This window comes from Deltaproteobacteria bacterium (genome assembly GCA_029210625.1).
Classification (GTDB): Bacteria; Myxococcota; Myxococcia; order SLRQ01; family SLRQ01; genus JARGFU01.
In genome coordinates this window covers 228,020-277,781 of sequence record JARGFU010000003.1, presented here as the reverse complement: position 1 = coordinate 277,781, position 49,762 = coordinate 228,020, and the positions used below count along the sequence as shown (strand labels likewise).

The window sequence follows — 49,762 nt, the reverse complement described above, 5'->3', positions numbered from 1 at the left end:
AGGTGTCACCGAGGTCGGTGTTGTTCACGAGGATCGAGCCGCCGCCGCCGCAGCCACCGCCGCCGCCGCCGCCGCTCTGCTCGGGCGTGCCGCAGGCGCCGAACTGGTCGTCGCACTCGTAGCCGGGGTTGCTCTGGGCCAGCGCCAGGCTGGGCAGCGTCACGAACGCTGCGAAGGTGAAGATGGCGAAGAAGCGTTTCATCGGGTTGTCTCCTTTGGGAACCTGCGACCGAGTGGTTCCGGTGGGTATTCGTGGGAGGGTGTGTGCAATGTGTGTGCCCACCTCACCTCCACCTCCAACCTGCCGAAATGAGGGACAAACGCCGGCGGGCCCCCTCGCCGGCGCCCTGGAAGTGGGGGGTGAACCATACGCCGGAGCGTGGAGCACCCCTCACCCGCGAACCGGGTCGGGGGAAAGTCGAGCCAGCGACTTCAGGACCCCGGAGCCACGCTATAGAATCAGAGGATGGACGCTCGCCGAGCCTGGTTGCACCGCTTCCTCCCTCGCACCCCCTTCTTCGGGGGGCTGAACGAGGATCAGCTCGGCCGCGTGATGGATCGGCTGGTGGAGCGCCGCTTCGCCGTCGGGGAGGAGGTCTTCCACGAGGGCGATCGCGGTCAGGCGATGTACGTCATCGAGCGCGGCGAGCTGGTGGCCTGCCAGGCCAAGACCAACGGCTGCCGGGTGAAGCTGATGCGCCTCCTGCCCGGGGACTTCTTCGGGGAGACCTCGCTGATCGAGATGCACCCCCGCCCCTACTCCATCGAGGTCCAGACCGAGGCCCGCGTCCACGAGCTGACCGGGATGGACCTCTACCGCCTCTACAAGGAAGACGTGAAGGCCTACGTGTTGATCCTCCAGAACATCAACCGCGAGCTCTGCCGCCGCCTGCGGCAGACCACCGGGCGGGTGATCGATCTGGTGGACGACGACGAGGACTCGGAGATCACGCAGATCGGCCTGCACGCCGTGCGCTCCGAGCCCAAGTGCTGATCGTCTAGAAGCTCATGCCCGCGGTGAGCTGGACCACCGCACCGGAGAGGCGGATCGAGCCGGCGTCGAAGCCCTCCAGCGCGATCCGCTGGATCTCGGGATCCTCGCGGGCGGTCTTGCGGTCGAGATCGTGGAAGGGCATCGCCGCGGGGCGCCACCGGTAGCCGGCCTCCACCCCGAAGCGGAAGGTCTGCCCGCTGGGGCGGCGCGCCCCGTCGAGGCGCCGGGACTCCAGGGGCACGCGGCACTCGAGGCCGGCCAGGGCGACGAGCCCGAAGCCGGCGCTCCAGCCCCGGAAGCGATCGTAGTCACTGTACGACTCGATCTGCAGCCGCCCGAGGTCGCCGAGGATCCCCAGGCGCACCCCCGTCCCCAGGAAGCTCCAGAGGGGAAGGTGGTAGCCCGCGGTGAGCTCCAGGGTGAGCAGGCGCAGCCCGGCGTACTGGTTGCCGAAGAGCGGGGCGCGGGCGCCGGAGTAGCCCAGGCCCAGCTGGACCTCGAAGCTCGGATCCAGCTCGAGGCCGGCCCGCAGGCCGAGGGCCGGCATCCCCTCGCCGTCGCTGACCAGCTCGAACTCCGGAGCCGTCACGATCGCGCCGCCGGAGGAGAAGCCCAGGGAGAGCTCGCCCAGCGCCATGCTCGCTGGCAGGGCGAGGGTCAGGCCGAGCAGGACCCGGAGAAGTCGGGTGGTGATCATCGCGCGAGCTCCTCGGCCCCGGTGAGGCCCGTGAAGAGGAAGGCACGGTAGCGCCGGGCGGCGTTCCGCTGAAGGTCGGCGAGGGGCACCAGGGTGACGTCACCGACCTCACCGGGGTGCAGGGCCCAGGCGAAGTCGCCCGTCACCCCGACCTGCTCGACCCGCTCGTCGAGGACCATCCCCTCCCCCGGCTGCCCCTCGGCGCTCACCGGCAGGAGGAAGGCCACCTCGCCCCCCCGCGCGCCGTCGAGGTCCGGGGGCGCCCCGCTGTCCGCCCGCGGCGCCTGCACGCCCGTGAGCAGGGAGCCGTCGGGCAGCGGCGCCGCGGCCAGGGTCCCGGCGCCACCGAGCACCACCGGCGAGAGGCGCACCCGCAGGCGCAGCTCGTCCTCCTCGACCCGCAGCACCGTGATGGCCCCGTCCGCGGACTGGCCATCCACCGCCACCGGGCCGTGGGAGAAGAAGACCCTCCCGGCGCCCAGCCTCGGCTCCCCGAGGTAGGTGCCCAGCAGGGCGTCCTCGTCCAGGCGGCCGGTCTCCAGGCTCCAGGCGGCGACGTAGCGGCTCGAGGAGCCGGCGCGGCCCACCGGCGCCTGACAGGCCAGGAGGTGGCCTCCACCGAGGTCGAGGATCTTCCCCGCCCGCTCGGAGAGCTGGACCTCCAGCCCGCGAGAGGTGTCACCGCTGGCCTCCAGCAGCGCCAGGGTCGCGCCCTCGGTCCGCCAGAAGAGGGCGGCGACGTGATCGCCCCACCCCTCCACCCGGGCGATGTCCACTAGGGCCACCGCGTCGGGGACGAAGAGGAAGTTCACCGAGGCGCCCAGCGCGCCGGCGCCGCGGGCGATCTCCAGGGTGAGCACGTCGGGGCTGCCGTCGACCCGCAGGTAGAGGTGGCCGCCGTCAGGGGCGAAGAGGCCCTTGCGGGGTCCGAGGAGGGAGCCGTCCCCCAGCCGCAGGGGCACGGTGACGATCTCGGCGGGCTCGGCCACCAGATCGATCAGGGCCACGGCGGAGTCGAGGAGGACGGCCGCCAGGGCGCCGTCATCGCTGAAGACGACCTCCCGGGGGGCCAGGGACTCGGTCTGGAGGAGGAGCTGCTCGACCTGCCCGGTGGCGAGCTCCACCACCCCCACCTCGTTGTTGTTCCGGGCGGGGACCGCGCCGGGCGCCTGGGGCGCGTTGGGGTCGAAGGTCAGCAGGGCGTGGGCGCCCGAGGGGGAGACCCAGATCCGATCGTAGGGGGCGGGCAGCTCCACCCGGTCGCGGGCGCCGTCCGCGAGATCGATCCGGTCGAAGAGGGGAGCATCGCCGGTGCCGGCGATCACCCCCACCCCGCCCGGCATCGCCACCATCGTCCGCGGGCGCTCCCCGACGGCGTGGGCCAGCACGCCGGTCTCCGGCGAGAGCGCGATCACCTGCCCGGTCGTCCGGTTCAGGAAGACCAGCCGGCCCTCGACCGAGAGCGGGCCGACGGTGGCCAGGGGCCGCTGCCAGATCGGCTCGCGGGGATCGCAGGCGACGCTGAAGGTCGCGACGAAAAAGAGAGCCAGGACGATCGAGTACGTGAGCTTCCTCATGGGGTTTCGATCTCCGCGTTGAGGTCGTAGCCGGTGACCGTGCGCACCACCCGCTCCGCCAGGGAGACGAAGGAGATCCGCCCGGCGGCGTGATCCTGGGTGACCCACATCCGGTCCGCGCCGGCCGCGCCCGCGGGCAGCGCCCCGGAGAACTGCGGCCCCGAGGCGAGCGGCAGGGTGTCGGTGACGAGGGTCTCGAGATCGACCGCGTCGATCCGGCCGCGGTTCCCGTCCCGCAGGGTCACCCCGGCGTGCAGGCCGTCGGGGGTGAAGACCATGGTGCGGGGAGGGATCCCCGCCGTCCGCTTGAGCTGCGCGAAGGGTCCGGCGAGATCGACCAGGCTGTAGCCCTCGTCGAGATCCACCTCGCGCTCGTAGGGATCGGCGACGGTCGAGTCGGGATCGGGCCGGTGCAGCACGATGGCGCGGCCGCCGCCCGGCGCGATGCCCACGGTGCGCACCCACTTCTGCAGGCGGTCGAAGACGCTCACCTGCCCGGTGGCCAGCTCGACCCAGGCCAGGGCCTCACTCGGCTCGGAGGTCGTGAAGGCGACGAGGAAGCTCGCGTCCTCCGCCAGGGTCACCTGCCCGGGAGGGACCTCGGTGATCGCCGCGCGCTGGAGCAGGCCCGGATCGGTGAGCCCCGCCGGGAGGGGCAGCCAGGCCACCTCGCCGATGGCGCGCAGGGCCACCACGGCCAGGCCACCGTCGGCCGAGACGTCGAGATCGGTGGGCACCGCCGGCAGGGTCAGGGTGGTGGTCGTGCGGCCGGCGATGTCGAGGATCAGCAGATCGGGGGACGTGAAGCTGCGCACCAGCAGGGTGGCGCCTCCGGCCACCGGCACCACCTCCCGGGAGAAGAGGTCCGTGTAGTCGTCGGGCAGGGGCAGGCGCACCGGCAGGGGCGAGGCCGCGGGATCGACCAGATCGATGATCGCCACCTCCTCGGAGCCCACCACCACGGCCTCGACGAAGGCCAGTCCCTCCCGGCGGAAGAAGACGTCCGTGTGGCGGCGCCCGGCCGCCCGCTCCAGGACCGGGGCGGGGCTGCCCGCGGCGAGAGCGTCGACGTCGACCAGCGAGACGATCCCCTCGGCGCCGGCGTCGATCGCGTGACCATCCGGGGTCCAGAGCAGCGCCCACGCGCCGTCGGGCGAGAGGGAGAGGGCCGGGAAGCGGCGCCCGACCGGCTGGGAGAGGAGGCGTGGCGGGTCGAGGGTGGGCTCGACCACCGAGAGGGCCTCTCCCCGCCCGGAGAGGACGACGAGGGTCTCGCTGGCGTCGAGCAGCGCCAGCGCGAGGGGCTCCTCGGGCAGGGGCACCGTCTCGATGGCCAGGGACTGAGCGTCGATCACCGCGACCGTGCTCTCGCTCGGCGAGAGGACGAAGACGTGATCCGCCGAGGCCGCCGGGGCCAGGAAGGAGCGCGTCTCCTCCACCTCCGGCGGGCGGCCGTCGGAGGGGCTCACGCAGTGCTCGGTCTGGCAGACCAGGCCCGCGGGACAGTCGAGGTCGGTGCTGCACTCCAGCCCCTCGAAGTTGGCGCCACCGTCGGCGCCCTGATCGTACTCCCCACCGCCGAGAGCATCCCCGGCGCCGCAGGCCGCGACGCCGGCGAGCCCGGCAGCCAGCGCCAGGGTGGAGATCACGGCGACCGGCGCCGCCCTTCGCTTCCAGAGCATCTCTAGCCTCCTCCCGGCCGGCGCGACCTGCGCCAGGCCTTCCTCGGTGCGCCGTGATGCAAGTCACAATCCATGATCGCCGTGGGCCCGAAACGCTGGATTTCCGGTCGCTTCCCCCCGGTTCCCCCCCCCACGCGGCCGGCGAAAGGCTGACAGCTCTGTCGTGGCCCTCTCGACGCCTCGATGCCGGTGGCGTGGAGCATCCACCAGCGCTACCCTCTGGATCGAATGAGGAACTGGAGGAGGGTGAGGCCGCGGCTCGCAGGGGTCGTGCTGGCGTTGACGGTGGTGGGTCCGGCCCTCGGCGCGGAGCCCGACGACGACCGCATCGCGATGGCGGTGATGGAGCTGGGCACCAGCGGCAACATCGATCGCTCGCAGGTCGAGGGGCTCGAGCTGGTCCTGGCCGACGTACTCTCGCGCACCGATCACGTCCGGGCGGTGATGCCCTCCGAGATCGAGGCGCTCCTGGGCCTCGAGGCCCGCAAGCAGCTGATGGGCTGCGAGGCCGACACCAGCTGCCTCGCGGAGATCGGCGGCGCCCTCGGCGCGACCTACCTGCTGCGGCCGCAGGTGGCGCAGGTCGGCGGCACCTGGCTGATCCAGCTCGCCCTGATCCACACCGAGGACGCGCGCACCCTCGCCCGGGCGACCCGCGAGGCCAGCGACGACACCCAGCTCGTGAGGCAGCTGCGCTCGGCCGCCGAGGAGCTCCTCGCGGCCGTCCCCGCCCCCACCCGCAGCGAGGCGACGACCGCCAGCGCCACCCCCGAGCCCGGCGGCGAGGCCCCGGCCCCCGCCGTGCGGCCGGCACCCCGCCTCACCCGCAGCCAGCAGCAGGGCAGGCAGATCACCTTCTGGCTGGGCCTGGGCGCCGGCACCCTCCTGGTGGCCGGCGGCGGCAGCGTCTGGGGCATCAACGCCGACCGGATGCGCCGGCACAACGAGGCCGCCGACCTCTGGCAGAGCTGGCTCGACGAGCCCTCGGGGGTGGCCCCGGTGACCACCGACCTGCTCTCCCGGACCGAGGCCCGCCGGGTCCTCGACGGGGAGCGCATCGGGGTGCTGCTCATGGCCCTGGGCGCCGGCGCGATCATCGGCGGGGTGAGCTTCGGCTCTCCGACGGGCGGCGCCCCGGTGCAGGCGGCCCTGCTTCCTCTTCCCGGGGGCGCCCAGGCGACCCTCACCGCGCGCTGGGGTGGACCATGAGCCCGACGATCGAGCTGCTCCGGAAGCTGGCCCTCCCCCTCCTCGCGGTCCTCCTCGTCCCGCTCGCCTTCGCCTGCCTGCAGCCGGCCGACCTCTACCGCTGCGACCTCGTCGAGGGTGAGACCGACCCCTGCCTGGCCGGGGAGATCTGCTCTCCCGAGGGCATCTGTGTCGCGATCGCCGACGGCGGGGATCCCGGAGACGGGGGAACCGACGGGGGTGGCACCGACGGGGGCGGGAGCGACGGGGGCCAGCCCCCCTGCAACGGATCCTGCAGCGGTGCGACGCCCTACTGCGACACGATCCTCGACCAGTGCGTCGGCTGCCTCGAGGAGGCGCACTGCAACACGACCCTGCCCTACTGTGACGCCGACGGGACCTGCGTCGAGTGCCTGGGCAACCTGAACTGCTCCGACCCTCTCCTGCCAGCCTGCGACCCGGGCCAGCGGATCTGCGTGGGGTGTATCGAGGGCAACGACTGTCACGGAGACACCCCCTACTGCGACACCGCCCGGCAGCTCTGCGTCGGCTGCCGGGATGCGGTGGACTGCAACGGCAACGTCGCCGGCAGCGTCTGCAATCCCCTCGACTCGACCTGCGTCGAGTGCACGGCCGCGTCCCACTGCAGCGCGGATCCCGCCCGACCGGTCTGCGACACGGTGAGCTTCGCCTGTGTCCAGTGCGTCGTTTCCGGAGACTGCGATGGGACCACCGGGGACTGGTGCGACCAGGGAACCTGCGCCTGGAGCACCGACGGCGGCCTTGATGGCGGCCTCGACGCAGGCTCCGACGGCGGCGGGGTCTGCCTCACCGATACCGACTGCATCACCGACCCCAACGGCCCCACCTGCGTGTCGGGGACCTGCATCTACTGCGTCACCGATGGCGACTGCCAGGGTCACCCGAACGGCGGAGTCTGCGACACGGGCTCGGGGACCTGCTGGGACGGTGGGGCGGACGGGGGCCTGGATGCCGGGACCGACGGGGGCCTGGGAGACGCAGGGCTGACCTGCACCATCGACGACGACTGCTGGCAGGTCGATCCGACCGTCCCGGTGTGCAACAACGGCACCTGTTCCGAGTGCAAGGGCGGAGACATCAGCACCTGCATCAACGGCGCGCTCTTCTGCACCGACGGCCGATGCATCCAGTGTCTCCAGCAGTCGGACTGCACCGATCAGACCCTGAACGTCTGTTCCAATGGCCTCTGCGTGGACTGCGTCTCCTCCAGTGACTGCCTCGGCGCGCCCTGCGTCGACAACGTCTGCCAGTCGGCCTGAGGGCTGCCTTTTCAGACGCTGAACAACGTTCTCCTACTGCGTTAGTTTTCTCGCAAAAGAGCCTGTCACGTAATAGCTTTTTTGCGTGACCCCTGTGAGTGACAGCGCGACCCCTCGGCCGGCCCCCCGCCCCTCCGGCGCCGCCCGGGCGCCTGCCCCGGTCGCCTCCCGAGCTTCAGGCTGCGACGCCGGAGCTCCTCGGCCTGGCGCCCTCGAGGCCCAGGTGAGCACCCCCGGAGCCGAGCCCGCGCCTCCCCTGACAGGCCCCCTCGATAGGTGCCTCGATAGGTGCCAGCCGAATATCAGACGGGAGAGCCGCCAGGTCGGCATCTCGCGTAAGCCACTGTAATCACTTACAGGCGAATCTCTCGGCCTCCCATGCACCCCATGGGCCACCCCATGGCCTATCCCATGGTATTTACCATGAGTCCTCCCATGCGTTTCGGCGCGGATTTCCCCTCCGGACACGGGCTCTCCGGACGGAATCCGGCCTCCTTTCCGCCGACGCCTCCGGGTCTCCTCCCCGGCCGGCCGATCAGCGGTGGCGCCAGGTGAGCTGGCCCAGCCCGGGCATCTCGACCCGGGTGCCATCGTCGAGGCGGGAGACGCTCACCGCGCGGTCACCGATCCAGCAGCCGTTGGTGCTGGCCGTGTCGATCACCCAGACGCCCTCCCCCTCCTTCACGACCAGGGCGTGGACCCGGGAGAGGCGCAGGCAGTCCTCGCCGAGCTCGACCGTGTTGTCGCAGCGAGAGTAGCGCCCGATGACCAGCCCCCGGTGCAGGGCCGAGGGGCCGGCGGTGATCTGCTCGACCCGGTCCTCGCCCTCGATGAGGAGAGTGCCCTCGGCGTCCTCGGTCTCGGACGGGGAGAGCTCGCGGAAGCCGAGGGGCCGCCCCATCAGGGTCACCCGGGAGACCGGCAGGACCTCCGCTGCCACCGCCAGGCGCCGCTGGCGCTCGGCGGCGAGCCGGGCCTCGCGGGCCTCGGGATCACTCTCGACCTCGCGGGCGGGCAGGCTCGACCAGGCGGCCTGGACGTCGTCGGGCCAGGCCGGCGCAGCGGGCGTGGGGAAGCAGAAGAAGTTGTAGCGGGCCGCGGCGAAGAAGACCGGGCCGTCGGCGGTGAAGCCCCCGACGGGGGTTCCGTCCTCCAGCTCCAGGCCTCCCCCCGAGCGCAGATCCACGACGCGCAGGCGGGGCCGGCCCTCGACCAGCCGGACCATCACCGCCAGGTGGCGCAGGGAGAGCTCGGAGTCGCCGGGCAGATAGAAGTCGGCGCGGCTGTGCCTTCCTACCGTGGCCGCCCGCAGCGTGTCGGTCGCCCGCAGCCAGAGGCGGGCGCAGAGGCCGGCCCCCGGGGCCACCGCGGCCAGGAGGACGCCGGGCTCGGCCTGCTCGAGGAGCATCTCTCGGTTGGCCGCGAAGTGACGCTCGAAGGCGACCTTGAAGTCGACCCGGATGTTCTCCGGGCGAGCGTGATCGAGGAGGGCGACCTGAGTGACCTCGTCACCCCGCTTCTCCCGCAGGATCCCGGGAGCGAGCCTGATGATCCTCGTCGTGGACAACACCTACAGTGTGCCAGATTCGATCCGGCAGCGGTCTGTAGGGCAAATGGACGCTCACGACGCGGCGCGTCGCAGGCCGGTCTTCGCCGCCAGACCCCAGACCACCTCGCGCTCCGGCCAGCGCAGCGCCCCCACACACGCGACGGAGTCGCTGGTCTGGGTGACCCCGTTGAAGTCGACGCAGACGAGGTCATCCGCGCCGCTGCGGCGGCCGTGGCGAGGAAAGGGGCGGCCCGGGGCGCCGTCGAGCTCGGGGTGCTCCGCGACGGTCCGCTCCTGCCAGCGGCGCAGGGCCTCGTGCCCCGAGGGGTGCGGGGGCATGAAGCTCGGCCTCCCCTCCCCCACCGGCGGCAGGTTCCAGTAGTGCCCGACCACCTGGGGGCGATCATCGAGGACCGCCGAGCGGTCGCCCAACCACCAGGTCGAGCGGATCCGGTGGCGCACCTTCCCGTCGTTGTCGGTGAAGGGCTCGGGGGCCTCCTCCTCGAAGCCCTTGAGCAGGACAGCGTGGGGTGGATCGTCCTGGCCGTTCATCGGCCCGGGCAGGTCCCGCCGCCGCTCGGTGGCGGCGAAGGGCGAGTGGTGGCGTACCGCCTCCCAGAGGGGCGCGGCCACCCCGCCGGCCTGCGCTCCCGCCGGCAGGTTGTCCCCGGCCGGGGCGTCGAGGCGGCCGCCGAGGGCCTCCAGGCTCTCCCGGTGCCAGCAGGCGTGCACCACGCGGAGGTCGGGAAGCTCCAGGGAGAGCGGCAGCGCGCGGAAGAGCTCGAGCACCGGCCGCCACGCCTCCGCGCGCGCCTTCACGTCGGCGATGGTGTCCTCGTTGCTGTGCTTGGGCTTCTCGAAGCGCGGCACCTTCAGGTGCCATCCCACGAGGTTGTACTCGTGGTTGCCCATCAGGCAGAGCGCCCTTCCGGCGGCCACCGCCTCGGCGACGAGGAGCGCGACCTCGAGCCCGTGGGCGCCGCGGTCGATCAGATCGCCGAGGAAGACGGGGACGCGCCCCTCGGGGTGGCGCAGCGCCTCGTCATAGCCCAGCGACGAGAGCAGCGCTCGCAGCGCCGGCAGCTCGCCGTGGACGTCCCCGATCAGATCCAACCTCATCGCCCAGGAAGGTAGACGCTGCGGGCCGGCTCCGCCACCGCCCCGGGTGCTCGTGCCGGATCAGGCGGGGATGCTGGAAGAGCCCGGCCTTCAGGGTGAGCCCGGTCCAGGCCGCCGCGCCGAGCAGGGCGCCGGAGAGCGCGCGATCCTTCCATCCCCCGGCCCCGAGCTCGTCACGCAGCGCGCGGGCCAGGCGACCGGCCCGCTGCCGGCCGGCCCGGGTGGGCGCGAGGAGGCGCGCCGAGAGCAGCACGGGGTAGGCGTGGCGGGCGCCCTCGGCGAAGCGCCGGGCCTTCGCCCTCAGGAGCGGCGTCTTGGCGTTCTTCAGCGCCCGGTAGCCGTTCAGGTAGGTCTCCACCGAGCGCACGATGGAGGGGCCGAGCCGGCGGAAGTCCTCCCGGTAGCAGTGCCGCTGCGCGGCCTCGATGGCCGCCGGCTCCATCACCGGGTGCTTCACCATCGCCTTGAAGCCCGCACAGTTGCGGTAGTAGCCCTCGGGATCGTCCACCTGCTCCTGGTGCAGCAGCCCCTCCTCCATCACCTTCTCGTAGAAGGGCGTGCCCGGCGTCGGGCCGTAGATGAGGAACTGGGTGTAGGTGGGCTCGAGGGCGAGCAGGCCGTCGAGCTCCTCCTGGATGATCGCCGGGGTCTGGTAGGGGAAGCCGACGATCATCGAGGCGAGGATGGTGATGCCGTGGGCGCGCAGCTCCCGGAAGAGCTCGGCGACCTCCCTCCCCTCCTGCTTGCCGTAGCCCGAGCGGGTGCCCTCGTAGCCGATCCACACCCCGTCGATGCCCATCTCGAGCAGCTCGTGCACGGTGTAGCGCGAGAGCGCCTTCACGCTGGCGAAGCAGAAGATCGAGAGGGGCCGCCCGTCGCGCAGCACCTCGTCCCGGAAGGCCATCGCCCGCTTGCGATCGAGGAGGAAGTCCTCGTCGAGGATGGTGAGCGACATCCCGGGGTCGCGATCGAGGTAGCGCCGCACCACGCCGTGGATGTCGGCGCCGGTGGGCAGCAGCTTGATGTGCTTCCGCTTGAAGAAGTGCGAGGTGCAGCAGAAGTCACAGCCGTTGGGGCAGCCGAGGCCGGCGAAGACGAGGCCGGTGTTCGAGACATCCTGCCCGAAGACCCGCAGCTTGCTGACGATCAGGGGGTGCTCGAAAGGCATGGGCAGCGGCGCCTCGCCCAGGTACTCGCGCATGAAGGCCACGCCCTCCTCCCGGCAGATGGCGTCGGAGAGCGGCGCGAGCACCTCGTCGGAGAGCACGGTGCCGTAGCCGCCCAGCACGATCTTCGCCCGGGGGGCATGCTCGCGCACGAGGGCGACGACCTCCTTCATCCGGTGGAAGGTCGCCAGCACGAAGGAGACCCCGACCACGTCGAAGTCGCCCCGGCGCAGCTCCCGGATCAGCTCCCGCTTCGAGGGGTACTGCAGCACGGTGCAGGCGGCGTCGAGGTTCTGGGCGACGTACTCGAGGGAGAAGAAGATGTGCGTCGCCCGGGGCGAGAATAGCCCCTGCTCGCGCGTCACCTGCCCGAAGAGCAGCTCGTAGCCGACGCTGGGTGAGTCCCCGTGAGCCTCGCCGAGCGGCCGGCAGATGCTGGTGAAGAGGACCTTCTTCGGCTCGGTGGAACTCGAGCGACCCGGGCCGCCGCCGGCCCCCTGCAGTGGAGTGATCTTCATACTCCACGCATAGCGCCGCCCGGATCTTCCGGGGGTCAGGAGGCCGTCATGGACCCGTCACGGTTCGGTCACGGTGCTGCGCCGCGTCAGTAGTTGCCCGAGAGCTTCCGCAGGCCGCGGTGGATCGAGTGGAAGGTGAAGCCCGGGGTCACGTACATCACCGCGCAGGTGCCGGTGCGCAGGTTGATGCCCTTCTCCTCCGCGAGCGCGATCGCCTCGGGGGTCTCGCGCTTCATGTGGACCCAGACGTCCTTCACCCCGAGCTCGGCCGCCTGCTGGATCCAGCCGGCGGTCTCCTCCGGCGGCACCTCCAGCACCACGGCCTCGACGCCCCCGGGGATCGAGGCGAGATCGTCGTAGGCCGTCTCGCCGTCCACCTGCGCCTGACTCGGGTCCACCGGGATGGCGGTCTTGCCGAGGTTCTTCAGGCCGCGGAAGGTGAGGATCGGGAAGGTGCGGGCCTCGCGGTTGCCGACCACCGCGAAGCGCTCGGCGCTCCAGAAGAGCTCATGGTTCGAGGGCATGGGGAGCCTCCTTTCGAGGGACACCCTATGCACCACGCCGCAGCGCTTCCGTCTAGAAGAAGAAGCGCACCACGGCCATCGCGGCCCACCCCATCGCCGGCGCCAGCGCCAGCGCCCCGGCGACGAGTGGCCAGGTGCGCTTCTTGCGGGCGCGCTTCACCGTGTAGGGGATCCAGAGCCAGCCGAACTGCACCGCCCCGGCGACCGCCCCGAAGGCCACCGAGAGGAAGCCCAGATCGAGGGAGTGGTGATCACCGAGGAAGACGATCGATCCGGCGAGGCCGGCGAGCCCACCCCAGAGGGCCCCGACCAGCGGGCCGGCGGCCAGGAGGCCCACCACCGGCACCTTGCGGGCGCGGCGGCCGAGCAGCCAGGGCAGCAGGCCGCCGAGGGCGGCGCCCGCCACCAGCCCGCCGAGCCCGGTGAGGCCGTAGTAGAGCGCCGGGAAGCCCGCGTAGACCGCGAGGGGCGCGAGGGCGCCGGTGACCCCGCCGACCAGGGCGAAGTCCCGGGCCCAGGTTCGCTTGCGGCCCATCAGTCCGGGCTCGTCCCGCGCGGGGGTCGAGGGCTCGAGGGGAAGGGTCTGCATCGCGGCGGGCACGGCCATGTCTCTCTCCTCTTCTCGAGGAGAGGACACACGAGGCGGCGGCCTTGTTCCCGGGCGCGGCGATTCGATGGCGGGGGCCGGGTCGGCTTCAGGCGCTGGCGCGCGCCTCGAGCTCGGTGATCATCGTCCGCTCGATCTGGATGATCCACGAGACCCCGGAGTTGGCGCGCATCTTCAAAAGCTCACCCCGCGCCTTCTCCTGGGCGTGATCGTGGTCGATGGCGACCACCTCGAAGGAGATGCGGAAGGGATGCTCGCGCCTCCCGTGGCGCGCCTCCCAGGTGGGCTCCCGGTAGTGGAAGACCACCTTGTAGTTGCGACCCTGCGCCCCCTGACGGCGTCTGTTCGAGTGGGGCATGTGGGAGAGTATCGCACACCCCACTGACACTTCGGGACAGAGGGCCCAAAAAGGTAGAGTACGGGCGGGAGGGACGGATGAGCGAAGACAGGAAGACCCGCCGCTACGCGCTGCGCTTCGAGGTCGTGTACGACGACGGCGAAGGCTACATGTCCGGACCCGTCCACGACATCTCCGAGACCGGCTGCTACATCGAGACCGTGATGCCCCTGGCGCCGGGCAAGAAGGTCCTGCTCACCCCCCTCCTCGAGGACGAGGCCGGAAACTTCGAGCTGGCCGGCGAGGTCGTGCGGGCCAACGAGTACGACCTCGATCGGATCGACGGCGAGACCCCGGGGATGGGGGTCCGCTTCATCGACCCCAACCCAGACTTCGTCGCCGCCCTGCTGCGGGTGCACGCCGCCGAGGAGGACTGAAGCCACCGTGAGAGTCCGCGCCGCACTCCTCCTCCTGCTCCTCCTCACCCTCCCCGGCTGCGCCGAGAAGCCTGCAGAGCAGCCCGCCGCCGCCGCGAAGCCGGCGACCGCGGCCACGGACCTCGCGTCGGAGCGGCCCATCACCCCCGGCGGGGTCGCCCTCCCCACCGTCGCCGAGTTCGCCACGCTCCTGGTCGGGGTCTCCACCCAGGGCGGCACCTTCGTCGGCTTCGTCGACGAGATGACCGACGCGAGCGGCGACTGCCAGGCTCGCCTCACCCGCCTCACCGAGTACTTCGTGCGCGCGAACCAGGACAGCCTGCGCGACGCCGACCGCTTCTTCAAGCTCCTGCCTCGCTACTCGAAGGAGCAGCAGCAGGAGGCCACCCGCCTCGCCACGCCCCGCTTCCTCGAGGCGATGCTGGAGAGCCAGAAGGCCGCCGCCGAGGCCCCCTCGATCCTCGAGGGCTTCCGGCGGGAGTGCCCGGCCCAGGCGCCGCAACTCGTCGAGATCATCAAGGGCCACCAGAGCCTGGTGCAGGGCGTCCTCCAGCGCCTGCAGGACACCGGCGTCGCCCCCCGGCCCCCCGGCCCCGGCGCCGGACCCTGAAGTTCCGCGGCGCGCCGCCGGCCGCCCCCGTTCCGGGCTATTCCTCGGGGACGGCGACCGTGGTCCGCTTCTCGGCGGAGGCGAAGCGCACTGGCTCGAAGGCGGGCACCTCGAGCTGACGCGCGAAGACCTCCGGGTAGCGGAGGTAGTAGAGCGAGGCCTCGATGGTCACCTCGCCCCGGACCTCCTCCGGGAGCCTCAGGTAGTAGGTCTCGTTGCGGACCTCGCCGGCCTCCAGGCGGTTGTCGAAGACCATCTTCGCCGCGTCGAAGAGCGAGAAGGTGCGCTCGCCCGCCTGGTCCACGACCACGGCGTGGTAGAGGCGCCGGCCGGGCGGGATCTTCCCGCCGTAGATCGCCTCCGAGCTCCCGGCGTCGCTGCGGCCCTGGGGCTCGAGCTTGCCGCCGCAGCGCAGGGGGAAGTCCCCCTGCTCGGTCTTCGCCAGCACGTCGAGGTAGACCACCCGCAGCTCGGCGCTGCCGGAGGGCATCTTGTGGCCGGTCTTGTCGTTGAAGACCCGCACCATCACCTGCTGCTGCTTGCCCGGGCGGATCTCGGGCGCCTGGATCCAGATCTCGAGCTCCAGGGCCCCCTCGACCTGCGAGGCCGAGTGCGCGCCGTAGAAGCGGTGGGTGTAGAGGCGCTCCCGCACCGGCGCGCTGCCCAGGGTCATCTGCGCCGCCTTGCCCTTCTCGTAGACCGCCTTGCCCTCGGTGAGGAAGCCGTTGGCGTTCATGTGGCAGTCCTGGCACTGGATGCCCTCGCGGGCGAAGCGGCTCTCCTTCCACTCGTCGAAGGTCGTCCGGAGCGCGAGGCCCAGGCGGTTGTGGGAGCTGTGGCAGATGGCGCAGAACTCGCTCCGGGTCTGGAGCTCGCTGTAGGCGTGGTGCCAGCCCGTCTCGGTCTTCAGCGGCCCGAACTTCGGCTGCCCCGGGCTGGCGAGGTAGTTGCCGTTCCCCGCCACCTCGTCGGCGAAGCCCTGGATGCGGTGGCAGAAGTCGCAGGCGACGCCCTCCTCCGAGGCGCCGACCACCTGCGTCGCGCCCCCGTGGCAGGAGGCGCAGGCCCCCGCCTCGTCTCCCGTCCCCTCCGCTCCGTGCTGACCGAGGTAGCGGTTTCGCAGGAAGGCGACGGGGGCGTGACAGGCGAGGCAGTCGGGCTCGTCCGCGAAGGCCGCCGGGTTCTCGTGCAGCCGCGACATGAAGAGGTCGTAGTACTGCGCCAGGAAGACCGGGTTCGTGTACGCCGTCGCGTGCATCGACTCGGCGTGCTGCTCGTAGATCGTCGCGTGGCAGCCCTTGCACTCCCGCATCTCCGAGAAGTCGGTGGCCGGCACCTCGGCGTGCTTCTGCGGCGGCTTCGCCGGATCCGCCGTGACGCAGGCCGCGGCCAGCAGCAGCAAGGGCAGCAGCAACGAGACACCCACCGGCCCTCGCGACGGACGCCGACCTCTCCGCCCCGCGAGCGTGTACCCACTGCGCCCCATCATCTCTCGCCCCCCGGAGCCCCCTCCAAGCGAACCCGGGTAACCTACCGCAAGGCGGACGGAAAACCGAAGGCCCCGCACGCATGCGAGGCCTCCGAGGAACTGGAGCCGGCGACCCGACTTGAACGGGTGACCTGCTGATTACGAATCAGCTGCTCTACCAACTGAGCTACGCCGGCCTATTCGAGAGCGGCGTTACTAGCATGGCGGGGTCGGCGCCCACAAGAGGGCGCATTCGCTCCGGAGGCCGGTTGCGGGCGGGGGGACCGATCGGGGAACATGTTCCTGTTCATGGGTGTCCTTCGATCCGGAATGGCCTCGATCCGTCACAGGCTGCGCGCCTTGCGCGACTGGCTGGACGAGGCCCCGGCGGGCCACCTCCTGCGGTGGGCGATGATCGGGGCGCTCTGCCTCGGCGGGCTGGGCGGCTGGGCGGTCCTCGCGCCACCGGCGAGCGGTCCCCCGCCCCAGCTCACGGTCCAGGAGGTCGCCCCGAACACGCTGCGGCGCTGGCGGGAGCGGGAGCACCTGGCCGGGGGCGAGGGGAAGGTCCGGGTGGGCTCGCTGAACCTGGACCTGGCCGTGGGCCGGGACACCTACGTCTACCTCTCGGTGGACCGGGTGCCGGCGGCCTGCGCCGTTCAGGCCTGCCAGCTGGTGCTGGAGACCGCCGAGGCGGGCGAGGCCTTCGCCCTGGCCGAGCCGGGGATCGGGATCTCCCGGCCCATGGCGATGATGATGCCCTTCAAGCCGGCGGTCCTCGGACCGCACCACCTGCGCGCCGCCATCCGCACGGTGGAGGGGACCCTCGCCACCAGCGACGCCACCCGCTACTGGAGCGTGCCCTCGGACCCCCGCCCCGAGGAGCTGCTCGAGGCCGGCGTGGGCGGCCTGCTCGAGCCGCGCCTGCTCCTGCTCCTCCCCGGGCTGCTGCTCCTCTTCGTACAGCTCGGCGCCCGCCGGAGGCGCCGCATCCCCGACGAGCTGCAGCTGATGTACCGGATCGAGGACGCGGATCCGGCCTCGATCGCGAGCCCCTCCTGGCAGGTGGTGCCGGTGGGGACCCGCGAGCGGCGGCCCCTGCGGGAGCTGCTGCGGGACGAGGGCGGCGCGGCGGTCGTGCGGCAGCTCGCGGCGGCCTTCCGGCGGCCGGAGATCTCGGTCGCGGACCTCCTCGAGCTGCGCGACCTGGTCCCGGTCGAGGTGAAGCTGCGCCCCGGCGAGGAGGGCGAGGTGCGGATCGAGTCCTCGGCGCCCTTCGGCTATCGACGCCAGAGCGAACACAGCGCCACCCACCGGGAGGAGAGCGGCGGCGAGGTCTCCCTGCCCCTCGGCAGCCTGCTGGCCGTGGACCGGGTCCAGCTGGTGCTGGGCTACCCCGAGATGGTCGAGGCGATGCGGGAGGGCATCCTGCGGGTGCCCGAGGTGCCGCGCCTCCCGAAGAAGCGCCCGTCCTAGTGCATCGCGCCGAGCTCGGGCGCGGCGGTGTCGTAGAGGTCGCGCTCGAGGAAGCGGACGAAGCGCAGCCCCACCCCGCAGATGGCCCGGAGGCCCTCGCCCTCTCCACCGAAGTTGATCGCGGCGGTGTAGCGGACCTCCGCCTCGACGCTCATCTCGGCGTTGGAGCCCGGCCAGGCGAAGGTGACGGTGACGCTCGAGCCGAGGGGCTCCGCGTCGGCGAGCTCGACGTACATCCCACCCTCGCTGACGTTGCGGGCGACGCCGTAGGTGACGCCCCGGTCGCCGGAGAGGAAGACCGGGAAGGCCTTGTCGAAGCGGGGAGTGTAGCGGCGCTCGGGGTTCTCGCTGGGGCTCATGGACTCCAGCTTCCCAGGTAGGGGGATGTAGTCAAAATCATCACCCGATTGCAGCAACCCTGTTACGCCTGACATCATCGCTGCCCATGAACAACACGCTGCTCACCGCGCTCGCCCTCCCGATTCTCCTCGTCGCACCGCTGAAGGCCGAGGCCGGCGGGGCCTCCTTCGAGGACCTCAAGGAGAAGGCCGAGAAGATCGAGAGCCTGGGCAACTTCCTGAAGAACTACGTGGGCGTCTGCAAGGGTGACCCGTTCGAGGTCCGCGACTGCCGGGCGAGCACCCAGAAGGCCCGGCAGAAGTTCGCCGGCAAGCTGCTGCACGTCCGCCTCTCGGACAGCCACGGCCAGCTGGTGCAGGTGGCCGGCGAGCTCCCCTCCGGGGCGCTGCGCATGGCGGTCACCCCCTTCTTCGACGCCGCCGGCTACGGCCTGTGCAAGGACAAGGCGCCGAAGTTCGACAAGGGCGGCAGTCCGCGGATGCGGCTGCTCCCCTTCACGATCGAGCCCCCCGAGGACCTGAACCGCCGGAACCTCGAGCTGCAGCTGCGCTCGGGCAACGTGAAGATGGAGCTGCTCTTCAAGGTGAAGTCCGCCTGGAAGGCGAAGCGCCCCGGCGACGAGGACGCCGAGGGCATCGCGGCGACCTTCAAGGGCCTGCGGCTGACCAGCGCGCGCACGGGCGAGGTGATCGGCGAGGTCGTCTGGTAGCCAGGGGGTTGTGAGCTTCGAGCTGTGAGCTTCGAGCTAGTGGTTGCTCTTCCACGCCTCTAGCTCGGCCGGCGTGTTCAGGTTCGCCACGCGCGGGTCGGCGCCGACCTCGTGCCAGAGGGTCTTCGCGTCCAGCAGCAGCCGGTGCACGGCGCGTTGACCACGCTCGAGGCGCTCGACGATCTCGGGCAGCAGGCGGCGGTGGTAGAGGGCGACCAGGGGCTCGGGCCCCCGCGCGCTGCGGACCGCGACGGCGTCGTGCTCCCCCACCCCCTCCAGCCGGCCGAGCAGCCCCTCGAGGAGCGCCGCGTCCAGGCCCGGCAGGTCGCAGGCGAGGAGCAGCACCCAGTCGGTCTCCGAGGCCGTGAGGGCCGCCTCCAGGCCCGCCAGAGGCCCCATTCCGGGGTGAAGGTCGGGCAGCACCTCGGGGCCCAGGTCACCGAGGTCGTCCCGGCTTCCGCAGAGGACGACGCGGCCGCTGAAGGGCGCCGCAAGGCCCGCCGCCCGCTGCGCGAGGGCGACGCCGTCAACCTCGAGCAGGGCCTTGTCCTGGCCCATGCGGGTGCTCTTGCCTCCGACGAGGATGGCGGTGGTGATCGGGGGACGGGTCATCGGGAAAAGCCGTGCACGTGTACGTGGACGTGGACGTGTACGGAGGCGATCAGAACGAGCCCTAGGCGTCCCCGAGCTCACCCTTGATCAGCAGATCCATCGTCCGCGCGTCGGCCCCCGGGAACTCGTAGTCCGAGAGCTCCGGGGAGGTCACCCAGCGGTGATCGTGGACCCGCCGGTGGATGATCACCCCGCTGATGATCCTCGCCGCGTAGACGCAGAAGTCGACCTGGTAGTCGGGGTAGACGTGCTCGATCTCCATGATCTCCTCGCCCACCTCGACCTCGATGCCCATCTCCTCGGAGAGCTCGCGAGCGAGCGCATCCTCGTCGCTCTCCCCGTCCTCGACCCGCCCGCCGGGGAACTCCCAGAGCAGCGGCAGGGTCGCCTCCGGGCGCCGCTGGGTGATGAGGTACTTGCCCCCCTGCTCCACCATCGCCGCTACAACCCGGATTCGCCGCATAGCGTCGAGAATCGTACTCCCAGGCGGGAGTTCGGCGCCAGCGTCTACCCTCCGATGGCGGCCATCGAGAAGCGGTTCGCCTCGACCTCTCCCGCCGTCGGGTGGTGAGAGCGCTTCCCGGCGACGCCCCGGGCGATGACCTCGCCGAGCCGCGCGGGATCTTCGAGGTGCGGCAGGAGGGGCACCCCACCCGCCTCGTAGAGGCAGCCGCGCAGCTCCCCCTTCACCGTGAGGCGCAGGCGGTTGCAGCGCTCACAGAAGGGCTCGGACTCGGAGGCGATGATGCCCACGGTGGCCCGCCCCCCGTCGAGCAGGTACTCCTGCGCCGGGCTCGCGCCCCGGTCGGCGAAGCGCGGCTGCAGCTCGAAGTGCGCGGCGATCCGCTCGCGGATCTCGGCGGCGGTGACGAGGTGCTCTCGCGACCAGCGCGCGGCGATGCCGGTGTCCATCAGCTCGATGAAGCGGACGGTGCGGCCGGTGGCCGCCGCGTGCTCGCAGAAGGCCGCCAGCTCGTCGTCGTTCACCCCCCGCATCACCACCACGTTGATCTTCGGTGGCGGCAGGCCGGCGGCCTCGGCGGCATCGATGCCCGCCAGCACCTCGGCGTGGTCGTCGTGGCCGGTGATCTCGTGATGACGCCGGGGATCGAGGGAGTCGAGGTGCACGTTGAGGCGGGAGAGCCCGGCCTCGGCCAGCGCCGCCGCCATCGGGCGCAGGCGCTGCCCGTTGGTGGTGAGGGCGACCTCGGCGAGGCCCGGGAGCCGGGCGAGGCGCTCGACGATCTCCGGGCAGTCTCGCCGGGAGAGGGGCTCGCCGCCGGTGAGCCGGACCCGGTGCACGCCCACCCGGGTGAGGGCCGCGACCAGGGCCTCGAGCTGCTCCGGCGCCAGCCCGCTGCGCCCCTGTGCCACCGGACCGTCCGGCTGGCAGTAGGCGCAGCGGTAGGCGCAGGCCTCGGTGACCGAGACCCGCAGGTAGTAGCCCCGAGGGCAGCTACCGGGCTGGTGAGGACCGGAGATCATCGCCGGGTATCTTCCACCCCGATAGCGCGTTCGGCAAGCGCAGATCCTGGACCTAGAGCTTCAAGTCCACCGTCAGGTAGGCGAAGTGCTCCAGGCCCGTGAGATCCGCCTGATCCACTCCCTTGACCGCCGCCAGGCCGTCGCCGGGCAGGAAGATGCCGTAGAGGAAGCGGACGCCGACCTTCTGGCTGATCGAGGCGATGAGCTTGAAGTCCAGCTCGACCCCGAAGTTGGAGCTGCCCCCGCCCACGGGCGCCGCGGTGGCGCCCAGGAGGTGCAGGTCCACCTGGGTCTGGAGCTTCGCGTGCGGCGAGGCCGAGAGGCGGCCGCCCACGTCCATGAGGCCCAGCCCGCCGGAGTGGACCGGGATGTTCAGGAAGTAGTCCATCTCGCCGTAGAACTTGTGGTTCGTGGCGTAGAGGGTGTCGAAGGCGCCCCGCCCGGAGCCGTCGTCGCCCGAGAGGTACTCGAACCACAGCTCGAGGGCCGGCTTCGCGGTGGCCTCGAGGCCATAGCTCAGGTGGAGGGCGCTCATCCAGGCCGAGACGACCTCGTCCTGGTTGCGGCCGAACTGGAAGAAGAGCTCGCCGGTGTAGCCCAGGCCGGCGACCTTGCCCTGGGCGTAGCCGCCGACGGTGTGGCGGTAGTGGCGGGCCGGCACGTCCGAGCGGTTGTAGTAGGCGAGCGAGAGCAGGTGCCCCTCGGCCACCTTCAGGTTGGAGTGGACGCCGCCGAAGGTCACGTCGGCGCTGCGGGCGTCGGCGCCCGAGGGCACGCTGCCGTCACCGTCGGTATCCGTCTCGGAGACCAGCGCGTAGAAGAGGTCGAGATCGAAGCGCTCCCGGGCGTAGGTCATCCGCGCGGCGTCGAAGCTGCGGGCGCGCTGCACCCAGCCCACGTTGCCGACCAGCCGGGAGTTATCGAAGACGATCTCCTGGCGGCCCAGCTTGAGCTTCAGCTTCTCGTAGATCGGCACCACGGCGTAGGCCTCGTGCAGATCGAGCCCGTTGGCGTCGAAGTCGTTGAGGGTGTCCAGCTCCTCGCCCCAGACCCGGCTGTCCTGGAGCTGGAGGCCGATGGCGGCGCCCCCCTCGTGGCTGAAGATGGCCCCGAGGCGCGCTCGCTGGGTCACGTACTCGCGATCGAAGAGGCCGTCGTCGAGGAGGTTCAACCGGCTCGAGTCGACGATGCCCCGGGCTCGCAGCTGGGCGCCGATCTTCAGGGCGAAGGGGCCCTTCTCGATGACGATGCCCTCGGGCTTCGCGCAGTGGGAGGCGCAGTCGCCCTTCTTGGCGGCCTTCGCCTCCTCGGCGGGCGCCTCGGCGGGAGCCTCGGCGGCGACGGCCTCCTCGGCGGGAGCCTCCGCGGCGGCCTCGGGGGCTCCCTCGGTCTGGGCGGTTGCGGCGAAGGGCGCCAGGGCGAGGAGCCCGGCGCTCAGGATCGAAAACAGCGGTGCATGGAAGAGCTTCATCGCTCTCTCTCCTTGGAGTTGAGAGGGTCCTTGGTGCAACAGGATTGGGGTCACCGGCCCCCGGGCGCGCTCCCATGCCCCCGGAGGCCGGCAACCACCAAATCGCTGCTACTGCTGGTACCGCTTCTCGTAGAAGTTCCGGATCTTGTCGATCTGGTCCTTGGACAGACCATCGCGGTGCCACTCATGACCCGGCTGACTGTAAACATGCTTGTTAAGAAGCTTCTTGGCCAGCTTCTTTCCGGCAACTCTTTCCAGTTCCGGGACAAACTTCTCGTAAAAGTGCTTTGCGACATCGTAGAGGCCATGCCACCAGGTGTAGTCCGGCCCCTGCATGGCCGCTCCGTGGCGGGCCCGGCGGCCCTCGTGGTGCCAGATCTCCCACCAGATCCACTCGATGTGATCGTCGAAGGAGACCTTGGAGATCTTCTTCATGGCGATCAGCTCCTCGATGATCGCCTTGCAGGGCTTGGCGAACTTGTCGTTGTAGAGCTCGACCACGTCGTCGAACTGCTTGTAGGCCCCCTCGACGAAGCCGTCCTGGTGGCACTGCTGGCAGACGTCCTGCATCTTCCCGCGCCGCTGCTCCCAGGTGAGGGTCCCCTTCACCTTCCGCTTCTGGCCGTCCTTGGCCACCATCTCGCTGCCGACGGCCGGCATCTCCGGCTTGTCGCCGTTGAGGTCGTTCTTCATGTTGTCGTCGAAGATGACCATGTTGAGCTTGGTCGAGATCGGCGGCCGCAGGGTCCAGGAGATCCGCTCGCCCACGTCGTGGGTCACCGGCTGGTCCCCTGCTGCGCTCATGTGACAAGAGGCGCAGGTCGGGCCGGTGCTGTACTCGATGCCGGCCCGCCAGGTGTCGGACTCCATGCCGAGCTTCTCGCGGTTGGCGTGGTAGAGGATGCCGTGCTTCGACTCGTTCCAGACCTCGATCTGGGGGTGGTCGGGGCCGAGGTGGCACTTGCCGCAGGCCTCGGGCTGGCGGGCCTGGGCCTTCGAGAACTCGTGGCGGGTGTGGCAGGCGCTGCAGGAGCCCTTCGAGCCGTCGGGGTTGATCCGACCCATGCCGGTGTTCGGCCAGGTCTCGGGGGTGGGCTGCCCGTTCTCGCCGATCTTCACCTCCGAGCCGTGGCACTGGCGGCAGCCGGCGTTGACGGCGGCGGGGCCACCGACGACCTCACCGAGGAGGTTGTCGAGGGAGCCGAGGATCTCGCCCGCCCGGGCGTGGTGGGACCCCTTCTGCTCCTCGAACTCCTTCTCGTGGCAGTTCGCGCAGTCCTTGGGCGACACGATGATCGCGATGGTCTTGCCGTGGTGCTCGAAGGCGTCGACGTCCTTGGCGTCCGCCTGGTGACACTCGAGGCAGCCCACGTCCTGGGAGGCATGCTTCGAGGCGCGCCACTGGGCGACGAGGCCCGGGTTCTCCTTGTTGTGACAGTCGAGGCAGGTGTCCTCGGCCTGCGCCGCCGCCGGCACCAGCAGCCCGAACAGGATTGCCAGCACCGCTCCGATTCCGATCTTCACGTTCATCTCTCCACCTTTCGGCCTTCCTCCGGCCCATCGGGTTGTCGTCATCGATTCGTTCGTCCCGGCAAGGCCCCCAAGCCTCTTCGAAATCTTCAGCCCCTTCGCAGGACGACCACGTGGCGGTGGCCGTCGCAGTCGACCTGCAGGTCCCCGGGCCCGATGGGATCGCCGGTCAGCGCGCAGCGGTGCGGCGCCTCGGCGCGGGGATCCGGGTCTTCCTGGAAGTGCTCGCAGGAGGGGCAGACCCGGGCCTCCGGGATCAGCCCGGACGCCTCCAGGCCCTGGATGGTCGTGACCAGCGAGCGCAGCATCGCGATCCGCTCCGCGTCCTCCAGGCCGTCGAGGACCTGGCCCGCGGAGTCGTCCCAGTGAGCCAGGCGGGCGTGCACCTCGCGACCCCGCTCGGTCAGGCGCACCAGACGAGCCCGGCCGTCGGTCGGATCCTCGACCTGCTGGACCAGGGCCCGGCCGACCAGGGCGGCCACGGTCTCGGCGCCGCTCGCGCGGCTGACGCCCAGCTCCCGGGAGAGCTCGACCCCGCGCAGACCCACGACCCCGTGCCGGGCCAGGATCCGAAGGACCCGGGCCTGGGTGCCGGTCACGCCCTCGGCCTGGGCGCTCTGGCGCCGCAGGGTCCGCAGGACCGAGCCCACCCGCTCCAGGCCGGTCAACAGTCGATGCTCGAGATCGTCGCGCGCCATAGTCAGGACTCCTGACAGCTATCTAGTCTTTGTCAGGTCTCCTGACAACCCCCTCACGCAACATTCTGGTTCATCCAGGGGCAGGGTCCGGTGGCCCCTGGAGTTGCCCCCCACCCTGGCGTAGAGAACGGGCATGAGCCGCACGATCCGAGCGCCGAGAGGGCCGGAGCGGACCTGCAAGGGCTGGGTGCAGGAAGCCGCGCTCCGGATGATCCACCACAACCTCGAGCCCGACGTGGCCGAGCGCCCCGAGGACCTGGTCGTCTACGGGGGCACCGGCAAGGCGGCGCGCTCCTGGGAGGCCTTCGACGCGATCGTGGCCGCCCTGCGCGAGCTGGAGGACGACGAGACCCTGCTGGTGCAGTCGGGCAAGCCGGTCGGCGTGATGAAGAGCCACCCCGATGCGCCCCGCGTGCTCATCGCCAACTCCAACCTCGTGGGCAAGTGGGCCACCTGGGAGCACTTCCGGGAGCTCGAACAGCGCGGCCTGATGATGTACGGGCAGATGACCGCCGGCTCGTGGATCTACATCGGCACCCAGGGGATCCTGCAGGGCACCTACGAGACCTTCGCCGCCGCGGGCCGGCAGCACTTCGGCAGCGACGACCTCGCCGGCCGGCTGGTGCTCTCGGCGGGCCTCGGCGGCATGGGCGGCGCCCAGCCGCTGGCCGCGACGATGAACGGTGCGGTCTTCCTCGGGGTCGAGGTCGATCCCCACCGCATCGAGCGCCGCCTGGAGACCGGCTACCTCGACGCCCGCGCCGACGACCTCGACGAGGCCCTGCGGCTCTGCGAAGAGGCCCTGGCCGAGAAGCGCGCCCTCTCGGTGGGCCTGCTGGGCAACGCCGCCGAGCTGCTGCCGGAGATGGTGCGGCGGGGCCTGAAGCCCGACCTGGTCACCGATCAGACGAGCGCCCACGACGAGCTGCACGGCTACGTCCCCGCCGGGCTCTCCCTCGCGGCGGCGGCAGAGCTGCGTGCGGAGGATCCGGAGGAGTACATCCGCCGCAGCATCGAGAGCATGGCCGCCCACGTCCAGGCGATGCTCGACTTCCAGGCGGCCGGCAGCCACGTCTTCGACTACGGCAACAACATCCGGGCCCAGGCGGTGAAGGGGGGCGTGGAGAACGCCTTCGACTTCCCGGGCTTCGTGCCGGCCTACATCCGCCCCCTCTTCTGCGAGGGACAGGGCCCCTTCCGCTGGGTCGCCCTCTCCGGAGATCCCGAGGACATCTACAAGACCGACGAGGCGCTCAAGGCCCTCTTCCCCGACAAGCCCCACCTCCACCGCTGGCTCGAGCTGGCGCGGGAGAAGGTGCACTTCCAGGGCCTGCCCTCGCGCATCTGCTGGCTGGGCTACGGCGAGCGGGAGAAGGCGGGGCTGCTCTTCAACGAGATGGTCGCGAAGGGTGAGGTCTCGGCGCCGATCGTCATCGGCCGCGACCACCTCGACTGCGGCTCGGTCGCCTCGCCCAACCGCGAGACGGAAGGGATGAAGGACGGCACCGACGCGGTGGCCGACTGGCCGATCCTCAACGCCCTGATCAACGCGGTGAACGGCGCGTCGTGGGTGAGCTTCCACCATGGCGGCGGCGTGGGCATCGGCTACTCGCTCCACGCCGGGCAGGTGATCGTCGCGGACGGCACCGAGGCCGCGGCCCGCCGCCTCGAGCGGGTGCTCCAGTCGGATCCGGGCATGGGCGTCATCCGCCACGCTGACGCCGGCTACGAGGAGGCCATCACGGTGGCGCGGGAGCGCGGGGTGAGGATCCCGGGCCTGGACCCCGCCTGATGGAGCCCTAGGGTGGAGGCATGAGCGAAGAGCACGGGCCGGGACTCCTGGTCGAGAACATCGGCCAGCTGGTGACCTGCGCCGGCGACCGCGCCGGCGGCGCCGAGGCCGCCCTGGGCCTGCAAGAGGACGCCGTCGTGCACTGCAGCGGGGGGAAGGTGGACTACGCCGGCCCCCGCGCCGGCCTGCCCCGGGACGTCCGCTCCCACGAGGTCTACCGCCTCGACGCGGGCGGAGGGCTGGTGACCCCGGGCTTCGTCGATCCCCACACCCACCTCGCCTTCGCCGGGGACCGGGCCGCCGAGTTCGCCGAGCGCTGCGCCGGGGTGCCCTACCTCGAGATCCTCAAGCGCGGGGGCGGCATCCTCTCCACCGTCGACGCCACCCGCCGGGCCGAGGAGGAGCTCCTCGCCGAGCTGGCCGAGCACCGCCTCCGGCGCCTCCTCGAGCAAGGGGTGACCTGCGTCGAGGTGAAGAGCGGCTACGGGCTCTCCACCGGGGAGGAGCTCAAGCTCCTGCGGGCCATCGAGGCCGCGAGCCGCCGCCTGCCCGGGAAGGTGGTCAGCACCCTCCTGGGCGCGCACGCCCTCCCGCGCGAGTTCGAGGGGAGGCGCGAGGCCTACGTCGATCTGGTCTGCGAGGAGATGATCCCGGCGGCCGCCGAGGAGCGGCTCGCCGCCCACGTCGACGCCTTCGTCGAGGAGGGCGCCTTCACCGCGGCCGACGCCCGCCGCATCGCGAAGGCCGCCGCCGACCGGGGGCTCGGGCTGCGCCTCCACGTCGATCAGCTCACCGCCGGCGGCGGCGCGGAGCTGGCCGCGGATCTCGGCGCCCTCTCCGCCGACCACCTGGAGCAGATCTCGCCAGCCGGCGTGAAGGCCCTGGCTTCTTCCGGCTGCGCCGCCGGGCTGCTGCCCACCGCTACCCTCTACGCCCGCCTCACGACCTGGGCGCCGGGCCGCGCGCTCTGCGACGAGGGGGCCGTCCTCGCCCTGGGGACGAACCTGAACCCGGGCACGGCGATGAGCGACAACCACGCCCTGGCGCTGGGGCTGGCCTGCCTCTGGAACGGGCTGACGCCGGCCGAGGCGCTGCTGGCCGCCACCGACGGCGCCGCCCGCAGCCTGGGGCTCGGGGGCGAGGTCGGCCGCCTCGTCCCCGGCGCGCGGGCCGATCTCGTCGTGCACCACGCGACCGACTACCGGCAGCTCGCCTATCACCTCGGCGTCTCCCACGTGCAGGCGGTGGTCGCCGGCGGCCACCCCATCGAGACCACCCACACCCCAGGATGACCCGATGGGATCGAAGCCCTCGCTCCTCCTCGCCCTCCTCCTGACCACCGCGGCCTGCGGCCGGGGCGAGCCGCGCACCTTCCACCTGGCCTCCTCGAACGTGCAGGCCACCGGGGACGCCCACCCCTCCGTCGGGATGGTGGCGCGGGATCTCTCGGAGGACGTGGACGCCGTCGCCATCCACCAGGACTTCCTGGGCGTCCCCTGGAACTCCTTCGGGGACGGCGTCGAGCTGCCCGGGGGCTGGGTGCAGGCCATCGACGAGCAGGTGGCCAGCGCCGGCGAGGCCCCGGTCTTCCTCTCCCTGGCCCTGGTGGGGGGCGAGGGGCGCGCCTACCTCGCCGACGCCGCCACGACGGCCGGGCCGGTCTCGGAGTGGTCGGCCCTCTGCTTCGACTTCGTCCGCGACCCCGAGGGGCCGCGCCTGCGCCAGGCCTACATCGACTACACCCTCTGGATGATCGAGCGCTTCCAGCCCCGCTGGCTGGACCTCGGCATGGAGCTGAACCTCTACCGGGAGAGCTGCGACGAGCGCACCTGGGAGTCGCTGGTGCTGGCCGAGGACGCCATCTACCGGGCGGTGAAGGTCCGCCACCCCGACCTGGTGGTCTTCCCCTCCCTGGTCGCCGAGACCCTCCACGGCCTGGACCCCGCCTGCGAGGATCCCGCCGAGGTCTGCTTCGCCGCCGCCGCGGCCGCCCGCGAGGCGAACCTGACCTCCCTCTCGGGCCTGAAGATGGATCGCCTGGCGCTGGTGACCTACCCCTTCGACCACCCGGCGCTGGTGGATCCGGCCGACCTCCCCGCCGACTACCTCAGCGCGATCACCTCGCGGGTCGAGGCGCCCCTGGTCATCGCCGCGACCGGCTGGCCCGCCGAGGAGATCCGCTACGCCCTCGACGCGAACACCGGCCCCTGCGTCTCGCACGCCCGCGGCTCGGCCGAGGCCCAGGCCGCCTACCTCGAGTGGATCGTCGCCGAGGCCGACGCCCACGCCAGCGACCTGCTCACCTGGTGGTCGAACCGTGACCTGCTCCCGGGCGGGCTGGCCGGGGCCTGCTCCACCATCCCCAACGAATACGACTGCGGTGGCGAGCCCGGCTGGTGCGCGCTGGTCGCCGCCTCCCGCAACGTGGTGGACGGCTGGCCGGGGGAGCTCGCCCTCAAGACCCGCGCCAACCTCGGGCTGCGCGACCACGCGGGGGAGCCCCGCGAGCCCCTGGCGAAGGCCTGGCGTCAGCTGCAGCGGCGGCGCCTGCGCGCGGACTAGCCCGGGCCTCGCTGCGCCGGGCGCAGGGTCAGCAGGAGGATCTCGCCCTGCGGCCAGAGCCGCATCCGCGGCCCCCAGGTGCCCAGGCCCCGGCTGATGATCAGCTCCAGGCCGCCGACCCGGTGCCGGCCGACCAGGTGCGCGTAGCGCGTGGCGACCAGATAGGAGAAGGGCCAGATCTGCCCCCCGTGGGTGTGCCCCGAGAGCATCAGGTCGACCCCCGCCTCGGCCGCCCGCTCCACCTCCCAGGGCGCGTGGGAGAGCAGGATCGTCGGACCGCCCGGGAGGGCGGCGAGGGTCTCTCCCAGGGGATCCGAGTCGTCGTGCCCCCGCGCCCGGTGGGTGGTGCTCGTCACGCCGGCCACCACCAGGCCGCCCTCGAGCACCACGCTCCGATCGGCGAGGAAGCGGAAGCCGGCCCCCTCCAGGAGCGCGTGGAAGCCCTCCCCCCCGTGGCGCTGCCGCGAGTCGTGGTTGCCCTCGACGAAGAGCTTCCCCAGCGGCGCCCGGAGCCCGGCGAGCTGCCGGGCCACCCCGGGTGGCGCCCCGTGCCCCTCGAAGATGTCGCCGAGCAGGAGGATCAGATCCGGCTCGAGGGCCTGCACCGTGGCGACGCGGGGCGCGAGCCAGCCGGCGCCGAGCTGCGAGCCGAGGTGCGCGTCCGAGACGGCGACGACGCGCAGGCCGTCCAGCTCCGGCGCCAGCCCCTCGAGCGCCACCTCGTGCTCGACCACGGCCGGCGCGCGCAGCCCCTGGACCATCGCGACCACCGCCAGCAGCGCGCCCGCGCCCAGGGCCGCCGCGCGCACGGCGGGGGCTCGCCGGCGCAGGAGCCAGCCGAAGCCGGTGAGCAGCTCGGCCACCAGCAGCGCCGCCCAGAGCAGGAAGACCGTGCCCAGGAGGTTCATCCCCAGGAGCTCGAGGGTCGCGGCCAGGGCGCCCTCCCCGTCGTGACCGACGAAGCGCCCCAGGACGAAGATCAGGGTCAGCCCGCCCCCGGCGATCCAGAAGTGGCGTCGGCGCAGGCGGGCGAGCCACGGCAGCGAGGCAGCGCGCCAGAGGACGTGGCCGAGCAGGAGGAGGAAGGCGACGGTGAGGAGGGTCCCGAACACGGGACCAGCTCTAGTCGGCCTCGCCTCCCTTGCCCAGATCGAAGCCGAAGGTCGCCTGCACCGCCAGGCCGAAGCCGGGCTCGTGCCAGAGCGAGAGGTCGGGGGCGACGGTCAGCCCCGCGCGCATGCGCCGGTCGATCCGCACGGCCGCCCCCAGCTCCAGGTAGAGGGAGGTTCGGGCGACCGGCGGCGCGTCCCCGACGAAGAAGTGCTGCCGCTCGAGGCCGAGGCCGAGCACCGGCGAGACCCGCCATGCCCTCCCCCACCGCCAGCGCCAGCCGAGGTCGAGAGGCAGGAAGAAGTACTCGGGCCCCGGCAGGAGGCCGAGGGCCACCCGCAGCTGCCCCGCCCCGTCCGGGGCGAAGGGCCGCCAGAGCAGCTCCGGTCGCAGGCCGTAGGCCAGGCCGACCAGATCGACCTCCAGGGCCCCGCCGACCGTGAAGCGCGAGGCTTCGGCGAGCGCCGGGCGCTCGGCGCGCGCCTCGCCCGCGAGGCCCACCGCGGCAGCCGCGAGGATCAGGGCCAGGGACAGCGCCCTAGTAGTTGTAGGTCGACCAGTCATCGAAGACCTTCCCCCAGCCGCCGCCGGAGAAGTCCTCCTCCACGCCCATGCCGAAGACGAACTCCCCGGGGATGCCGTCGGGGGACCAGATCCAGATCTCGAAGTCGCCGGCCTCGAGGGCCAGGGCCATGGGCCCGGTGGACCAGAACATCCGGCGCATGAAGCTCTCGAAGATCACCAGCCGCTCGCCATCGTCGTCGAGCTCGAGGAAGACACCGGCGCCGGCCGGCGGAGCCCGCGGGAGCAAGGCGAGCTCGCCCGCGGTGGGCGCCGGCAGGCCGGGCCCCACCACCGCGTAGGCCGGACGGAAGTCTCCGAGCGAGCGCCGGTGGGGGATCAGCAGCTCCATCGGCAGGGCGAAGCCCTCCTCGTAGGTCAGTCGCAGGGTGTAGACCTCGCTCCCCTCCGGCATATCGCCGTAGAGGGCCCAGCTGATCTCCGGCCGCTCGAGCTCGTACTCGGTCTGGAGGATCGCCGGGAGGTGCGCCAGCGCGGCGCCGACCATCCCGAGGGCCACCCCCAGGGCCAGCAATCGACCGAGGGACCTCATGGGGTGCAGGCCTCCGGCAGCGGGGTGTAGCGCTCGCGCAGGAAGGCGAGGCCCCGGGTGCAGGCCCGGTCGCAGAGGGTCTGACCCGGCCGGCTGCCCCAGCAGGCGCCGCCCTCGCGGAAGCGCTCGAGATCGGTGGTGCGGCCACCCTGCTCGTCCCGGGCCTCGACGCAGATCACGAACGCGGCGCAGGCCGCGGTCTGCTCCTCCTGCCCGCAGCCGGAGACGAGCACCGCGAGCAGGATCAGCCCACCGAGCGAGGGCCCGGCGCCGCCTCGCCCCTTCCGCCGGGTTCGCGCCCGCCTCGAACCCGCTGTGACTTCCCCCATGCCCGTCACCCTAGTTCCCGACCCGGGGGCTCGCCACCCACGGGCCGGTCCTCCGACCGACCGCGCGGCTCAGGGCTCGGCGCGGCGCCGCTCGGCGAGCGCGAGCCCCAGCAGGAGGAGCGCGAGGGCTGCCCCACCCCTGCTCTCCCCTGGACCATCGCAGCCGCAGCCCTTCTTCACCTCGCCGGTCTCGGGATCGCAGCGCTCGAGCTCCGCGTGGGTGATGGCGCCGGCCTCCTCGTCGCAGGCGTCGAGGGTGCAGAGGTCCCCGTCGTCGAGCGCGGGCGGCTCGCCCAGCCCGCAGCCGCCAGAAGGATCGCAGAGCTCGGCCCCGTTGCAGAAGACGTCGTCGCTGCAGGCCGAATGATCCGGCTCGTTCACCACCGCGTCGAGCTCCTCGTCGCAGCGGTCGATCGTGCAGTCCACGCCGTCGTCCACCTCGGGCGCGGCGCCCGGCTCACAGCCGAAGACGGCGTGGCAGTTCTCCTGGCCGTTGCAGAAGAGGCCGTCGTCACAGAGGCCGTCGTCCACCCGGTGCTCGATCGCGTCGGTCTCCTCGTTGCAGACGTCGACCGTGCAGTCCACGCCGTCGTCCTCGATGTTCGAGGGGCCGGGCTGACAGCCCAGGGAGGGGTCGCAGACCTCGGCGCCGTTGCAGAAGACACCGTCGCTGCAGAGATCGTGGTTCGGCAGGTTCACGATCTCGTCGGTGCGCTCCACGCAGTAGTCGTCGGTGCAGGGGATGCCATCGTCGGGATCGATGGGCCCCGGCGAGGGCAGGCAGCCGATGACCGCGTCGCAGCTCTCGGGCCCGTTGCAGAAGCGGCCGTCGGAGCAGATGCCGTCGTCCGGCGTGTGGGTGATGACCTGGGTCGCCTCGTCGCAGGCGTCCACGGTGCACCCCACCCCGTCGTCGAGGCCCGGCAGCGCGCTGGTGCGGCAGGCGCCCAGGGCGTTGCAGGTCTCGACGCCGGTGCAGAAGAGGCCGTCGTCGCAGTCGGCGTCGGTCGCACACATCGGCGGGAAGGAGACACCGTCGATGGCGAAACCCCACGCCTCGACCCGCGGATCCGCGAAGAAGCGCGCCACGATGGTGTCGCCGTCGACCGCCGCGCTGTAGCCCCCGCCCTGTCCGAAGGGGGTCCCGGAGAGGAGCTGGACCTCGTTGTACATGCCGTCGCTGATGCGGACGAAGTCGTAGTCCAGCTCGGTCTCGAAGCGGCTGAAGTGGAAGCGGATCCGGGTGGCGCCGGGCTGGGTGAAGACGCACTCGACGTAGTGGCCGGCCTCGTAGACCTGCTGGCCGCTCACGTCGACCCGCTGGTTCTCGCAGCTGTAGGAGGCCTGCGCGCTCATGTCGGTGTCGACCGCCGGGGCGGCGCTCCGCGGGATGCCCCGGTCGAACATCGCCTGGTGGATGGCGGCGGCGTTCGTCCCGCCGTTCAGGGCCCGATCCGCGGCGAGGAGCGCGTCCGCCGCATCGACGTAGTCGGGGCCCGAGCCGAGGTAGGCGTGCGAGGCCACCACGATGGGGTCGGCCACCGCCTGCCCCAGGGCGAGGCGCAGGGGCCAGATCGCGCCGCTCCAGATCCGCCCGTCGTCGTGGACCTCCCAGAGCTGGTCTTCCGGGAAGCGCAGGGTGCCGTCCACCCGGCGCAGGCAGCCCGAGCCGACCGAGCCGTCGTAGGGGTTCCAGCCGGTCGTGACCCAGGCGCCGCCGCAGGCCGGCCCGAGGACCGTCGCGTAGGCGTCGTCGGTGATCCCGGCCGCCCAGTAGTCGCCGAAGCCCTCGCCGAGCGCGCCGGCCTCGTAGCTGCGCCCCCACCCCGGCACCATGTCGTCCTGAATGGCGTGGCCGTACTCGTGGTAGATGACATCGGCGTCCTGGGCATAGTCGACGCCGCTCTCCCCGAAGTGCATCTCGCGGCTCTGCGGGTCGTAGTAGGCGTTGTTCCCGACCTGGTCGTCGTGGGCGTCGATCCCGAGGGAGTAGTCCATCACCGCGGGGAAGCCGAGCGCCTCGAGCTGCCGCCGGGCCCGGTCGGCGTGGAAGTAGGCGTTGACCTCGTCCACCGCGCGCTGATTCACGCTGCGCAGGGCGTCGTAGGGCGGCGAGACGCGGGCGCTCGGCCCGCCCGTCGGGACCGTGTTCGCCCAGGTGCCGTCGAGGCGGGTGCTGCTGGTGAGGTTCGAGAGCTGGCAGTCCGAGAGGGCGGCGTCGACGTCGTCGGCGTTGCGAACGCTCGGATCGTCGAGGGCCTCGGGCGGCGAGCGGAAGAAGAGCCGGCCGCAGCCGGCTTCCACCGTGGCGTCACAGGGGACGCAGGGGGGACCGGCGTGGACCAGGCGGTCCTGCTCCCGGACGATCTCGCCGCTCTCCACCGCGACCCAGCGGAAGGCCGAGAGCGGCGCCGCGCCGGGCTCGTGGTGCAGCCCGACCCGGTAGGCCTCGTGCCAGCCCGGGTGCTCCCGGTCGCCCCGGACCCAGACCTGCTCGTCGATCCACGCCCGGTGGAGGGAGAGGATGCCGGCGCTGGCCCGCGCGAGGGCCGCGGCGCCGCTGAGCGGCGACCGCGCGCGGACCGGGAGCGCCGCGGGGTGCGCATGCCGGAGGAAGGTGACGGCGCCGGTGAGGTCCTGGCCGACGATCAGCTCGCCCCCCTCGACGGCCAGCCCCTGCTCCAGGCGGCGCAGGCGGTGGACCACGCCCTGCCCCTCGCGGCCCACCCGGGTGGTGCGCACGAACTCGAAGTCGAGCTCCGGGCGGGCGCCGAGGGCCGGCCCGTGCCGCTCGAGCAGCGCGCCGGCGAGCGCGAGCGGCTCGCGGGGGCTCCCCGCGAGTGGGAGGCGCCCCCGGAAGCGCAGCACCCGCTCCTCGCCCTGGCCGAGGCTGACGGCCGCCAGGGGATCCGCGCGCCGGAGGGAGAGTTGGGCCGGGCCCTCCTCCCCGCCTCCGGGGGCGAGGGTGCAGGCCAGGGGGAGGCCGAGGAGGAGCAGCGCGAGGAGGGTGGGCTTCTTCGTGGAACGCATCGGGGCTCCCCTTGCAGGGCAGGAGATCGCGAGGACCGGAAGGGGGCGCTCCCCGCCTCGTCCCGGACCTCGCGGCAGGGGCCTGATGTACCACCCGGAGCCCCTCCTGAGGGCTCCCGGGGGCCTTACAGCTTCGGGCTTTGGCGCGACCCCGGGGGGCAAGGTTATGGTGTCCGTCGCATGTGTCGCGTCTTTGGCTTCCGCTCGGCCTTCCCGAGCGCCATGCACAACTCACTGGTGAGGGCCCGCAACGCCCTCACGGTGCAGTCACGCCAGCACCCGGATGGCTGGGGCATCGCCTTCTTCGACGGGTCCGACAGCCACCTCCTGCGGGGCACCGGCGCCGCCTTCGTGGACGGCGACTTCCGCAGCGCGGCGGGCCTGGTCAGCAGCCGCACCGTCCTCGCCCACGTGCGCAAGGCCTCCGCCGGCGCGGTCGAGGAGCGCAACTGCCACCCCTTCCTGCGGGGCCCCTGGGCCTTCGCCCACAACGGGGACATCGCCCGCTGGCCGGAGCTGAAGGCCGAGGTCGAGGCCCGGGTCGCCCCGCCCCACCGGCGCTTCGAGGGCGACACCGACAGCGAGCGGGTCTTCGCGCTCTTCCTCTCCCTGCTGGACGCGCGGACGGACGGCGCCTCGGCGACCGCCCCCTTCGACGCGGTGCGGGCCTGCCTCCTGGAGACGGTCGAGCGGCTGCGAGCGCTGGTGGACCCCGGCGCCCCCAAGGCCAGCGTCCTGACCCTGGTGGTGGCCCGGGACGACCTCCTGGCCGCCGTCCACGCGGGAAATACCCTCTGGTACAGCACCTACAAGGGGCGCTGCCCCGAGCGCGACGGCTGCTCGATGCTCGACCCCTCCTGCGAGGGGGAGGTGGATGACGGCACCCCGGTGCGGCACCTCCTGATCGCGAGCGAGCCCCTCTCGACCGAGAACGTCTGGCTCCCGGTCCCCGATGACCAGGTCGTCGGCGTGGACGCCGGGATGATCTTGCACGCTCCGGGGGCTGCAGGCGGCCTCCAGGCCCGATCCGCCGCCGGAGCAAGAATCTAGGCGGAGACCCATTTCCGCTATCGCCCACCCCCCGAAAGTTGATAGGAATGCCTCGTCTCTCTAGCTCGCGCACCCTTCCGGTGTCGATCGAAGCGGGGAACGGACACTGAAAGGAAAGTTAGCAATGGGCAAGAGGCTCTACGTTGGGAACCTGTCGTACAACACCACCGAGGAGGGTCTGCGTGACGCCTTCGGAGCGGATGGCCGCAATGTGGTCGAGGCGTCGATCGTGATGGACCGGGATACTGGCCGCTCTCGCGGCTTCGGCTTCGTGGAGATGGGTTCCGACGAGGACGCTCAGGCTGCCATCGATGCTCTCGACGGCGCCGACCTCGACGGTCGCAACCTGAAGGTCAACGAGGCGCGTGAGCGCGCTCGTGGCGGCGGCGGCGGCGGCGGCGGCGGTGGCCGCGGTGGCCGCGGCGGTGGTGGCTACGGCGGCGGCGGTGGTGGCTACGGCGGCGGCGGTGGCCGCGGCGGCCGCGGCGGCTACTAGGCGCTCGCAGCGAAGTTCGAAACGGCCCCGAGCAGCGGGGCTCCCTCGGGAGCCTCGAAGCGGATGTCTCGCAGCTCGGGGCCTTCGTCCTGGATCAGGACGTGGACACCCCCGGGGGGGAGCACCTCCCGGGCTCGGTCGATCCACTCCACCAGGGCAACTCCGTCCCCGGCGACGTCGAGCACCCCTGTGCTCTCCACCTCCTCGGGATCCACCACCCGGTAGAGATCGAGGTGGTAGACCGCGAGACGTCCGGAGTAGGTGTTGACCAGGGCGTAGGTGGGGCTCGTCACGTCGCGGGGATCGACGCCGAGGCCCTCACAGATACCCTGGATGAGCCGGGTCTTGCCCGCGCCCATCGGCCCCTCGAGACCGAGGAAGTCCCCGGGCGCCAGCACCTCGCCCACGGCCCGGCCCAGCGCGAAGGTCTCGTCATCACCGGTGGTGCGCACCGTCTGTCGGCTCCGCTTCATAGCGACCAGGTCGCCCAGAGCTCGGTGAGGGCGAGCGGCAGATCGCCGGCGGAGAGGCCCGTCGCGCCCCGCTGCTCGGCCTTCCGGTCGGCCGCGAGGCCGTGGACGAAGACGCCCGCCCGCGCGGCCTCCGCCGCCGGGAGGCCCCGGCCCAGGAGCGCGGCGATGATCCCGGCCAGGACGTCCCCGCTGCCCCCGGTGGCGAGCCCCGGGTTGCCAGTGGGGTTCACCGCCAGCCGCCCGTCGGGCTCGGCGACGACCGTGGCTGCCCCCTTGAGCACCACCGTCGCGCCGGTCTCGGCGGCCAGGGCTCCGGCGCTGCCGTAGCGATCCGCCTGGACCTTCGCGGTGGTGGAGGGCAGCAGGCGGGCCATCTCCCCGGGGTGAGGCGTGAGCACGACCTCCTGCTCCAGACCGGCGAAGACCGCCCGTTCGTCGCCGATGGCGTTGAGGGCGTCGGCGTCGATCACGGCCGGCACCTGCAGACCGGAGAGCAGGCGCTTCAAGAGGGTGCGGGTCGGCTCGGCCCGGGGGATCCCCGGCCCGATCAGGAGGGCGTCCTTGCCCGCGAGCGCGTCCTGCAGGGCCGGCAGGTCGTCCGGTCCCAGCGGACCCTCGCCCGGCAGGGTCAGGCCCATCACCTCCGGGGCGGCGGCGACGGTGGCGGCGTGCCCCCCCGCCCGGGTGGCGAGGGTGACCAGCCCCGCGCCCGCTCGCAGCGCGCCGAGGCAGGCCAGGGCGGCGGCGCCCGGCTTGTCCGCGCTGCCGGCCACGACCAGCACGTGGCCGAGGCGCCCCTTGTTGGTGTCCCGCGCCGGGCGCGGCAGGGTCGCCCGGACCATCGCCTCGTCGAGGAGGACGCACTCGGGCCCCAGCTGCTCCTCCACCTGGGGCGGGAGGCCGATGTCGACGACCTCCCACTCGCCCGCCAGCTGCACCCCCGGGTACTGCAGCAGCCCCCGCTTGAGGTAGCCGAAGGTGACGGTCGCGTCCGCGCGCACCGCCTCGCCCAGGATCTGACCGGTGTCCGAGTGCAGGCCGCTGGGCAGGTCCACCGCCACCACCTTCACCCCACCCTCGTGCAGCTCGCGCATCACCTGGATCAGGCGCAGCGGCAGCCCCTCCACCGGGCGCGCGAGGCCCGTGCCGAAGAGGGCATCGACGACCACGTCCCCGGGGCCGATGGCGAGGGGTGGGAGGCTCTCGGTGTCGGCGCAGTAGTCGACGGGGATCTCCATCTTCACCGCGACGTCGTGGAAGGTGCGGGCGTCACCGCGCAGCTCCTCCGCCGTCCGGGTGCAGAGCACCTGCACGTCCACGCCCGCCCGGAAGAGGTAGCGGGCGGCGACGAAGCCGTCCCCACCGTTGTTGCCCGAGCCGCAGACGATCAGCGCACCGTCGCCGCCGCTCTCCTCGAGCAGCTCCAGGGCGCGCTCCGCCACCGCCCGGCCCGCGGTCTCCATGAGGGAGACCCCCGGCACCCCGAACTCCTCGATGGCCACCCGGTCGCAGGCCCGCATCTCCTCCGCGGTCAACGCTCTCATCACGCCCTCTCTCTCTCGCAGCTGGAGTCTTCAGTCGTCGCGGAAGAGGAGCTCCCGCATCTCGGCCACGGCCTCCTCGAAGCCGACGAAGAGCGCCCGGGCCACGATGCTGTGCCCGATGTTCAGCTCCTCGATCTGCGGGATCGCCACGATCGGCTCGACGTTCTGGAGGGTCAGGCCGTGGCCGGCCGCCACCATCAGCCCGAGCCTCGCGCCGAGCGCCGCGCCCTCCTCCACCCGCGTGAGCTCCGCCTCACGGGCGGCCGCGGTCGTGGCGTCGCAGTAGGTGCCGGAGTGCAGCTCGATGGCCTCGACCTCGAGCCGGGCGCTCGCCTCGATCTGGGCCGGGTCGGGATCGATGAAGAGGCTCACCATGATCCCGGCCTCCTTCAGCCGGGCGACCGCCTCGGCGAGGCGCGCGCCGCCTCCCACCACGTCGAGGCCGCCCTCGGTGGTCAGCTCCTCCCGGAGCTCGGGCACCAGGGTGGCCTCGTCGGGGCGCACCTTGCAGGCGATGGAGAGCACCTCGTCGGCCGCGGCGCACTCCAGGTTCAGGCGGGTCTGCACCGTCTCGCGCAGCACCCGCAGGTCGCGCTCCTGGATGTGCCGGCGGTCCTCCCGCAGGTGCACGGTGATCTGATCGGCGCCGGCGCTCTCGGCCAGCAGGGCGGCCGCCACCGGATCGGGGAAGCGCACGCCCCGGGCCTGCCGGAGGGTCGCCACATGGTCCACGTTCACGCCGAGGCGCACGCGCGTCATGGCCGGTCTCCTACTTCGCGCCCAGGATGATCCAGGCGAACTCCCGGGAGGCCGCCTCGACCTCGTCGAAGAGCCCATCGGGCTTCGAGACCTGGATCCGCTTGGATGCGACCCGCTCGGGCGGCGTGATGCGCAGCACCGAGAGGTCGAGGGTGTACTTGCCGTCGACCATGGCCAGGCTTCCCCGGACCACGAGGTCGAACTCCAGGTCGGTGATCGTCTCGGCGCAGCCCTGGCCCTGGCCCTCGTCGCAGGTCCCCCCGAGGGTCTCGCGCCACGCGACGGCGGTCGCGAGGCGGTCGATGTCCTCGTGGGTGAGGCAGTTCATCCGCTCACCACCGATCTCGGTGAGGGTGCCGCAGATCCGCCCGGTGAGGATCGAGCGGGCGCCCACGTCGAGGATCTCCTCCTCGCCGGTCACCTCGATCGGGTAGGCCCGCACCCGCACCACGGGACCCTCGGGATCCACCGTGGGCGCCGGCGGCGCGGCGGCGCAGGCCGAGAGGAGCAGGGAGAGAGCGGCGAGGCCGAAGAGCTTCGAGCGCACGGATCAGCCCTGCCTGGCCTTCTTGACGCCGGCCGGCTTCCTCTTGCCCTTGCCCGCCTTCTTCTTCGACGCGCCGGCCTTCTGGCCGGCCTCGGGCTGCTCGGCGGCGGCCTCGGCGGCCTTCTCGGCGACCTCGGGCTCGGCGGCCTCCACCGGCTTCACCACCGGCTCGGTGAGGGTGATGCCCAGGTAGCCCGCCAGCTCCTGCTCGAGGGCCACCCCGGCGTTCTCGTCGTAGGACTGGTGGATCGCCTTGATGACGCCGTCTCCGTCGGTGATGAAGAGGCTGGGAAGGGCGGTGGTCGCACCGAGATAGCGCCGGGCCAGGAGGTTGAAGCGGTCGGAGACGACCGGATAGGTCAGGCCGAACTCGGTGGCGAAGTCGGAGAGCGACTTCACCGCGTCGTCCTCCTTGTCGATGCTGATGACCACGATCCGCAGGCCGTCCTTCTCGTAGGCCTTCCAGAGCTGCTGCAGCACCGGCAGCTCCTTCTTGCAGGGCGCACACCAGGTGGCGAAGAAGGAGATGACCACGGCCTTGGTGGCCTCGTCCTCCAGGACGTTCTTGAGGACCAGGCGGGGCATGCCCACGGCCTCGGAGTTGATCGTCTTCAGGAAGAAGCCGGGCGCGGTGTCACCCACCGAGACCGCCGGTCCATCGCCCTTGGCGAGGGCAGCAGAGGGCAGGAAGGCGATCAGCGCCGCGAGGGCGCTCACCAGCATCAGCGAGGCGTGGGTCTTCGTCCGATTCATCGTCTCTCCTTGAACCACCTTCGCAGGGAAGCGTGCAAGTCGGCGAGGGCCAGCTCCTCCGGCTCGGCCCCCTCGAGGCGCAGGTCCTTCGCCGGAACCCGCCCGGCGGCGAGCTCGTCCTCGCCGATGACCAGCGCCACCCGGGCGCCCAGCTTGTCTGCCCTGCGCATCTGAGATTTCAGGCTGCCCCGGCGGGGATCGAAGTCCACCCGCAGCCCCTCGCGGCGCAGCTCCTCGACCAGACGCAGGCAGGCCGGAAAAACTTCAGTGCCGACCGGCACCACCGCGACCAGCTCCGGTGCGTCCTCCGGGGCGGCGTCGCTCATCAGGCTGACCAGGCGCTCGATCCCGGCCGCGAAGCCCACCGCCGGGGTCTTCGGCCCGCCCAGCTGGGCGACCAGGCCGTCGTAGCGGCCGCCGGCGCAGACGGTGTTCTGGGCGCCGAGGCCCCCGGCCACGAACTCGAAGCAGGTGCGGTTGTAGTAGTCCAGCCCCCGCACCAGCCGGTGGTTGCGGACCCAGGCGATCCCCAGGGCGTCGAGCAGCGAGAGCACCTCGGCGAAGTGCACCCGCGCCGCCTCCCCCAGGTGATCCTCCAGGCGGGGGGCCGCCTCCATCACCGGCTGGCAGCCCGGCACCTTGCAGTCGAGGGTGCGCAGGGGGTTCTCGACCTTGCGACGCCGGCAGTCCTCGCAGAGGACCTCCAGGTGGCCGTCGAGGTGGGCCACCAGGGCCGCGGCGTAGGCCTTGCGATCCTCGCTGTCTCCCAGGTTGTTCACCTGCAGCTCGACCTCGCCGAGCCCCAGGTCCTGGCGCAGGAAGCCGTCGAAGAGAGAGATCACCTCGGCCTCGAGGGAGGGATCGGCGCTGCCCAGGGCCTCGGCCCCCACCTGGTAGAACTGCCGGTAGCGGCCGGCCTGCACCCGCTCGTGGCGGTACATGGGGCCGAAGTACCACCAGCGGGTCACCGGCTCGGCGCCGTGGACCGAGTGCTGGATGTAGGCGCGCACCGCGCTGGCCGTGCCCTCGGGGCGCAGGGAGAGCTGCTTCTTCCCCTTGCGATCCGGGAAGGTGTACATCTCCTTGCCGACGATGTCGGTCTCGTCCCCGATCGAGCGGGCGAAGAGGCGGGTCTCCTCGAGGAGGGGCGTGCGCAGCTCCCCGTAGCCGTAGCGGTCGAAGCGGTCCCGCATCGCGGCCTCGAGGCGGTGCCAGCGGACGAGCTCCGCCGGCAAGAGGTCGTTCATTCCCTTGACGCTGCTGATCTTGGACACCTTCGGTGGCTCCTTGCTCCTGGCCCTCGCCGCCGCTCGAGGCGGAGGGCTGGCGGCGCAGGGTAAGGGCGGCGCCCCGGGGGGTCAACGCGCGGGCAGACCCTTTCAGCGCTCGGCGCGCATCCGCCGCGCCATGGCCCGGGCGGCCTGCTCGGCCCGGACCAGGTCGGCGAAGTGGGCCGACTCGCCGGTGAGGGCGCCCAGCTCCCGCAGCTCGCCCGCGATGTCGAGGGCGCCCTGCAGGTCGTCCTCCTCGTAGCGGTAGCGCAGGAAGAACTCGAGAGCCTCGATGTCGTCACCCCGGCTCTGGAGGAGGGTCACGTAGAGGTCCGCCGCCCGCTCGCGGTGGCCGAGGGCCTTCTCGGCCCGGGCCAGGGGGCGCAGGACCAGGGCCACGTCCCCGAGCTCTCGCCGCAGCTGCAGCAGGAGGGTGCGGGCCCGATCCGGCTCGTCCCGGGCCAGCAGGGCCTGGGCCAGGCGCAGGCGGCGGACGCTGCGACCGCCCCCCAGCTCGACCTGGCGCGGGGGGGCATCGGGGGCCGCCACGGCGCCGAAGACCGGCTGCCCGACCTCCGTGGCCTCCAGCCCCAGCTCCCCCTGCTGGATCAGGGTGGCCACCGCCCAGAGGAGCACGATCGGCCCGAGGGGCAGCACCCAGCTGCGGCCGCCGGAACGGGGGAGCTCGTCCTCGAAGAAGGCCTCCGGCAGACGCTCCCCATCTGGACGCACCCTCATGGAAGTACCGACGCCCCTGCGCCGGGGAAGTTCCGTCGAAAGACGACCCGAGGTCGTTTTCTTCCGGGAGGCTCCAGGAGCCCTGGGATCAGCCGCCACACCCCGATCGAAAGCACCTCCGGGCCTCGGCCCGAAAGACGCGGCGCGTCATGGGCCTGCGTCAGGCGCGCTCGGCCCGGCTGCGCCCGGAGGCGTCCTCCGCGTCGGTCTCCCCCGGCTCCTCGCTCAGCAGGGCCCGGCTCGCCCGGCAGATGCGGTCCCGGCCCGCCTCCTTGGCGGCGTACATCGCGTGATCGGCGGCCGAGAGCAGCCCCTCGGAGCTCTTGGCGTCGTCCGGGAAGGTGGCGCAGCCGAAGGAGGCCGAGAGGTGGACGGCCATCCCCCGCTCCTTGAGGAAGACGTGCTCGCGCATGGCGCTCAAGATCCGCTCGGCGCTGTTGCGCGCCCCGTCCCGGCCGGTCTCGGGCAGGACCACCGCGAACTCGTCCCCGCCGTAGCGGCAGACCGTGTCGGTGGCCCGGCTGGCCTCCTCGATCACCTGGCCCACCTCCTTGAGCAGGGCGGAGCCGGAGAGGTGGCCGTGGGTGTCGTTGACCTCCTTGAAGCGGTCGAGGTCCAGGAAGATCAGGGAGACCGGGTGGAGGTAGCGGCGGGCTCGCTCGACCTCGAGCCGCAGGGTGCGAAAGAGGAAGCGGGCGTTGAAGAGGCCGGTGTGGTCGTCGCGGATCGTGAGGGCCTGGACGCGGTCGTAGTTGCGGGCGTTCATCAGCCCGATGGCCGCGTAGTCCGCCAGGGAGGAGAGCAGGCGCAGGTCGTTCTCGGTGAAGGGATCGTCCGAGGGGCCGCCCACCAGCTCGATCACCCCCAGGATCCGCTCCCGGGCCACCATGGGCACGGCGAGCACCCGCTCGGTCGCGAAGCCGGTGGCCTCGTCGAAGCGATCGGACCAGCGCTCGTCGGCGCGGGCGTCGTCCAGCAGCACGGGCTCGCCCTTCGAGGCCACCCAGCCGGCGATGCCCTCCCCGGGGCCGATCCGGGTGCCCTGGAGGCGATCGCTGCCCTCACCCACCGCCACCTCGAAGGAGAGGGATCCGTCCTCCTCGGTGAGGAGCATCGACCAGCGGCGGGGGCAGAGCAGCTCGGAGACCTGGCCCATGATCCGGCGCAGCACCTCCTGGACCTCGAGGGTCGAGGTGAGCACCTTGCCGATCTCCTGCACCGCGGCGAGCTCGGCAAGCAGCCGCGCGGGATCTTCACTTCTGCCTGACATGGGTTCCCCGGTCGCTACCGGACGGCCTCCAGCATAGCCGCGTTCCGGGCTCGAAACGAGATTTGGCGCCTCGTGATAGAAGACCGGACGATGCGCCCCACCCTCTTCCTCGCCACCGCCTCCCCCCGCCGCCGGGCCTTCCTCGAAGCGCTCGGCGTCCCCTTCGACTCCGCCGGCGTCGCGGTGGACGAGTCGCCCCGCGCCGGTGAGGCGCCCGCCGCCTACGTCCGCCGCCTGGCCCGGGCCAAGGCCGCCGCCGGCTCCGCCCGGGCGCCGGCCTCGGTGGTGCTGGCGGCCGACACGGCAGTGGTCCTGGACGCCGGAGACGGCCACGACGAAGAGATCCTCGGCAAGCCGGAGGACGCGGAGGACGCCCACCGGATGCTGCGCCTGCTCTCGGGCCGGCGGCACCGGGTCCTCACCGGCCTCGCGGTGGCCTTCGGGGGCGAGATCGAGGACCGGGTCGTGACCACGGTGGTGCAGTTCCGCCGCCTCGATCCGGACAAGATCGCCTGGTACGTGGGCACGGGCGAGCCCCTGGACAAGGCGGGCGCCTACGGCATCCAGGGCCTGGCCGGATGGATGATCGAGCGCATCGAGGGCTCGCACTCCAACGTCATCGGGCTGCCCCTGCCCGAGACCGCCGAGCTCCTCGCCGCCGCCGGCCTGCCCCTGCCCTGGGACGCGGACTACGCCGGGGAGGCGGCGCCGTGAGCTTCCCGGAGCGCCTCGCCGGCGTCCAGGCGAGGATCGACGCCGCCTGCGCGCGGGCCGGCCGGGACCCCTCCGAGGTGCGGCTGGTGGCGGTCTCCAAGCGCCACCCCCCCGAGGCGATCCGCGCGGCCTACGAGGCCGGGGTCCGGGACTTCGGCGAGAACTACGCCCAGGAGCTGCGCGACAAGGCCGCCGCCCTGGCCGACCTCCCCGACCTGCGCTGGCACTTCATCGGCCCGGTCCAGCGCAACAAGGTCCGCTACCTGGCCGGGCCGGCCCACCTCTGCCACGGCCTGGACCGCCTCGCCGCGGCCGAGGCCCTCTCGGATCGCGCCGAGCGGGAGGGGGTCGTGGCCGCCTGCCTGGTGGCCGTGCACCTCGGCGGCGAGGAGAGCAAGCACGGCGCCCGGCCCGAGGAGCTCCCTTCCCTCCTCGAGCAGATGGCGGAGCTGCCGGGGATCGAGGTGCGGGGCCTGATGTCCCTGCCCCCCTACTTCGACGATCCCGAGGAGGTCCGCCCCTATTTCCGGCAACTTGCGGCCCTGAGGGACTCCCTGGAGGCCGACTTGCGATCCGCCGGGGGAAGAATCAAGTTGTCCTGGCTGTCCATGGGGATGAGCCATGACCTGGAGGTGGCGATCGAAGAGGGCGCCACCCTGGTCCGTGTGGGTACCGCCCTCTTCGGCCAGAGGCCACCGAAAGTCTGATGTCCCCCAACCTCGCACTCTTGATCTATCGCTTCCTGGAGTTCTTCACCTACGTGATCATCGCGCGGGTGCTCATCACCTGGGTGATCAGAGATCCCGAGAACCCCATCAACAAGGTTCTCGGGACCCTGGTCGACCCCATGACGAGGCCGTTCAAGCGCTATCTGACCTGGGGGATGATGGACTTCTCTCCCATCGTGCTGATCCTGGCGGTGAACTTCCTGCAGTCGCTGCTGGTGCCCTACTTCCAGGCGCACTGACCCTAGCTGCGGCTCTCGAGCAGGTGGGCGGCCTGGCGGGCCAGCTCGCAGTGCTCGACCCGCTCGTCGCTCTGGCCGGCGGCGTCGCAGGTCAGCTCGACGATGGTCTCGGCGCTCCACTCGAGGGCGAAGGCGCTGCCCCGCAGCCGCTCGGCCAGGGAGGCCACGCCCAGGGCGAAGCGCAGGTCGTCCGAGGCCTCCGCGGCCGGGCCCACGGCGGTGGCGCCGATGGCGAAGGCGTACTCGGTGGCCGGATCCTCGACCCCCGCCTCCGGGTCCTTGGCCCGCACCCGCACGGTGCCGAGGTCGGCGGCGCGGTCGGTGAGCTCCAGCTCGTAGACGGCGGTGACGCTGTGGCCCGCGCCCACCTCGCCGGCGTCCCGGGCGTCGTTGCGGAAGTCGCGGTCGGCGATGTCGCGGTTCTCGTAGCCCACCAGGCGGTAGCGCTTCACCACCGAGGAGTCGAACTCGACCTGGATCTTCACGTCCTTGGCGATGACCTCCAGGGTGCCCTCGAGCTGGGCCTGGAAGACCTTGCGGGCCTCCTTGGGGCCGTCGATGTAGACGCTCTGCCCGTTGCCCTCGTCCGCCAGGCGCTCCATGGCGGCGTCGTTGTAGTTGCCGCTGCCGAAGCCGACGGTGGTGAGGGTCACGCCCTCCCGGGCGCCCTGGGCGATGGTCTGCAGCATGTCGCCGGTCCGCGAGGGCCCGAGGTTGGCGTCGCCGTCCGAGAGGACGATGACCCGGGTGGTGACCTGGGGCGAGAGGCCCTTGCGGGCCAGGGCGTAGGCGGTCTCCAGGCCGCTGTTCATGGCCGTGCCGCCGCCGCTGGTCAGGGAGTCGATGGCCTCCTCGATGGTCTCGAGGTCCTCGGCGCCGGTGGGGGGCAGCACCAGGCGGGTGGAGCCGGCGTAGGTGCAGAGGGCCACCGTGTCCTTCGGCCGGAGGTTCCGGGCCAGGAGCTTCAGGGCCTCCTGGGCCATCGGCAGCTTGTCCGGCGAGGACATCGAGCCCGAGACGTCCACCAGGAAGACGAGGCGGGCGGGCTTGCGGTCCTTCGCCTCGACGCGGCGGCCCTGCAGGCCCACGCGGAGGAAGACCCGGTCGGGGTCGAAGGGTGAGGGCATCCCGTCCACCGAGACCGAGAAGGGGGCCTGCCGGGGCGCCGGGTAGCCGTAGGCGAAGGCGTTGACGAACTCCTCCACCCGCACCCCCGCGGCGTGGGGCAGCCTCCCCTCCCGGATGGCGCGCCGGGAGAAGGTGTAGGAGGCGGTGTCGACGTCGATGGCGAAGGTCGAGAAGCGATCCTGCTCGGTGGAGAAGAAGCCGTTGACCCCGTGGTCCTCGTGCTTGTCCCCGCTGGCGACCTCACCGCCGTAGGGCGAATCGGCGCTGGCCGCGGAGAAGTCGGCCAGGCTCTTGTGGCCCTCGAGGGCCACCCCGGCCATGGGGTAGCGGTACTCGTTGCCCGCCAGGCTGTCGGCCGAGGCGCCGAAGAGCGACCGGATGTTGTCTCCGAAGAGGGAGACGGTGAAGAGCCCTCCCATGACGAGGGCGCCGGAGAGGGCGGCGAGGGACTTGAACGAGATGTAGCCGTGGGGATCGCGGGACATGCGGGGCCTCCTTTGGGTTCGACTGGAAGCGGGCCCCGGGCTCGAAAGGTTCAAAGGAAAATCCGTGCGCGTGTACGTGGACGTGTACGTGCACGTCGGGAGGCCCATGGGGAGTCAGGCTTGTCTGCATTTTCTCTTTATTTTTTGATTATTTAGACATTCTTGTTGATGTATTTTCTTGGGCTTGATTCCCGTCCACGTACACGGCCACGTGCACGTGCACGGCCTCTCCCGGGAGCCACGCAATCTCCCGTCGATCCGGGTGGATCTCGGCCCCCTTGGGAGATACCGTCCCCCCCGTGACCACCTCCCGCCTCGATCCCTCCCCCGACTCCGAGGTCACGATCACCCTCGATGGTGAGACGATCACCGCCCGCCCGGGTGAGCCCCTGGCCGCTGCCCTGATGGGGGCCGGGGTCCAGGTCATCGGCCGCTCCTCGAAGTACCACCGGGTCCGGGGGGCGCCCTGCGGCCGGGGCCACTGCCACCAGTGCCTCTGCCGGGTCGACGGCCAGCCCAACCGGCAGGCCTGCCAGACCCCGGTGAGCGAGGGGATGGTGGTGGAGCGGCAGAACGCCCTCGGCTCGGCCGAGAACGATCTCCTGGCGGCCACCGACTGGCTCTTCCCCCGGGGCCTCGACCACCACGCCATGTTCACCGGGATGCCCCTGATCCAGCCGGTGGTGCAGAAGGTGGTCCGCAAGCTCTCCGGCCTCGGCCACCTGCCCGGCGCCCTCCCGGCGGCCGAGGGGCTGCCCCCGCTCCTGGACCAGGGGCCCGAGGGCGTCGAGGTCCTGGTCATCGGCGGCGGCAACGCGGGCATCGCCGCGGCCCGGGCGATCCAGGGCGCGGGAGCCCGGCCGCTCCTCGTCGAGGCCCTCCCGGAGCTGGGCGGCCGCCTGCGCTCCCCCCTCCACGAGGACGAGCCGCGGACCACCCTCCCCGGCCTGCGGGTGCGCACCGGCACCTCGGCCGAGTGGATCTCCGGGCCCGGCCACCCCCTGGAGGTCGTCGTGCGGCAGGCTCAGCGGCTGCAGCGCATCCTCCCGCGGGCGGTGGTGCTGGCCACCGGCAACTACGTGGGCCTCTCCCGCTTCGAGAACAACGATCTGCCGGGCCTCTTCGACGCCCGCTGGGCCGCCGAGCTGGTCGCCCGCTGGGGGGTCCTGCCGGGGCGCAAGGTCCTGCTCTGCGCCATGGACGAGCTGACCGACCGGCTCCGCGCCCTCCTCGAGGAGGCCGGCGCCAGCATCGTCGCCACCCTCCCCGCCGAGGCCGCCCTCGGCCGGGGCGAGACCCGGGTGCTGGGGGTCAACGGCCGCCACTGGGTCGAGCAGGTCGTCCTCGCCACCCCCGAGGGGGAGAAGCGGCTGGCCTGCGACGCCCTGATCCACTCGCTGCCCGGCCACCCCTGCCTGGAGCTCTTCCACGCCGCCGGGGGGCAGCCCGGCTGGTCCGACGAGCGCTCGGCCTTCGAGGCCCGGGTGGCCCCGGACGGCTCCACCCCGCGGCCGGGGGTCTTCGCCGCCGGCTCGATGACCGCCCGGATGAGCCCGGCCGAGGCCAGCGAGTCCGGGGCCCGGGCCGGCTCCGCCGCCGCGGCCTTCGCCCTCTCCCGCCCGCCGGAGCACGACCATGCCGGGTAGCGACCGCACCCTCATCTGCGCCTGCGAGGACATCACCCTCACCGACGTGAAGGCCGCCATCGAGAAGGGCTACCGGGACGTCGAGTCGGTGAAGCGCTACACGGGCTTCGGCACCGGCATCTGCCAGGGCCGCAGCTGCCTGACCGGCATCGCCCGGCTCCTGCGCGAGGCCGGCGTCCCGGCCCAGGACCTCCTGCCCATCACCCCCCGGCCCCCGGTCGGGCTGGTGCCCCTGGGCGAGCTGGCCGCGATGGCCGCGGGCGACCCGGACGCCGAGCCCGGGAGCGGCGGATGAGCGGCGCCCTCCCCGAGCGCGCCGAGATCGTCATCGTCGGCGGCGGCGTCATGGGCCTGGGCCTGGCCTACAACCTCGCCCGGCGAGGCCTCACCGACGTCGTCGTCCTGGAGCAGAGCTACCTCTGCTACGGGGCCTCGGGCCGCAACGGCGGCGGCATCCGGGCCCAGTGGTCCACCGAGGACAACATCCGCCTGATGCTGCGCAGCATCGAGCTGTGCAAGGCCTTCGCCCGAGAGATGCGGATGAACATCTGGTTCCGGCAGGGGGGCTACCTCTTCCTCGCCCGGGACGCCGAGGTGATGGCCGCCGTCGAGAAGAACGTCGCCCTCCAGAACCGCTGCGGCGTCCCCACCCGGCTGCTCTCCCCGGCCGCCGCCCGGAAGATCGTCCCCGAGCTGGAGCTCCAGGGCATCCTCGGCGCCGCCTACAACCCCGACGACGGGGTGGTCTTCCCCTGGCCCTTCGTCTGGGGCTACGCCCAGCAGGCCACCGCGGCCGGGGTCACCGTCTCCCCCTTCACCGAGGTGACGGGGATCGAGCGCCAGGGCTCGGAGATCACCGCCGTGCGCACCAGCCGGGGCTCCATCGCGACGAAGATCGTGGTGAACGCCACCGGCGCCTGGAGCCCCCGGCTGGCGGCCCTGGCCGGCGTCGAGCTGCCCAACAAGCCCTACCGCCACGAGATCATGGTCACCGAGAGCCTCAAGCCCTTCCTGGGGCCGATGGTCTCCCTCCTGGGCTCGGGCCTCTACTTCTCCCAGTCCATGCGGGGCGAGATCGTAGGCGGCATGGGCGACCCCGACGAGCCGCCGGGCCTCACCTTCGAGAGCTCCTTCGAGTTCGCGACCCGCTTCGCCGAGGCGGCCACCAACCTGATCCCCGCCCTGCGGGGCGTCCGGGTGCTGCGCCAGTGGGCCGGCTGCTACGACGTCACCCCCGACGAGCACCCCATCGTGGGCGAGACGCCGGGGCTCCCCGGCTTCGTGCAGCTGGTGGGCTTCGGCGGCCACGGCTTCATGATGGCCCCGGCGGTCACCGAGTCCTGCGCGCGCTGGCTCACGGGTGGTGACAAGGATCCCTTCTTCGACCGATACACCCTGGAGCGCTTCGCCGACGGGGGCACGGGCTACGCCTCCGAGTCGATGATCATCGGCTAGCGTTGGCGCGAGCCCTCGAGGAGGACCACGAGCATGAGCGAGAAGATCACCCGGAGCCTGGCCTTCGTCGGCGTGGGCAACATGGGCGAGGCCATCCTGCGGGGCCTGCTCGAGAGCGGCGCCGCCGACCCGAGCAAGGTCACGGTGAGCCACCCCCGCGCCGATCGGCGCGAGCACCTCCACGAGCACTACGGCGTGAAGGCCGTGGCGAAGAACGCCGAGGCCGTCGAGGGCGCCGGGGTGGTGATGATCTGCGTGAAGCCGCAGATCTTCACCAAGGTCCTCGACGAGATCGGCCCGGCGCTGGCCCCCGACGCCCTGACCATCTCCATCGCCGCTGGCGTGCCCATCCCGGCCATGGAGAAGCGGATGCACCGCGAGGCCCGGGTCGTGCGGGTGATGCCCAACACCCCT

51 protein-coding genes and 1 tRNA gene (1 of these 52 only partly in view) are annotated in these 49,762 nt (G+C 72.1%); 19 read left to right on the top strand and 33 right to left on the bottom strand.

Annotated features, from left to right (window positions below; all coding sequences use genetic code 11):
- On the bottom strand, positions 1-202 hold a 202-nt coding region (locus tag P1V51_04665), incomplete at its 3' end, for a thrombospondin (protein ID MDF1562311.1).
- Positions 203-466: 264 nt separating this feature from the next.
- On the opposite strand from P1V51_04665, the gene P1V51_04660 reads away from it, so the two are divergent.
- Positions 467-994: a cyclic nucleotide-binding domain-containing protein gene (locus P1V51_04660; GenBank protein ID MDF1562310.1), complete on the top strand. Its 528-nt coding sequence runs from the start codon at positions 467-469 to the stop codon at positions 992-994.
- A 4-nt stretch (positions 995-998) separates the two neighbouring features.
- On the opposite strand, the gene P1V51_04655 is transcribed toward P1V51_04660, so the two are convergent.
- Genes P1V51_04655 through P1V51_04645 form a run of 3 tightly spaced genes read right to left on the bottom strand, consistent with a single transcriptional unit; the run spans position 999 to position 4,950 of the window.
- Entirely contained in the window at positions 999-1,691 is a 693-nt protein-coding gene (locus P1V51_04655) for a hypothetical protein (GenBank protein ID MDF1562309.1), read from the bottom strand.
- Positions 1,688-3,268 (bottom strand): hypothetical protein, encoded by a 1,581-nt coding sequence (locus tag P1V51_04650; GenBank protein ID MDF1562308.1) that lies wholly within the window; start codon positions 3,266-3,268, stop codon positions 1,688-1,690. Before P1V51_04650 ends, P1V51_04655 begins: the two co-directional genes overlap by 4 nt.
- Complete coding sequence (locus tag P1V51_04645; protein ID MDF1562307.1) at positions 3,265-4,950, bottom strand: hypothetical protein; 1,686 nt, start codon at positions 4,948-4,950, stop codon at positions 3,265-3,267. The genes P1V51_04650 and P1V51_04645 overlap by 4 nt, the downstream gene beginning before the upstream one ends.
- A gap of 246 nt (positions 4,951-5,196) precedes the next feature.
- On the opposite strand from P1V51_04645, the gene P1V51_04640 reads away from it, so the two are divergent.
- Positions 5,197-6,159, top strand: a complete 963-nt coding sequence (locus P1V51_04640) for a hypothetical protein (protein MDF1562306.1) — start codon at positions 5,197-5,199, stop codon at positions 6,157-6,159.
- A complete protein-coding gene (locus P1V51_04635) occupies positions 6,156-7,439 on the top strand; it encodes a hypothetical protein (protein MDF1562305.1) in 1,284 nt (427 codons plus the stop codon). Before P1V51_04640 ends, P1V51_04635 begins: the two co-directional genes overlap by 4 nt.
- A 535-nt stretch (positions 7,440-7,974) precedes the next feature.
- Here P1V51_04635 and P1V51_04630 read toward each other — a convergent pair.
- The 6 genes from P1V51_04630 to P1V51_04605 form a co-directional block, all read right to left on the bottom strand.
- Positions 7,975-9,006, bottom strand: a complete 1,032-nt coding sequence (locus P1V51_04630) for an FHA domain-containing protein (GenBank protein MDF1562304.1) — start codon at positions 9,004-9,006, stop codon at positions 7,975-7,977.
- A gap of 54 nt (positions 9,007-9,060) precedes the next feature.
- Entirely contained in the window at positions 9,061-10,107 is a 1,047-nt protein-coding gene (locus P1V51_04625; GenBank protein MDF1562303.1) for a metallophosphoesterase, read from the bottom strand.
- On the bottom strand, positions 10,031-11,791 hold the full coding sequence (locus P1V51_04620) for a cobalamin-dependent protein (protein ID MDF1562302.1): 1,761 nt from the start codon (positions 11,789-11,791) through the stop codon (positions 10,031-10,033). Before P1V51_04620 ends, P1V51_04625 begins: the two co-directional genes overlap by 77 nt.
- Positions 11,792-11,877: 86 nt before the next feature.
- Positions 11,878-12,315 (bottom strand): CoA-binding protein, encoded by a 438-nt coding sequence (locus tag P1V51_04615; GenBank protein MDF1562301.1) that lies wholly within the window; start codon positions 12,313-12,315, stop codon positions 11,878-11,880.
- Positions 12,316-12,367: 52 nt separating this feature from the next.
- Positions 12,368-12,922, bottom strand: coding sequence for a hypothetical protein (locus tag P1V51_04610; GenBank protein ID MDF1562300.1), 555 nt, complete (start codon positions 12,920-12,922; stop codon positions 12,368-12,370).
- A gap of 88 nt (positions 12,923-13,010) precedes the next feature.
- Entirely contained in the window at positions 13,011-13,280 is a 270-nt protein-coding gene (locus P1V51_04605) for a hypothetical protein (protein MDF1562299.1), read from the bottom strand.
- 77 nt (positions 13,281-13,357) lie between these two features.
- On the opposite strand from P1V51_04605, the gene P1V51_04600 reads away from it, so the two are divergent.
- Together P1V51_04600 and P1V51_04595 are read left to right on the top strand one after the other, a co-directional pair.
- Complete coding sequence (locus P1V51_04600) at positions 13,358-13,696, top strand: PilZ domain-containing protein (GenBank protein MDF1562298.1); 339 nt, start codon at positions 13,358-13,360, stop codon at positions 13,694-13,696.
- Positions 13,697-13,703: 7 nt separating this feature from the next.
- The gene (locus tag P1V51_04595) at positions 13,704-14,306 is read left to right on the top strand and encodes a hypothetical protein (GenBank protein MDF1562297.1); all 603 of its coding nucleotides are present in this window, start codon (positions 13,704-13,706) and stop codon (positions 14,304-14,306) included.
- Positions 14,307-14,343: 37 nt separating this feature from the next.
- Here P1V51_04595 and P1V51_04590 read toward each other — a convergent pair whose 3' ends face one another.
- Both P1V51_04590 and P1V51_04585 read right to left on the bottom strand, forming a co-directional pair.
- Positions 14,344-15,720: a multiheme c-type cytochrome gene (locus P1V51_04590; GenBank protein MDF1562296.1), complete on the bottom strand. Its 1,377-nt coding sequence runs from the start codon at positions 15,718-15,720 to the stop codon at positions 14,344-14,346.
- A 175-nt stretch (positions 15,721-15,895) separates the two neighbouring features.
- Positions 15,896-15,971 (bottom strand) — tRNA-Thr (locus tag P1V51_04585).
- A 163-nt stretch (positions 15,972-16,134) separates the two neighbouring features.
- Here P1V51_04585 and P1V51_04580 point away from each other — a divergent pair.
- Positions 16,135-17,250, top strand: coding sequence for a hypothetical protein (locus P1V51_04580; GenBank protein MDF1562295.1), 1,116 nt, complete (start codon positions 16,135-16,137; stop codon positions 17,248-17,250).
- Here the strand turns inward: P1V51_04580 and P1V51_04575 are convergent.
- Positions 17,247-17,609: a PilZ domain-containing protein gene (locus tag P1V51_04575; protein ID MDF1562294.1), complete on the bottom strand. Its 363-nt coding sequence runs from the start codon at positions 17,607-17,609 to the stop codon at positions 17,247-17,249. The two genes, P1V51_04580 and P1V51_04575, sit on opposite strands and share 4 nt — an antisense overlap.
- A gap of 86 nt (positions 17,610-17,695) precedes the next feature.
- Here P1V51_04575 and P1V51_04570 point away from each other — a divergent pair, with 86 nt between their 5' ends.
- Complete coding sequence (locus P1V51_04570; protein MDF1562293.1) at positions 17,696-18,319, top strand: DUF6066 family protein; 624 nt, start codon at positions 17,696-17,698, stop codon at positions 18,317-18,319.
- Between the two features lie 36 nt (positions 18,320-18,355).
- Here P1V51_04570 and P1V51_04565 read toward each other — a convergent pair whose 3' ends face one another.
- From P1V51_04565 to P1V51_04540, 6 genes are all read right to left on the bottom strand, one after another.
- On the bottom strand, positions 18,356-18,931 hold the full coding sequence (locus P1V51_04565; protein ID MDF1562292.1) for a molybdenum cofactor guanylyltransferase: 576 nt from the start codon (positions 18,929-18,931) through the stop codon (positions 18,356-18,358).
- A gap of 61 nt (positions 18,932-18,992) precedes the next feature.
- Positions 18,993-19,394: a (deoxy)nucleoside triphosphate pyrophosphohydrolase gene (locus P1V51_04560; GenBank protein MDF1562291.1), complete on the bottom strand. Its 402-nt coding sequence runs from the start codon at positions 19,392-19,394 to the stop codon at positions 18,993-18,995.
- A 44-nt stretch (positions 19,395-19,438) separates the two neighbouring features.
- The gene (gene moaA, locus P1V51_04555; protein MDF1562290.1) at positions 19,439-20,416 is read right to left on the bottom strand and encodes a GTP 3',8-cyclase MoaA; all 978 of its coding nucleotides are present in this window, start codon (positions 20,414-20,416) and stop codon (positions 19,439-19,441) included.
- A gap of 52 nt (positions 20,417-20,468) precedes the next feature.
- Positions 20,469-21,887: an alginate export family protein gene (locus P1V51_04550; GenBank protein ID MDF1562289.1), complete on the bottom strand. Its 1,419-nt coding sequence runs from the start codon at positions 21,885-21,887 to the stop codon at positions 20,469-20,471.
- 108 nt (positions 21,888-21,995) lie between these two features.
- The gene (locus P1V51_04545) at positions 21,996-23,417 is read right to left on the bottom strand and encodes a multiheme c-type cytochrome (protein MDF1562288.1); all 1,422 of its coding nucleotides are present in this window, start codon (positions 23,415-23,417) and stop codon (positions 21,996-21,998) included.
- An 89-nt stretch (positions 23,418-23,506) separates the two neighbouring features.
- A complete protein-coding gene (locus P1V51_04540) occupies positions 23,507-24,115 on the bottom strand; it encodes a MarR family transcriptional regulator (GenBank protein MDF1562287.1) in 609 nt (202 codons plus the stop codon).
- Positions 24,116-24,248: 133 nt separating this feature from the next.
- On the opposite strand from P1V51_04540, the gene hutU reads away from it, so the two are divergent.
- From hutU to P1V51_04525, 3 genes are read left to right on the top strand one after another with little or no spacing between them, the layout of a single operon-like run.
- Entirely contained in the window at positions 24,249-25,907 is a 1,659-nt protein-coding gene (gene hutU, locus P1V51_04535) for a urocanate hydratase (GenBank protein MDF1562286.1), read from the top strand.
- Positions 25,908-25,927: 20 nt separating this feature from the next.
- Positions 25,928-27,199 (top strand): imidazolonepropionase, encoded by a 1,272-nt coding sequence (gene hutI / locus P1V51_04530; protein MDF1562285.1) that lies wholly within the window; start codon positions 25,928-25,930, stop codon positions 27,197-27,199.
- Positions 27,200-27,203: 4 nt separating this feature from the next.
- Entirely contained in the window at positions 27,204-28,469 is a 1,266-nt protein-coding gene (locus P1V51_04525; protein MDF1562284.1) for a hypothetical protein, read from the top strand.
- Here P1V51_04525 and P1V51_04520 read toward each other — a convergent pair.
- The 5 genes from P1V51_04520 to P1V51_04500 form a co-directional block, all read right to left on the bottom strand.
- Positions 28,466-29,581, bottom strand: a complete 1,116-nt coding sequence (locus P1V51_04520) for a metallophosphoesterase (protein MDF1562283.1) — start codon at positions 29,579-29,581, stop codon at positions 28,466-28,468. The genes P1V51_04525 and P1V51_04520 overlap by 4 nt on opposite strands.
- 10 nt (positions 29,582-29,591) lie before the next feature.
- Entirely contained in the window at positions 29,592-30,143 is a 552-nt protein-coding gene (locus tag P1V51_04515) for a hypothetical protein (GenBank protein ID MDF1562282.1), read from the bottom strand.
- Complete coding sequence (locus tag P1V51_04510; GenBank protein MDF1562281.1) at positions 30,118-30,693, bottom strand: hypothetical protein; 576 nt, start codon at positions 30,691-30,693, stop codon at positions 30,118-30,120. The genes P1V51_04515 and P1V51_04510 overlap by 26 nt, the downstream gene beginning before the upstream one ends.
- Entirely contained in the window at positions 30,690-31,022 is a 333-nt protein-coding gene (locus tag P1V51_04505) for a hypothetical protein (GenBank protein ID MDF1562280.1), read from the bottom strand. Before P1V51_04505 ends, P1V51_04510 begins: the two co-directional genes overlap by 4 nt.
- A gap of 69 nt (positions 31,023-31,091) precedes the next feature.
- Positions 31,092-34,052 carry a M36 family metallopeptidase gene (locus tag P1V51_04500; GenBank protein ID MDF1562279.1) on the bottom strand — a complete coding sequence of 987 codons (2,961 nt, stop codon included), beginning with the start codon at positions 34,050-34,052 and terminating at the stop codon, positions 31,092-31,094.
- Positions 34,053-34,232: 180 nt separating this feature from the next.
- Between P1V51_04500 and P1V51_04495 the strand changes: the two genes are divergently transcribed.
- Both P1V51_04495 and P1V51_04490 read left to right on the top strand, forming a co-directional pair.
- The gene (locus P1V51_04495; GenBank protein MDF1562278.1) at positions 34,233-35,102 is read left to right on the top strand and encodes a class II glutamine amidotransferase; all 870 of its coding nucleotides are present in this window, start codon (positions 34,233-34,235) and stop codon (positions 35,100-35,102) included.
- 124 nt (positions 35,103-35,226) lie between these two features.
- Entirely contained in the window at positions 35,227-35,598 is a 372-nt protein-coding gene (locus tag P1V51_04490) for an RNA-binding protein (protein ID MDF1562277.1), read from the top strand.
- On the opposite strand, the gene tsaE is transcribed toward P1V51_04490, so the two are convergent.
- From tsaE to P1V51_04450, 8 genes are all read right to left on the bottom strand, one after another.
- Entirely contained in the window at positions 35,595-36,071 is a 477-nt protein-coding gene (gene tsaE / locus P1V51_04485) for a tRNA (adenosine(37)-N6)-threonylcarbamoyltransferase complex ATPase subunit type 1 TsaE (GenBank protein MDF1562276.1), read from the bottom strand. The two genes, P1V51_04490 and tsaE, sit on opposite strands and share 4 nt — an antisense overlap.
- A complete protein-coding gene (locus P1V51_04480; protein MDF1562275.1) occupies positions 36,068-37,615 on the bottom strand; it encodes an NAD(P)H-hydrate dehydratase in 1,548 nt (515 codons plus the stop codon). Before P1V51_04480 ends, tsaE begins: the two co-directional genes overlap by 4 nt.
- Positions 37,616-37,645: 30 nt before the next feature.
- Positions 37,646-38,374: a pyridoxine 5'-phosphate synthase gene (locus P1V51_04475; protein MDF1562274.1), complete on the bottom strand. Its 729-nt coding sequence runs from the start codon at positions 38,372-38,374 to the stop codon at positions 37,646-37,648.
- Positions 38,375-38,384: 10 nt separating this feature from the next.
- Positions 38,385-38,921, bottom strand: coding sequence for a hypothetical protein (locus P1V51_04470; GenBank protein MDF1562273.1), 537 nt, complete (start codon positions 38,919-38,921; stop codon positions 38,385-38,387).
- Between the two features lie 3 nt (positions 38,922-38,924).
- The gene (locus tag P1V51_04465) at positions 38,925-39,674 is read right to left on the bottom strand and encodes a TlpA disulfide reductase family protein (GenBank protein MDF1562272.1); all 750 of its coding nucleotides are present in this window, start codon (positions 39,672-39,674) and stop codon (positions 38,925-38,927) included.
- Positions 39,671-40,921: a histidine--tRNA ligase gene (gene hisS / locus P1V51_04460; GenBank protein ID MDF1562271.1), complete on the bottom strand. Its 1,251-nt coding sequence runs from the start codon at positions 40,919-40,921 to the stop codon at positions 39,671-39,673. The genes P1V51_04465 and hisS overlap by 4 nt, the downstream gene beginning before the upstream one ends.
- A gap of 132 nt (positions 40,922-41,053) precedes the next feature.
- On the bottom strand, positions 41,054-41,683 hold the full coding sequence (locus P1V51_04455) for a hypothetical protein (protein ID MDF1562270.1): 630 nt from the start codon (positions 41,681-41,683) through the stop codon (positions 41,054-41,056).
- A 160-nt stretch (positions 41,684-41,843) separates the two neighbouring features.
- Complete coding sequence (locus P1V51_04450) at positions 41,844-42,953, bottom strand: sensor domain-containing diguanylate cyclase (GenBank protein MDF1562269.1); 1,110 nt, start codon at positions 42,951-42,953, stop codon at positions 41,844-41,846.
- A 90-nt stretch (positions 42,954-43,043) separates the two neighbouring features.
- Between P1V51_04450 and P1V51_04445 the strand changes: the two genes are divergently transcribed.
- Genes P1V51_04445 through P1V51_04435 form a run of 3 tightly spaced genes read left to right on the top strand, consistent with a single transcriptional unit; the run spans position 43,044 to position 44,634 of the window.
- A complete protein-coding gene (locus tag P1V51_04445; GenBank protein MDF1562268.1) occupies positions 43,044-43,667 on the top strand; it encodes a Maf family protein in 624 nt (207 codons plus the stop codon).
- Complete coding sequence (locus tag P1V51_04440; protein MDF1562267.1) at positions 43,664-44,374, top strand: YggS family pyridoxal phosphate-dependent enzyme; 711 nt, start codon at positions 43,664-43,666, stop codon at positions 44,372-44,374. Before P1V51_04445 ends, P1V51_04440 begins: the two co-directional genes overlap by 4 nt.
- Complete coding sequence (locus tag P1V51_04435) at positions 44,374-44,634, top strand: YggT family protein (protein MDF1562266.1); 261 nt, start codon at positions 44,374-44,376, stop codon at positions 44,632-44,634. The genes P1V51_04440 and P1V51_04435 overlap by 1 nt, the downstream gene beginning before the upstream one ends.
- Positions 44,635-44,636: 2 nt before the next feature.
- On the opposite strand, the gene P1V51_04430 is transcribed toward P1V51_04435, so the two are convergent.
- Positions 44,637-46,247, bottom strand: coding sequence for a von Willebrand factor type A domain-containing protein (locus P1V51_04430; protein ID MDF1562265.1), 1,611 nt, complete (start codon positions 46,245-46,247; stop codon positions 44,637-44,639).
- Between the two features lie 299 nt (positions 46,248-46,546).
- Here P1V51_04430 and P1V51_04425 point away from each other — a divergent pair, with 299 nt between their 5' ends.
- The 4 genes in view from P1V51_04425 to proC are tightly spaced (at most 33 nt apart) and all read left to right on the top strand, a layout consistent with a single transcriptional unit that may run on beyond the window.
- The gene (locus P1V51_04425; protein ID MDF1562264.1) at positions 46,547-47,893 is read left to right on the top strand and encodes a (2Fe-2S)-binding protein; all 1,347 of its coding nucleotides are present in this window, start codon (positions 46,547-46,549) and stop codon (positions 47,891-47,893) included.
- Positions 47,883-48,188, top strand: a complete 306-nt coding sequence (locus P1V51_04420) for a (2Fe-2S)-binding protein (protein ID MDF1562263.1) — start codon at positions 47,883-47,885, stop codon at positions 48,186-48,188. The genes P1V51_04425 and P1V51_04420 overlap by 11 nt, the downstream gene beginning before the upstream one ends.
- A complete protein-coding gene (locus tag P1V51_04415) occupies positions 48,185-49,348 on the top strand; it encodes an FAD-binding oxidoreductase (protein MDF1562262.1) in 1,164 nt (387 codons plus the stop codon). The genes P1V51_04420 and P1V51_04415 overlap by 4 nt, the downstream gene beginning before the upstream one ends.
- 33 nt (positions 49,349-49,381) lie before the next feature.
- Positions 49,382-49,762: the start of a pyrroline-5-carboxylate reductase gene (gene proC / locus P1V51_04410; protein MDF1562261.1), read on the top strand. It continues 450 nt past the right edge of the window; the window shows 381 of its 831 coding nt (coding positions 1-381); its start codon is at positions 49,382-49,384; its stop codon lies beyond the right edge, outside the window.

Bases quoted from the DNA above. Each gene is read 5' to 3' on its own strand.
- P1V51_04575 (MDF1562294.1), bottom strand. From the start codon at position 17,609: ATGAGCCCCAGCGAGAACCCCGAGCGCCGCTACACTCCCCGCTTCGAC.
- P1V51_04565 (MDF1562292.1), bottom strand. From the start codon at position 18,931: ATGACCCGTCCCCCGATCACCACCGCCATCCTCGTCGGAGGCAAGAGC.
- P1V51_04615 (MDF1562301.1), bottom strand. From the start codon at position 12,315: ATGCCCTCGAACCATGAGCTCTTCTGGAGCGCCGAGCGCTTCGCGGTG.
- P1V51_04515 (MDF1562282.1), bottom strand. From the start codon at position 30,143: ATGACTGGTCGACCTACAACTACTAGGGCGCTGTCCCTGGCCCTGATC.
- P1V51_04490 (MDF1562277.1), top strand. From the start codon at position 35,227: ATGGGCAAGAGGCTCTACGTTGGGAACCTGTCGTACAACACCACCGAG.
- P1V51_04420 (MDF1562263.1), top strand. From the start codon at position 47,883: ATGCCGGGTAGCGACCGCACCCTCATCTGCGCCTGCGAGGACATCACC.
- P1V51_04505 (MDF1562280.1), bottom strand. From the start codon at position 31,022: ATGGGGGAAGTCACAGCGGGTTCGAGGCGGGCGCGAACCCGGCGGAAG.
- P1V51_04560 (MDF1562291.1), bottom strand. From the start codon at position 19,394: ATGCGGCGAATCCGGGTTGTAGCGGCGATGGTGGAGCAGGGGGGCAAG.
- P1V51_04475 (MDF1562274.1), bottom strand. From the start codon at position 38,374: ATGACGCGCGTGCGCCTCGGCGTGAACGTGGACCATGTGGCGACCCTC.
- P1V51_04625 (MDF1562303.1), bottom strand. From the start codon at position 10,107: ATGAGGTTGGATCTGATCGGGGACGTCCACGGCGAGCTGCCGGCGCTG.
- P1V51_04545 (MDF1562288.1), bottom strand. From the start codon at position 23,417: ATGAACGTGAAGATCGGAATCGGAGCGGTGCTGGCAATCCTGTTCGGG.
- P1V51_04455 (MDF1562270.1), bottom strand. From the start codon at position 41,683: ATGAGGGTGCGTCCAGATGGGGAGCGTCTGCCGGAGGCCTTCTTCGAG.
- P1V51_04570 (MDF1562293.1), top strand. From the start codon at position 17,696: ATGAACAACACGCTGCTCACCGCGCTCGCCCTCCCGATTCTCCTCGTC.
- hutI (MDF1562285.1), top strand. From the start codon at position 25,928: ATGAGCGAAGAGCACGGGCCGGGACTCCTGGTCGAGAACATCGGCCAG.
- P1V51_04510 (MDF1562281.1), bottom strand. From the start codon at position 30,693: ATGAGGTCCCTCGGTCGATTGCTGGCCCTGGGGGTGGCCCTCGGGATG.
- P1V51_04660 (MDF1562310.1), top strand. From the start codon at position 467: ATGGACGCTCGCCGAGCCTGGTTGCACCGCTTCCTCCCTCGCACCCCC.
- P1V51_04645 (MDF1562307.1), bottom strand. From the start codon at position 4,950: ATGCTCTGGAAGCGAAGGGCGGCGCCGGTCGCCGTGATCTCCACCCTG.
- P1V51_04500 (MDF1562279.1), bottom strand. From the start codon at position 34,052: ATGCGTTCCACGAAGAAGCCCACCCTCCTCGCGCTGCTCCTCCTCGGC.
- tsaE (MDF1562276.1), bottom strand. From the start codon at position 36,071: ATGAAGCGGAGCCGACAGACGGTGCGCACCACCGGTGATGACGAGACC.
- P1V51_04495 (MDF1562278.1), top strand. From the start codon at position 34,233: ATGTGTCGCGTCTTTGGCTTCCGCTCGGCCTTCCCGAGCGCCATGCAC.
- P1V51_04480 (MDF1562275.1), bottom strand. From the start codon at position 37,615: ATGAGAGCGTTGACCGCGGAGGAGATGCGGGCCTGCGACCGGGTGGCC.
- P1V51_04540 (MDF1562287.1), bottom strand. From the start codon at position 24,115: ATGGCGCGCGACGATCTCGAGCATCGACTGTTGACCGGCCTGGAGCGG.
- P1V51_04445 (MDF1562268.1), top strand. From the start codon at position 43,044: ATGCGCCCCACCCTCTTCCTCGCCACCGCCTCCCCCCGCCGCCGGGCC.
- P1V51_04655 (MDF1562309.1), bottom strand. From the start codon at position 1,691: ATGATCACCACCCGACTTCTCCGGGTCCTGCTCGGCCTGACCCTCGCC.
- P1V51_04525 (MDF1562284.1), top strand. From the start codon at position 27,204: ATGGGATCGAAGCCCTCGCTCCTCCTCGCCCTCCTCCTGACCACCGCG.
- P1V51_04430 (MDF1562265.1), bottom strand. From the start codon at position 46,247: ATGTCCCGCGATCCCCACGGCTACATCTCGTTCAAGTCCCTCGCCGCC.
- P1V51_04635 (MDF1562305.1), top strand. From the start codon at position 6,156: ATGAGCCCGACGATCGAGCTGCTCCGGAAGCTGGCCCTCCCCCTCCTC.
- moaA (MDF1562290.1), bottom strand. From the start codon at position 20,416: ATGATCTCCGGTCCTCACCAGCCCGGTAGCTGCCCTCGGGGCTACTAC.
- hisS (MDF1562271.1), bottom strand. From the start codon at position 40,921: ATGAACGACCTCTTGCCGGCGGAGCTCGTCCGCTGGCACCGCCTCGAG.
- P1V51_04600 (MDF1562298.1), top strand. From the start codon at position 13,358: ATGAGCGAAGACAGGAAGACCCGCCGCTACGCGCTGCGCTTCGAGGTC.
- P1V51_04465 (MDF1562272.1), bottom strand. From the start codon at position 39,674: ATGAATCGGACGAAGACCCACGCCTCGCTGATGCTGGTGAGCGCCCTC.
- P1V51_04450 (MDF1562269.1), bottom strand. From the start codon at position 42,953: ATGTCAGGCAGAAGTGAAGATCCCGCGCGGCTGCTTGCCGAGCTCGCC.
- hutU (MDF1562286.1), top strand. From the start codon at position 24,249: ATGAGCCGCACGATCCGAGCGCCGAGAGGGCCGGAGCGGACCTGCAAG.
- P1V51_04610 (MDF1562300.1), bottom strand. From the start codon at position 12,922: ATGGCCGTGCCCGCCGCGATGCAGACCCTTCCCCTCGAGCCCTCGACC.
- P1V51_04550 (MDF1562289.1), bottom strand. From the start codon at position 21,887: ATGAAGCTCTTCCATGCACCGCTGTTTTCGATCCTGAGCGCCGGGCTC.
- P1V51_04650 (MDF1562308.1), bottom strand. From the start codon at position 3,268: ATGAGGAAGCTCACGTACTCGATCGTCCTGGCTCTCTTTTTCGTCGCG.
- P1V51_04620 (MDF1562302.1), bottom strand. From the start codon at position 11,791: ATGAAGATCACTCCACTGCAGGGGGCCGGCGGCGGCCCGGGTCGCTCG.
- P1V51_04415 (MDF1562262.1), top strand. From the start codon at position 48,185: ATGAGCGGCGCCCTCCCCGAGCGCGCCGAGATCGTCATCGTCGGCGGC.
- P1V51_04435 (MDF1562266.1), top strand. From the start codon at position 44,374: ATGTCCCCCAACCTCGCACTCTTGATCTATCGCTTCCTGGAGTTCTTC.
- P1V51_04605 (MDF1562299.1), bottom strand. From the start codon at position 13,280: ATGCCCCACTCGAACAGACGCCGTCAGGGGGCGCAGGGTCGCAACTAC.